The sequence below is a fragment of the Streptomyces adustus genome (assembly GCF_009377175.1).
GTDB lineage: Bacteria > Actinomycetota > Actinomycetes > Streptomycetales > Streptomycetaceae > Streptomyces > Streptomyces adustus.
Genome location: NZ_VJZD01000049.1, coordinates 1 through 46,426, shown reverse-complemented (window position 1 = coordinate 46,426; position 46,426 = coordinate 1). Strand labels below are relative to the sequence as shown.

General features: G+C 68.2%; 61 protein-coding genes. 16 read left to right on the top strand and 45 right to left on the bottom strand.

Features of this window, described 5'->3' with window-relative positions:
• Together FNH09_RS15120 and FNH09_RS15115 are read right to left on the bottom strand one after the other, a co-directional pair.
• Positions 1 to 818: NAD(P)H-hydrate epimerase (locus FNH09_RS15120; protein WP_152888052.1), on the bottom strand; the 818-nt coding region annotated here is incomplete at its 3' end.
• 74 nt (positions 819 to 892) lie between these two features.
• Positions 893 to 1,264 (bottom strand): holo-ACP synthase, encoded by a 372-nt coding sequence (locus FNH09_RS15115; protein ID WP_152888049.1) that lies wholly within the window; start codon positions 1,262 to 1,264, stop codon positions 893 to 895.
• A 243-nt stretch (positions 1,265 to 1,507) separates the two neighbouring features.
• Between FNH09_RS15115 and FNH09_RS15110 the strand changes: the two genes are divergently transcribed.
• The 4 genes from FNH09_RS15110 (at position 1,508) to FNH09_RS48505 (ending at position 5,512) form a co-directional block, all read left to right on the top strand.
• The gene (locus FNH09_RS15110; RefSeq protein WP_338017582.1) at positions 1,508 to 2,503 is read left to right on the top strand and encodes a hypothetical protein; all 996 of its coding nucleotides are present in this window, start codon (positions 1,508 to 1,510) and stop codon (positions 2,501 to 2,503) included.
• A gap of 14 nt (positions 2,504 to 2,517) precedes the next feature.
• Positions 2,518 to 4,290 carry a M16 family metallopeptidase gene (locus FNH09_RS15105; RefSeq protein WP_152888047.1) on the top strand — a complete coding sequence of 591 codons (1,773 nt, stop codon included), beginning with the start codon at positions 2,518 to 2,520 and terminating at the stop codon, positions 4,288 to 4,290.
• Between the two features lie 239 nt (positions 4,291 to 4,529).
• Positions 4,530 to 4,688: a hypothetical protein gene (locus FNH09_RS46700; RefSeq protein WP_156110819.1), complete on the top strand. Its 159-nt coding sequence runs from the start codon at positions 4,530 to 4,532 to the stop codon at positions 4,686 to 4,688.
• Complete coding sequence (locus tag FNH09_RS48505; RefSeq protein ID WP_162468606.1) at positions 4,685 to 5,512, top strand: DUF2637 domain-containing protein; 828 nt, start codon at positions 4,685 to 4,687, stop codon at positions 5,510 to 5,512. Before FNH09_RS46700 ends, FNH09_RS48505 begins: the two co-directional genes overlap by 4 nt.
• A gap of 71 nt (positions 5,513 to 5,583) precedes the next feature.
• On the opposite strand, the gene FNH09_RS15095 is transcribed toward FNH09_RS48505, so the two are convergent.
• Both FNH09_RS15095 and glmS read right to left on the bottom strand, forming a co-directional pair.
• Positions 5,584 to 6,744, bottom strand: a complete 1,161-nt coding sequence (locus tag FNH09_RS15095) for a hypothetical protein (protein WP_152888043.1) — start codon at positions 6,742 to 6,744, stop codon at positions 5,584 to 5,586.
• Positions 6,745 to 6,947: 203 nt separating this feature from the next.
• Positions 6,948 to 8,795, bottom strand: coding sequence for a glutamine--fructose-6-phosphate transaminase (isomerizing) (gene glmS, locus FNH09_RS15090; RefSeq protein ID WP_152888041.1), 1,848 nt, complete (start codon positions 8,793 to 8,795; stop codon positions 6,948 to 6,950).
• Positions 8,796 to 8,839: 44 nt separating this feature from the next.
• Here glmS and FNH09_RS15085 point away from each other — a divergent pair, with 44 nt between their 5' ends.
• The 6 genes from FNH09_RS15085 (at position 8,840) to FNH09_RS15060 (ending at position 13,429) form a co-directional block, all read left to right on the top strand.
• The gene (locus FNH09_RS15085; RefSeq protein WP_152888039.1) at positions 8,840 to 9,124 is read left to right on the top strand and encodes a hypothetical protein; all 285 of its coding nucleotides are present in this window, start codon (positions 8,840 to 8,842) and stop codon (positions 9,122 to 9,124) included.
• Between the two features lie 14 nt (positions 9,125 to 9,138).
• Positions 9,139 to 9,561, top strand: a complete 423-nt coding sequence (locus tag FNH09_RS15080; RefSeq protein WP_152888037.1) for a hypothetical protein — start codon at positions 9,139 to 9,141, stop codon at positions 9,559 to 9,561.
• Between the two features lie 423 nt (positions 9,562 to 9,984).
• On the top strand, positions 9,985 to 10,407 hold the full coding sequence (locus tag FNH09_RS15075) for a hypothetical protein (RefSeq protein ID WP_152888034.1): 423 nt from the start codon (positions 9,985 to 9,987) through the stop codon (positions 10,405 to 10,407).
• Positions 10,408 to 10,537: 130 nt separating this feature from the next.
• On the top strand, positions 10,538 to 11,272 hold the full coding sequence (locus FNH09_RS15070) for a hypothetical protein (protein WP_152888032.1): 735 nt from the start codon (positions 10,538 to 10,540) through the stop codon (positions 11,270 to 11,272).
• A 226-nt stretch (positions 11,273 to 11,498) separates the two neighbouring features.
• Positions 11,499 to 12,467 carry a type I pantothenate kinase gene (gene coaA, locus FNH09_RS15065; RefSeq protein ID WP_152888062.1) on the top strand — a complete coding sequence of 323 codons (969 nt, stop codon included), beginning with the start codon at positions 11,499 to 11,501 and terminating at the stop codon, positions 12,465 to 12,467.
• 17 nt (positions 12,468 to 12,484) lie between these two features.
• Positions 12,485 to 13,429, top strand: a complete 945-nt coding sequence (locus tag FNH09_RS15060; RefSeq protein ID WP_152888030.1) for a DUF389 domain-containing protein — start codon at positions 12,485 to 12,487, stop codon at positions 13,427 to 13,429.
• Between the two features lie 13 nt (positions 13,430 to 13,442).
• Here the strand turns inward: FNH09_RS15060 and glmM are convergent, their stop codons facing one another.
• From glmM to rplM, 3 genes are all read right to left on the bottom strand, one after another.
• On the bottom strand, positions 13,443 to 14,801 hold the full coding sequence (gene glmM / locus FNH09_RS15055; RefSeq protein WP_162468605.1) for a phosphoglucosamine mutase: 1,359 nt from the start codon (positions 14,799 to 14,801) through the stop codon (positions 13,443 to 13,445).
• 220 nt (positions 14,802 to 15,021) lie between these two features.
• The gene (rpsI, locus tag FNH09_RS15050; RefSeq protein ID WP_162468604.1) at positions 15,022 to 15,543 is read right to left on the bottom strand and encodes a 30S ribosomal protein S9; all 522 of its coding nucleotides are present in this window, start codon (positions 15,541 to 15,543) and stop codon (positions 15,022 to 15,024) included.
• Positions 15,544 to 15,585: 42 nt separating this feature from the next.
• On the bottom strand, positions 15,586 to 16,029 hold the full coding sequence (gene rplM, locus FNH09_RS15045) for a 50S ribosomal protein L13 (RefSeq protein WP_162468603.1): 444 nt from the start codon (positions 16,027 to 16,029) through the stop codon (positions 15,586 to 15,588).
• 468 nt (positions 16,030 to 16,497) lie between these two features.
• Here rplM and FNH09_RS15040 point away from each other — a divergent pair, with 468 nt between their 5' ends.
• A complete protein-coding gene (locus FNH09_RS15040) occupies positions 16,498 to 17,379 on the top strand; it encodes a hypothetical protein (protein ID WP_152888022.1) in 882 nt (293 codons plus the stop codon).
• 105 nt (positions 17,380 to 17,484) lie between these two features.
• Here the strand turns inward: FNH09_RS15040 and truA are convergent, their stop codons facing one another.
• From truA to FNH09_RS14870, 33 genes are all read right to left on the bottom strand, one after another.
• Positions 17,485 to 18,342: a tRNA pseudouridine(38-40) synthase TruA gene (gene truA / locus FNH09_RS15035; RefSeq protein WP_162468602.1), complete on the bottom strand. Its 858-nt coding sequence runs from the start codon at positions 18,340 to 18,342 to the stop codon at positions 17,485 to 17,487.
• Positions 18,343 to 18,429: 87 nt separating this feature from the next.
• Entirely contained in the window at positions 18,430 to 18,930 is a 501-nt protein-coding gene (rplQ, locus tag FNH09_RS15030; protein ID WP_152888019.1) for a 50S ribosomal protein L17, read from the bottom strand.
• Positions 18,931 to 19,105: 175 nt separating this feature from the next.
• Positions 19,106 to 20,128, bottom strand: a complete 1,023-nt coding sequence (locus FNH09_RS15025; RefSeq protein WP_003966937.1) for a DNA-directed RNA polymerase subunit alpha — start codon at positions 20,126 to 20,128, stop codon at positions 19,106 to 19,108.
• Between the two features lie 198 nt (positions 20,129 to 20,326).
• Positions 20,327 to 20,731 carry a 30S ribosomal protein S11 gene (gene rpsK, locus FNH09_RS15020; RefSeq protein WP_003956432.1) on the bottom strand — a complete coding sequence of 135 codons (405 nt, stop codon included), beginning with the start codon at positions 20,729 to 20,731 and terminating at the stop codon, positions 20,327 to 20,329.
• Positions 20,732 to 20,800: 69 nt separating this feature from the next.
• On the bottom strand, positions 20,801 to 21,181 hold the full coding sequence (gene rpsM / locus FNH09_RS15015; RefSeq protein ID WP_030811707.1) for a 30S ribosomal protein S13: 381 nt from the start codon (positions 21,179 to 21,181) through the stop codon (positions 20,801 to 20,803).
• A 193-nt stretch (positions 21,182 to 21,374) separates the two neighbouring features.
• Positions 21,375 to 21,488, bottom strand: a complete 114-nt coding sequence (rpmJ, locus tag FNH09_RS15010; RefSeq protein ID WP_003998809.1) for a 50S ribosomal protein L36 — start codon at positions 21,486 to 21,488, stop codon at positions 21,375 to 21,377.
• Between the two features lie 60 nt (positions 21,489 to 21,548).
• The gene (infA, locus tag FNH09_RS15005; RefSeq protein ID WP_003948620.1) at positions 21,549 to 21,770 is read right to left on the bottom strand and encodes a translation initiation factor IF-1; all 222 of its coding nucleotides are present in this window, start codon (positions 21,768 to 21,770) and stop codon (positions 21,549 to 21,551) included.
• A gap of 141 nt (positions 21,771 to 21,911) precedes the next feature.
• A complete protein-coding gene (gene map / locus FNH09_RS15000) occupies positions 21,912 to 22,748 on the bottom strand; it encodes a type I methionyl aminopeptidase (protein WP_152888015.1) in 837 nt (278 codons plus the stop codon).
• A 219-nt stretch (positions 22,749 to 22,967) separates the two neighbouring features.
• Positions 22,968 to 23,630, bottom strand: coding sequence for an adenylate kinase (locus FNH09_RS14995; protein ID WP_152888013.1), 663 nt, complete (start codon positions 23,628 to 23,630; stop codon positions 22,968 to 22,970).
• Positions 23,630 to 24,943 carry a preprotein translocase subunit SecY gene (secY, locus tag FNH09_RS14990; protein ID WP_162468601.1) on the bottom strand — a complete coding sequence of 438 codons (1,314 nt, stop codon included), beginning with the start codon at positions 24,941 to 24,943 and terminating at the stop codon, positions 23,630 to 23,632. Before secY ends, FNH09_RS14995 begins: the two co-directional genes overlap by 1 nt.
• 242 nt (positions 24,944 to 25,185) lie before the next feature.
• Positions 25,186 to 25,641, bottom strand: a complete 456-nt coding sequence (gene rplO, locus FNH09_RS14985) for a 50S ribosomal protein L15 (RefSeq protein ID WP_043381011.1) — start codon at positions 25,639 to 25,641, stop codon at positions 25,186 to 25,188.
• Positions 25,642 to 25,643: 2 nt separating this feature from the next.
• Entirely contained in the window at positions 25,644 to 25,826 is a 183-nt protein-coding gene (gene rpmD, locus FNH09_RS14980; protein WP_003974250.1) for a 50S ribosomal protein L30, read from the bottom strand.
• Positions 25,826 to 26,431, bottom strand: coding sequence for a 30S ribosomal protein S5 (gene rpsE, locus FNH09_RS14975; protein ID WP_094054455.1), 606 nt, complete (start codon positions 26,429 to 26,431; stop codon positions 25,826 to 25,828). Before rpsE ends, rpmD begins: the two co-directional genes overlap by 1 nt.
• A 41-nt stretch (positions 26,432 to 26,472) precedes the next feature.
• Complete coding sequence (rplR, locus tag FNH09_RS14970; protein WP_152888011.1) at positions 26,473 to 26,856, bottom strand: 50S ribosomal protein L18; 384 nt, start codon at positions 26,854 to 26,856, stop codon at positions 26,473 to 26,475.
• A 3-nt stretch (positions 26,857 to 26,859) separates the two neighbouring features.
• Positions 26,860 to 27,399 carry a 50S ribosomal protein L6 gene (gene rplF / locus FNH09_RS14965; RefSeq protein WP_152888009.1) on the bottom strand — a complete coding sequence of 180 codons (540 nt, stop codon included), beginning with the start codon at positions 27,397 to 27,399 and terminating at the stop codon, positions 26,860 to 26,862.
• A 24-nt stretch (positions 27,400 to 27,423) separates the two neighbouring features.
• Positions 27,424 to 27,822: a 30S ribosomal protein S8 gene (gene rpsH / locus FNH09_RS14960; protein ID WP_007384075.1), complete on the bottom strand. Its 399-nt coding sequence runs from the start codon at positions 27,820 to 27,822 to the stop codon at positions 27,424 to 27,426.
• A 215-nt stretch (positions 27,823 to 28,037) separates the two neighbouring features.
• Entirely contained in the window at positions 28,038 to 28,223 is a 186-nt protein-coding gene (locus FNH09_RS14950; protein WP_003948630.1) for a type Z 30S ribosomal protein S14, read from the bottom strand.
• A gap of 5 nt (positions 28,224 to 28,228) precedes the next feature.
• On the bottom strand, positions 28,229 to 28,786 hold the full coding sequence (gene rplE / locus FNH09_RS14945; protein ID WP_152888007.1) for a 50S ribosomal protein L5: 558 nt from the start codon (positions 28,784 to 28,786) through the stop codon (positions 28,229 to 28,231).
• The gene (gene rplX, locus FNH09_RS14940; protein WP_003992365.1) at positions 28,786 to 29,109 is read right to left on the bottom strand and encodes a 50S ribosomal protein L24; all 324 of its coding nucleotides are present in this window, start codon (positions 29,107 to 29,109) and stop codon (positions 28,786 to 28,788) included. The genes rplE and rplX overlap by 1 nt, the downstream gene beginning before the upstream one ends.
• A gap of 2 nt (positions 29,110 to 29,111) precedes the next feature.
• Positions 29,112 to 29,480, bottom strand: a complete 369-nt coding sequence (gene rplN / locus FNH09_RS14935) for a 50S ribosomal protein L14 (RefSeq protein ID WP_003998823.1) — start codon at positions 29,478 to 29,480, stop codon at positions 29,112 to 29,114.
• 101 nt (positions 29,481 to 29,581) lie between these two features.
• Positions 29,582 to 29,866: a 30S ribosomal protein S17 gene (gene rpsQ / locus FNH09_RS14930; RefSeq protein ID WP_152888004.1), complete on the bottom strand. Its 285-nt coding sequence runs from the start codon at positions 29,864 to 29,866 to the stop codon at positions 29,582 to 29,584.
• Complete coding sequence (gene rpmC, locus FNH09_RS14925; protein WP_007494763.1) at positions 29,866 to 30,090, bottom strand: 50S ribosomal protein L29; 225 nt, start codon at positions 30,088 to 30,090, stop codon at positions 29,866 to 29,868. Before rpmC ends, rpsQ begins: the two co-directional genes overlap by 1 nt.
• Complete coding sequence (gene rplP / locus FNH09_RS14920) at positions 30,090 to 30,509, bottom strand: 50S ribosomal protein L16 (protein WP_004927269.1); 420 nt, start codon at positions 30,507 to 30,509, stop codon at positions 30,090 to 30,092. The genes rpmC and rplP overlap by 1 nt, the downstream gene beginning before the upstream one ends.
• A 5-nt stretch (positions 30,510 to 30,514) precedes the next feature.
• Entirely contained in the window at positions 30,515 to 31,345 is an 831-nt protein-coding gene (rpsC, locus tag FNH09_RS14915; protein ID WP_152888002.1) for a 30S ribosomal protein S3, read from the bottom strand.
• Positions 31,345 to 31,692, bottom strand: coding sequence for a 50S ribosomal protein L22 (gene rplV, locus FNH09_RS14910; RefSeq protein WP_019329637.1), 348 nt, complete (start codon positions 31,690 to 31,692; stop codon positions 31,345 to 31,347). Before rplV ends, rpsC begins: the two co-directional genes overlap by 1 nt.
• A 42-nt stretch (positions 31,693 to 31,734) precedes the next feature.
• Positions 31,735 to 32,016: a 30S ribosomal protein S19 gene (gene rpsS / locus FNH09_RS14905; protein ID WP_005481224.1), complete on the bottom strand. Its 282-nt coding sequence runs from the start codon at positions 32,014 to 32,016 to the stop codon at positions 31,735 to 31,737.
• A 12-nt stretch (positions 32,017 to 32,028) separates the two neighbouring features.
• Positions 32,029 to 32,865: a 50S ribosomal protein L2 gene (gene rplB, locus FNH09_RS14900; RefSeq protein WP_020132633.1), complete on the bottom strand. Its 837-nt coding sequence runs from the start codon at positions 32,863 to 32,865 to the stop codon at positions 32,029 to 32,031.
• Positions 32,866 to 32,903: 38 nt separating this feature from the next.
• Complete coding sequence (gene rplW, locus FNH09_RS14895) at positions 32,904 to 33,323, bottom strand: 50S ribosomal protein L23 (RefSeq protein WP_152888000.1); 420 nt, start codon at positions 33,321 to 33,323, stop codon at positions 32,904 to 32,906.
• Positions 33,323 to 33,979, bottom strand: a complete 657-nt coding sequence (rplD, locus tag FNH09_RS14890) for a 50S ribosomal protein L4 (protein WP_152887998.1) — start codon at positions 33,977 to 33,979, stop codon at positions 33,323 to 33,325. Before rplD ends, rplW begins: the two co-directional genes overlap by 1 nt.
• A gap of 7 nt (positions 33,980 to 33,986) precedes the next feature.
• Positions 33,987 to 34,631, bottom strand: a complete 645-nt coding sequence (gene rplC, locus FNH09_RS14885) for a 50S ribosomal protein L3 (protein ID WP_020135811.1) — start codon at positions 34,629 to 34,631, stop codon at positions 33,987 to 33,989.
• 17 nt (positions 34,632 to 34,648) lie between these two features.
• Positions 34,649 to 34,957 (bottom strand): 30S ribosomal protein S10, encoded by a 309-nt coding sequence (rpsJ, locus tag FNH09_RS14880; protein WP_003948644.1) that lies wholly within the window; start codon positions 34,955 to 34,957, stop codon positions 34,649 to 34,651.
• 504 nt (positions 34,958 to 35,461) lie between these two features.
• On the bottom strand, positions 35,462 to 35,671 hold the full coding sequence (locus FNH09_RS14875; protein ID WP_152887996.1) for a DUF397 domain-containing protein: 210 nt from the start codon (positions 35,669 to 35,671) through the stop codon (positions 35,462 to 35,464).
• Positions 35,668 to 36,516 carry a helix-turn-helix domain-containing protein gene (locus tag FNH09_RS14870; RefSeq protein ID WP_152887994.1) on the bottom strand — a complete coding sequence of 283 codons (849 nt, stop codon included), beginning with the start codon at positions 36,514 to 36,516 and terminating at the stop codon, positions 35,668 to 35,670. The genes FNH09_RS14875 and FNH09_RS14870 overlap by 4 nt, the downstream gene beginning before the upstream one ends.
• A 139-nt stretch (positions 36,517 to 36,655) precedes the next feature.
• Here FNH09_RS14870 and FNH09_RS14865 point away from each other — a divergent pair, with 139 nt between their 5' ends.
• The 3 genes from FNH09_RS14865 to FNH09_RS14855 are packed head-to-tail and all read left to right on the top strand — an operon-like array spanning position 36,656 to position 37,870.
• Positions 36,656 to 37,147 (top strand): ATP-binding protein, encoded by a 492-nt coding sequence (locus FNH09_RS14865; RefSeq protein WP_162468600.1) that lies wholly within the window; start codon positions 36,656 to 36,658, stop codon positions 37,145 to 37,147.
• Positions 37,148 to 37,202: 55 nt separating this feature from the next.
• Positions 37,203 to 37,451: a type II toxin-antitoxin system VapB family antitoxin gene (locus FNH09_RS14860; RefSeq protein WP_152887989.1), complete on the top strand. Its 249-nt coding sequence runs from the start codon at positions 37,203 to 37,205 to the stop codon at positions 37,449 to 37,451.
• A 2-nt stretch (positions 37,452 to 37,453) separates the two neighbouring features.
• Positions 37,454 to 37,870, top strand: coding sequence for a PIN domain-containing protein (locus tag FNH09_RS14855; protein ID WP_162468599.1), 417 nt, complete (start codon positions 37,454 to 37,456; stop codon positions 37,868 to 37,870).
• Positions 37,871 to 37,978: 108 nt separating this feature from the next.
• Here the strand turns inward: FNH09_RS14855 and gdhA are convergent, their stop codons facing one another.
• The 5 genes from gdhA to rpsL all read right to left on the bottom strand — a co-directional run bounded on the left by gdhA (position 37,979) and on the right by rpsL (position 44,283).
• Complete coding sequence (gene gdhA, locus FNH09_RS14850; protein ID WP_162468598.1) at positions 37,979 to 39,334, bottom strand: NADP-specific glutamate dehydrogenase; 1,356 nt, start codon at positions 39,332 to 39,334, stop codon at positions 37,979 to 37,981.
• 590 nt (positions 39,335 to 39,924) lie between these two features.
• Positions 39,925 to 41,118: an elongation factor Tu gene (gene tuf / locus FNH09_RS14845; protein WP_162468597.1), complete on the bottom strand. Its 1,194-nt coding sequence runs from the start codon at positions 41,116 to 41,118 to the stop codon at positions 39,925 to 39,927.
• Positions 41,119 to 41,272: 154 nt separating this feature from the next.
• Positions 41,273 to 43,399 carry an elongation factor G gene (fusA, locus tag FNH09_RS14840; RefSeq protein ID WP_152887985.1) on the bottom strand — a complete coding sequence of 709 codons (2,127 nt, stop codon included), beginning with the start codon at positions 43,397 to 43,399 and terminating at the stop codon, positions 41,273 to 41,275.
• 39 nt (positions 43,400 to 43,438) lie between these two features.
• A complete protein-coding gene (gene rpsG / locus FNH09_RS14835; RefSeq protein WP_003992340.1) occupies positions 43,439 to 43,909 on the bottom strand; it encodes a 30S ribosomal protein S7 in 471 nt (156 codons plus the stop codon).
• A gap of 2 nt (positions 43,910 to 43,911) precedes the next feature.
• Positions 43,912 to 44,283: a 30S ribosomal protein S12 gene (rpsL, locus tag FNH09_RS14830; protein ID WP_003948652.1), complete on the bottom strand. Its 372-nt coding sequence runs from the start codon at positions 44,281 to 44,283 to the stop codon at positions 43,912 to 43,914.
• 507 nt (positions 44,284 to 44,790) lie between these two features.
• Between rpsL and FNH09_RS14825 the strand changes: the two genes are divergently transcribed.
• Entirely contained in the window at positions 44,791 to 45,540 is a 750-nt protein-coding gene (locus FNH09_RS14825) for a Crp/Fnr family transcriptional regulator (RefSeq protein ID WP_152888054.1), read from the top strand.
• 203 nt (positions 45,541 to 45,743) lie between these two features.
• The coding region (locus tag FNH09_RS14820) for a hypothetical protein (protein ID WP_238426682.1) at positions 45,744 to 46,426 on the top strand (683 nt) is incomplete at its 3' end.

Below are 46,426 nucleotides of genomic sequence, written 5' to 3'. Positions count from 1 at the left end.
CCCTCGTACCACCAGGCCCCGGCCCCGCCCCGCAGCGCCCCGGCGACGGCCAGCACGGCGGCCCCCGGGTAGCGCGCGGACCCGGCGGCGATGCCGACGACCCCGCGCCGGTACTTGTCGCTCTCCGCGCCGGGCAGCGGCAGCAGCGCGGCCACGTCCGCGTGCTGCAACGCCTCCAGCTCCGGCTCCACGGGCAGTTCGGGCCCGAGCCCGATGTCCACGAACCGCACGGACCCGGCGTACTCGCGCGCCGGGTCGATCAGCAGCCCCGGCTTGTGCGTCCCGAAGGTCACGGTCAGGTCGGCGCGCACGGCGGCGCCCCGCACCTCTCCGGTGTCCGCCTCCACCCCGCTGGGCAGATCGACGGCCACGACGGCCGCCCGGGACTCCTCGACGAGCGCGGCCAGCGCCGCCGCCTCCGGACGCAGACCGCCCGCGCCGCCGATGCCCACGATGCCGTCGACGACGAGTCCGGCCCGGCGGATCGGTCCCTCGGCCGCGGCCGGGGCGACCGTCGTCCCGCCCGCCCGCCGCAGGGCGGCGAGACCGCCGGCATGGGTGCGCTCCGGCGCCAGCAGCACCGCCGTGACGCCCGCGCCCCGCCGGGCCAGCCGGGCCCCGGCGTACAGGGCGTCGCCACCGTTGTCGCCGCTGCCGACCAGCAGCACGACCCGGGTGCCGTAGACCCGCCCGACCAGGTCCGCGCAGGCGGCGGCCAGTCCGGCGGCGGCCCGCTGCATCAGCGCGCCCTCCGGCAGCCGCGCCATCAGCTCCCGTTCGGCAGCCCTCACCGTCTCCACGCTGTACGCAGTACGCATGGGTCCGAGTCTTCCCTACCGCACCCGCACCCCGCAGGTTCTGACCCTCCCTCAGGCTCCCGGCGCGAACGGGGTCACCCCTCCGCCACCACCACCGCCGAGGCCACCCCGGCGTCGTGGCTGAGGGACACGTGCCAGGAGCGCACCCCGAGCTCCGCCGCACGGGCCGCGACCGTGCCCGTCACCCGCAGCCGCGGCTGTCCGCTGTCCTCGACGAACACCTCGGCGTCCGTCCAGAGCAGCCCGGCGGGCGCGCCCAGCGCCTTGGCCAGCGCCTCCTTCGCCGCGAACCGCGCCGCGAGCGAGGCGATGCCCCTGCGCGCCCCGCTGGGCAGCAGCAGCTCCCGTTCCAGGAAGAGCCGTTGCGCCAGTCCGGGCGTGCGCTCCAGCGACGCCGCGAACCGGTCGATCTCGGCCACGTCGATACCGACCCCGATGATGCTCATGCCGAGCACCCTACGACCGGTGTTCGTCCGTCGGCGCGACTGTCACAGTGGACTGCTAGCCTGCGGCAACTTGATCACTTCAGCCACACAGGTCACATGCGTCACGCGTCGCGTGTCACGCACAGGTGGCGCAGTGACACAGGTGGCACAGGTGGCATCACCCACATCACTCACACCGTGCACAGCAGCGCGCCCTGGGGGCCAGTCGGCGCGCCGCGGCCGGCGACGCCAGGGGGCGGAGGAATGAGCAGTTCCAGCAACGGCAGGGGCCGGGCATCCACAGGTGCGTACGACGGTACGTACGGGGGCGCTTCGGCCCTGATGTCCGACCCCTTCGACTACCTGCCCGATCTCGCCCCGCTGCGCCCCGCCGCGCAGGCCGGCGACTGGCCCGCCGTACGGGCCTTCTTCATGGGCCTCGACTCCGCCGAGAAGGTCTCCTACGCCTCGGGGCTGCTCTCCGACATCGCCGGCGTCGAGGGCTTCCTGGAGCGCGCGGTCGCCGAGCTGCCCGGCGACCCGCTGCCGCGCACCCTGCTGGCCAGGCGGTACATCAGCATCGGCTGGGACATCCGCAGCGGCGCCCGCGCGAAGCACGTCTCACGCGACCAGTTCGACCGGTTCCACGCCTGGCTGCGCAAGGCCGAGCAGTTGCTGATCGAGGTCTGCGCCGAGCAGCCCGCGTACGCCCCCGCCTGGACGGCCCGGCTGATCACCGCGCGCGGCCTGGAGCTGGGGCAGGCCGAGGCCCGCCGCCGTTACGACCGGTTGTCCGCCCACCACCCCCACCACCACCGGGCGCAGATCCAGCTGCTCCAGCAGGTGTGCCCCAAGTGGAGCGGCTCCTGGGAGGACGCGCACGGCTTCGCCCGGGAGTGCGCGAGCGCCGCGCCCGACGGCTCGGTGGCGGGCGCCCTGGTCGCGGAGGCCCACATCGAGCACTGGCTCGACCTCGACAGCGGCGCGGACGCGGCGTACATGCGGGGCCTGCCGGTCCGCGACGACCTGCGGTTCGCCGCCCAGGTGTCGGTGCTGCACCGCGACCACGTGCCCGGCTGGGACACCGTGGGCGCGCACAGCACGTTCGCGATGGCCTTCTCGATCGGCGGTCACTTCGCGGACGCCGCCCCGCACTTCGCCGCGCTGGGCAACCGGGTCAACGAGTCCCCGTGGTGCTATCTGCCGGACTGGCGCGGCCAGTTCACCAAGTTCCGCAAGAACGCGCTGGCGACGCTCTGAGGGGGAGACCGCACATGACCACGCAACCGCACACCGACGGCGGCCCGAGCGCCGCCCACACCGTCACCGACACCGATCTCGCCGCCCTCGACGGCCTGATCTCCCACACCACCACCCAGGGCGTCCCCACCCTCTACGCCCCACGCCCCGGCGAGATCACCGCCGGTCTCTTCTTCCGGGTGGGCCGCGCCGACGAGACCCTGGCCACCGCCGGGATCACCCATCTCGTCGAGCACCTCGCCCTGCACCGCCTGGGCCTGTCCGACCTGCACTACAACGGCGCGACGGCGAACACGTACACCCTCTTCCACGTCACCGGCAGCGAGGACGAGGTGGTCTCGTACCTCAACAGCGTGTGCGCCGCCCTGCGCGACCTGCCGCTCGCCCGGCTGGAGACGGAGAAGGAGATCCTGCGCACCGAGGCGGCGGGCCGCAGCGGCGGCCCCGGCTCCCAGCTGCCGCTGTGGCGCTACGGCGCCCAGAGCTACGGCCTGACCAGCTACAGCGAGCTGGGCACCTGGGGGCTGACGGCCGACCAGGTCCGGCACTGGGCCCAGACCCGCTTCACCCGCGACAACGCGGTGCTGTGGCTGACCAGCGACAGCGTGCCGGCCGGACTGGACCTCACGCTGCCCGCAGGCACCCGCCGGCCGGCCCCGGCGGCGACCAGCGCGCTGCCGGTGACCCCCGCGTACATCCACGGCGACGACGGCCATGTGGTCTTCACGTCCGTCCTGCGCCGCTCCACCGCGGCCTCCGTCTTCGCGGACGTGCTGGGCCGGGCCCTCTTCCAGGACCTGCGCCAGGAGGGTGGCTACTCGTACTCGGCGGAGGCCGACTACACCCCGCGCGACGCCGAGCACGCGACCCTCACCGCGTACGCCGACGCGCTGCCGAAGAAGCAGGACGCGGTGGTGGGCGGCTTCGTCGACACCCTGGCGCGGCTGCGCGCGGGCCGTATCGAGCAGTCCGAACTGGACTCGGCGCGGGGCAAGATCCTCAAGCGGTACGACTCCCCCGACCTGGGCGCCTCTTCCCTCCCGTCGTACGCGCTCAACCTCCTGCTCGGCCACCGCCTCCTCTCCCCCGAGCAGCACCGGGCCGAGCTGAACGCCGTCACGCTCGCCGATCTGCGCGAGGTGGCGCGGGAGGCCTGGTCGACCGGGCTGCTCCAGGTACCCGGCCGGGGCGCCGACTGGGCGGGCTTCGAGCCGGCCCCGCAGTACTCGCAGGCGGCCGTCGTCGGCACCCGTCACCAGTCCCTGGAGGACGACCGGATCACCCTGGTCATCGGCGACGAGGGCGTCAGCCTCGTCACGCCCCGCGGCCCGGTCACCGTCCGCCACGACGCCTGCGCGGTCATGACCACCCGCCCCGACGGCGCCCGCAGCCTCACCGGCACGGACGGCTTCTGCGTGTCCGTGGAGCCGACCCTGTACCGGGGCGTGACGCCGGAGCGGATCGCGGCGGTCGACGCGTCCGTCCCCGCGGCCGCGGTGGTCCCGCTGCCGGCCCGCGACCCGCAGCAGATACCCCGGCCCCGCGAACGGACGTCCGCCCCGCAGTCCTCGGGCGGCGGCCGCTCCACCTGGGCCTGGACCCTCGGCCTCTGGCTGGTCGGCTCGATCGCCGCGATCTGGAGTCTGCTGTCCGCCGCGGTCACCGCCGACGAGCTGGGCGCCGCGGACCCCGAGTGGGACGCGGTGGTCGGCGTATGGGTGCTGGCCCTGCCGCTGCTGCTGGTGACCTGGCAGCTCCACCGGTCACGGCAGCGCAGACGCCGCTGACCCGCCCGCCCCTCTCATGCAGAGCGCTCCCGCAAACCATTCGTCGATCAACTCACTCCATTGCCGCACATCCGGCAGAGCGGAGGGCGCGTTAGTGGAATGTGACGAAAGCAAGGTTTTTTGATCTGCCCCGCTCCTGGGAGCCGGCCGGCACACGGCCGGCTCCCCGCGCGGTGGCAGTGGGGCGGTTCACCTTCACGCCTGCCGAGGCGTACTCATCGCCCGAGGCCAGCGGCACCTTGCACAGAGACGGCGTACGGGTCGAACTGCGGCTCACCGAGCCGCTGCTCAGCGAGCTCCTGACGTCGCTCGACACGGCTCAGGAGGAACTCGCCCGGCGCTGGAGCAGCCGGGGACGTTCCGGTCACCCCGCAACCCGCATGGTGGAGCTGCCGTGACCGACGACTACCCGGATCTCTCCTTCGCCCGACAGCAGTGGTACCCCGACGCCTACCCGGCCGGGCCGGCCGACGGCTGGCACGGGAGCGCCGCCGACGCTCTCCACCCGGCTTTCCCCGAGGAGGGCTGGGACCCGGTCGAGGAACTCACCTACCTCCTCCAGGACGCCGTGGCCGCGGACCAGACGGCCGGCGTGCCGCATCCGCGCAGCGAGCACGCGCCCGACCTCGGCTACACCGGCGACTCGATGGAGAACCTGGCCAGAATCACGGCCGAGCTGCCGCCCATCCGGCACACCTCCGGCGGACACCGCAAAGTACGGGCCCGCAATTCCCGCTTCACGTGGTTCCAGACCGTCAGTTTCTCGATCGCCGCGTTCGCCGCCGTCATCGTGTCGATGGTGAGCGTGTTCGGCGGCATGGTGGCGTACGCGCCCCTGCGCCACATCGCCGCGGCGACCGGCGGCGGCGCCCTGACCTGGTGGCCCCTGCTGATCTACGGCCCCTGGATGGTGGCCTCGCTCTCCATCCTGCGGACCGCCCTGCACCGGCGCCGCGCCATGCACTCGTGGTTCGTCGTCCTGCTGTTCTCCTGCCTCGCGATGATGCTCTGTGTGGCCGAGGCCGACCGGACCTTCATCGGCGTCTCCGCGGCCGCCCTGCCGGCCGTCGCGTCCCTCGCCTGCTTCCAGCAGCTGGTCCGTCAGGTCACGCTGACCCGGCCGCCGCGCCAGCCCGCCTCCCGCCACCGGCAGCGCCCCGCCCCCGAACCGACCGGCAGAACCGGCAACGGCCCGGCCGCGTCGAGATCGCCGCGCCGCTGACCGCGGGCGGGACGGCGCGACGGCGGTCGACGACCGGCCGGCCCCGACGCCCCGTCAGGTGCGGGACGGCGTCAGGTTCGGGACACCGTCCCGCAGCCCTCGGTGCGGTCCTCGTCGAGACCCCGGCTGCGGTCGTACGGATCGGTCGCCGGCCCGGTCGGGGTCGCGCCCACCGGGGCGTCGTCCGTCCGGAATGTGGGGTGGAAGTAGCCGTCGTAGACGTCGCAGGCCGAGTTGCCCGCCACCTCGTCATAGCTCTTGACGCTGATCTTCCCGGCGGTGGTCCGGTAGCGGGCCGGGTCGAGGAGTTCGAAGTCGAGCACGCGCCGCACGATGGTCCGGGCCACCTCGGTCTTGCTCTTGTCGACGTGCGCGAGCGGGTAGACGAAGCTGTAGTCGGCGTGCACGACGACGGAACCCCGGGCGCCCGCCTTGAACGTCATCCGCCCGCGGGTCTTGACCACCTGGCCGACCACCCGCACCTCGTCGGGGTCGAACCGGCTGAACATCAGCAGCGGGTCGTGCTTCTTGTCCGGCTTGAGCAGCGAGGCGTTCAGCAGGCCGAGCAGTTCCGGCTGTTGGGGGTCGAGCACGCCGAGCGCTGCGGCGGGGCGGTGGCCGCGCAGGGTGGCCGGGGAGAGGCTCCCGTCGACCAGGAAGGTCTTGGTCTGCCCGAGCGCCTGCGCCACCTGCGCCTTGGACCAGGACCCGACCGGCTTCGCCTCCGGCACGACGATGCCGGCCTCGCCGTCGGCCCAGGCGAGCGCCGGCGACCCCGCGAACGGCCGGTCCACCGTGGGCAGGTCGGGAGCCACCGACTCCGGGGCCGCGGTCGGCGCCGCGGTCTCCGGCGGCAGCTGCGTGGGAGCGGCGGCCGCCCGGTTCGAGGCGTGGAACGGATCGCCGGGAATCAACGAGGGCCGCACCGCCACCACCGCCACGGCGATGGCTACCGGCACGCCCAGGAAGCCCCACAGCCGCCGTCGCCGGATCGCCCGTCCGTTCCTCTCCTGCCAGGCCGGCCCGGTCCGCCAGCCCTCGGGCAGCTCGCCCCGCGCCTCCTGCTGCCGGATCCGTTCGGTGACCATGCGTGCCCGGGCCGATGGCTCCTTGGGCGCCGAGGCGGGTATCCCGCGTTCGCTTTCCGCTACGAACTTCGCCCACTCTTCGTCGGATATGGAACTCGACCCGGAATCGTCGGCGCGGGGCTCCTCGGACGGTCTCTCGGCCATGGCAAGCAGCGCTCTCTCTCGTGTAGTTGTGCGGTGCAGGCAGAGCGTACGACAGCAACTTCGCTCGTCTGTGCGGTTTTCGGCCCGCATCGCACGAACTTCCCCGCCGCTTCACCGGACACGGCGCGAGGGCTCCGGACGGACGGCTCCCACCGTCCGTCCGGAGCCCTCGCAACCCGCTCGAAGCGCTCGCTAGAGCCTGCTCACTCGACGGTCACCGACTTCGCCAGATTGCGCGGCTGATCCACCTCGTTGCCGCGGGCGGTGGCCAGTTCGCAGGCGAAGACCTGGAGCGGGACCGTGGCCACGAGGGGCTGGAGCAGGGTCGGCGTGGCGGGGATGCGGATCAGGTGGTCGGCGTACGGCACCACCGCCTCGTCACCCTCCTCCGCGATGACGATCGTGCGCGCGCCCCGGGCGCGGATCTCCTGGATGTTGGACACGATCTTGTCGTGGAGGACGGAGCGGCCGCGCGGCGACGGTACGACGACCACGACCGGCAGGTCCTCGTCGATCAGGGCGATCGGCCCGTGCTTCAGCTCGCCCGCGGCGAAGCCCTCGGCGTGCATGTAGGCGAGTTCCTTGAGCTTCAGGGCCCCCTCCAGCGCCACCGGATACCCCACGTGCCGCCCGAGGAACAGCACCGTCTTCTTGTCCGCGAGGGTGCGGGCCAGTTCCCGTACCGGCTCCATCGTCTCCAGGACGCGCTCGACGTCACCGGAGATCTTCGCCAGTTCGCGTACGACGGTCCGGATCTCGTCGGCCCACTTGGTGCCGCGTACCTGGCCCAGGTAGAGGGCGACGAGGTAGCAGGCGACGAGCTGGGTCAGGAAGGCCTTCGTGGAGGCGACGGCCACCTCGGGCCCGGCGTGGGTGTACAGCACCGCGTCGGACTCGCGCGGGATCGTGGAGCCGTTGGTGTTGCAGATGGCCAGCACCCTGGAGCCCTGCTCGCGGGCGTGCCGCAGGGCCATGAGGGTGTCCATGGTCTCGCCGGACTGGGAGATGGCGATGACCAGGGACCGGGAGTCCAGGATCGGGTCCCGGTAGCGGAACTCGCTGGCCAGCTCCACCTCGCAGGGGATGCGGGTCCAGTGCTCGATGGCGTACTTCGCGATCAGCCCGGCGTGGAAGGCCGTACCGCACGCCACGACGACGACCTTGTCGATCTCCCGCAGCACGCGCGGAGGGATCCGTACCTCGTCCAGGGTCAGCGAGCCGGACGCGTCGATGCGGCCCAGGAGCGTGTCGGCGACCGCCTTGGGCTGCTCGGCGATCTCCTTGAGCATGAAGTAGTCGTAGCCCCCCTTCTCCGCGGCCGACGCGTCCCAGTCCACGTGATACGAACGCACCTCCGCCGGACGGCCGTCGAACCCGGTCACCGTCACGCCTTCCCGGCGCAGCTCCACCACCTGGTCCTGGCCCAGCTCGATCGCCGACCGTGTATGGGCGATGAACGCGGCGACGTCCGAGGCGAGAAAGGCCTCGCCCTCTCCGACCCCCACCACGAGCGGCGAGTTGCGCCGCGCGCCCACGACCACGTCCGGTACGTCCGCGTGCACGGCGACCAGCGTGAACGCGCCCTCCAGCCGCCGGCACACCAGCCGCATCGCCTCCGCCAGATCGGCGCAGCCGGCGAACTCCTCGGCGAGCAGATGGGCGACGACCTCGGTGTCGGTCTCGGAGGCGAGGTCGTGCCCGCGCTCGGCCAACTCCGCGCGCAGCAGGGCGAAGTTCTCGATGATCCCGTTGTGCACGACGGCGACGCGCCCCGCGTTGTCGAGATGGGGGTGGGCGTTGGCGTCCGTCGGGCCGCCGTGTGTGGCCCAGCGGGTGTGCCCGATGCCCGTCACACCGCTCGGCAACGGCCGCTCGGCCAGCTCCTTCTCCAGATTGACCAGCTTCCCGGCCCGCTTGGCCGCGGCAAGACCGCCACCCGCGAGCACGGCGACCCCCGCCGAGTCGTACCCCCGGTACTCCAGCCGCTTCAGCCCGGCCATCACGACATCGAGCGCCGACTGAGACCCCACGTATCCCACGATTCCGCACATGCCCGGCAGCCTAAGCGCCACCACCCACCGAAAACCCTCGAAGCGTGCCCGAAATCGGAAATTCCTACGGTGGCACGAACGCCGTGATGGACCGGGGCGACCAGCCCCGCCTTCCCCAGCTCGGCGACGACGAGCGCCTCGACGGCCGGGACGGAGAACGCGGCGAGGGCGGCACAACGGACGGCGGTGGTCCGCGGAACGCCGGTTACATGGTCGGTCCTTACCATCCGTCCTTCGCGGAGGAGGCGATGGACCTGCTCGCGCGTTACGTCAGGCAGGCAGTCAGGAGGACACTCATTGCGCTTCGCGACGACCGATCAACAGGGTGAGGAACGAGAAGTCCATGACTGAACCCAAATTCGACATGCACCCGAAAGCGTCACCCGAGATCATCGAGGAGCGCCAAGCGCTGGCCGAGTATGTGTGTCGAGAGCTGCGACGTGCCGGTTTTCCGGTGTACCGGCGTGACCTCAGCGGCGATCCCCACCGACAGCCCGGCGTGGACGTGCACATGACGCCATTCGTCGACGGCGGCGTGTACGCGAACTGGAGCACGGAAGCCGAGCTGAGGGATGCCGCACTCGATCTCTTCGCGCAAGGGATCGATTACTCGAACCCGCCTCCGATCGTGCGCCATCACAACACTGTCGTGCATCTCATGCAGGCCGCGCTTCTAGGGATTCTCACCTCGGCAGGATTTGAGGTCGAAGAACCAGACAGTCACGGACACGGGACCATGGTCCGCGTGACGGGGCGACGGACCTGAACCTCTCGCCTACCGGGTCCCGTCGAAGTCGAGCTGCTAGCGGCCTCGGCGGGGCCAGCACACTCCTGTCATAGTCAGGTGCCGCAGTGGATGCCCGTCCGGGAAAAGCTCGTGATGCTTCGGGAAGCACAAGCACTCACCGCCCAGTAGGAAGCCGAGCAGGAAGGTGGCTGTGACGACAGGACAGGGCGAAGGGGCCGACAGCAGCGGGGGACGGCGAGTTCGTCCTGGGCATCGGGCTCAGTTGGCTCACATCGAAGTCGGGCTACCCGTTGTGGCTGTCCGAAGCGGATCATGCCGGATTCGTGGCCCCGAATCCCGTGGATGCCCAACTGGGGCTGGTCCGGGAGGCCGTCCACAGAAGGCTCCCACCTTGACGGCGGGAAACCTCCAGGCTCATGCCCCAGGACAGAGAGACCTTCTATGAGCTACAGCCCGTCCATCTACCGGTTTGCCGAAGGAAGCGGCGCGCCCGTTCCCCTGGACATGGATGTCGTTCGGGCGGTTCTCGACCCTTACGACGTCGGCGACCGATCGCTCACGGCGATGGAGGACGGACGTCTTCAGTGCTGGGTCAGGGCCGCGGACGGGAGTGAGGCCGAGATCTTCGTCGACGAAGCCGGCATCCAGGTGGAGCGTCCGCATTCCGGTTCCGGTGTATTCGCCATTGTGGCCGAGCTGGCCTCACGGCTGGATGCGGTGATCTTCGAGCCGCGCGAGGACGTATTTCTTTGCGGCACCGAAGCGCATGCACATCTTCCCGCGGACATGCGGGAGGAAGTCGTACTGATCGAGATGACAGGTGAGGCCGTGGAGGCCGCCTTGATCGGACCACGGCCTCTCTGACATGTGCGAGGCCTCCGCACAGCAAGCAACCGAACCCCAGCGCGTGCCCGTCATCCACCTCGGGTGGACCCGTCCCGGCAAGGGACGGGTCCACCCGACGACTTCCTCCCGAGGCGGGACGACCATCATCGTGAGACAGCGTGAGCAGTACGGCAGGTTCTACGAGGACGACTTCGTCGAGGCCGAATTCGTCGAAGACATCTACACGACGGACATGGGGCTGACCTGGCTGGCCTCACAGTGGGAGGTGCTGGAAGAGTTCTACCGGGAGCACTTCCCGGCCCTTGCGGACGACCCCGGCCCCGTCACGGTGTGGCTCATGCTGGCGGAATCGTCGGTCGACCAGTTCGACCGTTCCAAGGCCGCCCAGCTGAGCCAGGACGTGCAGCGACTGCTGCGCTCACCCCTGCCGGACGAGACCGTCCGGACGGTCTGGCGCGCCGCCACCCACGGGGTCTTCGACCCGCGCGAGCACGGCATGAGCGCCGGCTCCTGGCTGCGGCGGACGGAAGAGGCATGGCTGGCGCGAGTGCGCCAGGACGATCCGGCGTTCGTCCCCCCACCGCCACAGCCCGTGGTGGACGAGGAACTGCGGCGGGCCGTCCTGCGGGTGATCCACCCGGTCTCGGAGCGCCTGAGTCTCGCTGCCGAGAACCCTCCGTTCGGTCTTGCCGTGACCGGCGTCGTCCCCGCTCTGAAGCAGGTGGTCACCGAATCGTGCGCGGACCTCGGCTACCGGCTGTTCCTGCGTGCGATGAAGGCGTACCACGTACCGGCCGACAAGCCGAGCCTCGTCGCCCTCGGCGAACGATTCGGCTACCCGTGCTGGGTGGTGCCCGAAGGTCTCAACGACCGGACCGACTGACGCCTGAGCGGGGCCGGGCGGACAGGCAGAGTCCGCCCGGCCCCGTGACCGACCGATTCCCGCCCGCACACTCAGTACGCGGTCATGGTCGTCCAGGCCGTCGTATCGCAGGCCGAGACGCCGGGCGACGCGGATCGGGGGGCGCAACAGCGGAGCGTGACGTACCCCACCCCCCGTCCCGTTCAAACTCCGTTAACAATGGACTGTGATCTCTCCGGTCTCCTCGATGCCCAGGAGCGCCCACCGGCACAGGCCGGAGGCGACTCCCTACGTCGATCTCACCCGTGCCGAGTGGAGCGCGCTGCGTGAGAAGACGCCGCTGCCCCTCACCGCCGAGGAGGTCGAGAAGCTGCGCGGTCTGGGCGATGTCATCGACCTCGACGAGGTGCGCGACATCTACCTCCCGCTGTCGCGGCTGCTCAACCTGTACATCGGCGCCACCGACGGGCTCCGAGGGGCGCTGAACACCTTCCTCGGCGAGCAGGGGTCGCAGTCCGGCACCCCGTTCGTCATAGGCGTCGCGGGGTCGGTCGCGGTCGGCAAGTCGACCGTCGCGCGACTGCTCCAGGCGCTGCTCTCCCGATGGCCCGAACATCCTCGCGTCGAACTCGTGACCACGGACGGTTTCCTGCTGCCCACCAAGGAGCTCCAGGCCCGCGGGCTGATGTCCCGCAAGGGGTTCCCGGAGTCGTACGACCGGCGCGCGCTGACCCGGTTCGTCGCCGACATCAAGGCCGGCAAGGACGAGGTGACGGCCCCCGTCTACTCGCACCTCATCTACGACATCGTCCCCGACAAGCGGCTGACCGTGCGCCGCCCGGACATCCTGATCGTCGAGGGCCTGAACGTCCTTCAGCCCGCCCTGCCCGGCAAGGACGGCCGCACCCGGGTGGGCCTCGCCGACTACTTCGACTTCAGCGTGTACGTCGACGCCCGCACCGAGGACATCGAGCGCTGGTACCTCGACCGGTTCACCAAGCTGCGCGCGACCGCCTTCCAGAACCCGTCCTCGTACTTCCGCAAGTACACCCAGGTGTCCGAGGAGGAGGCCCTCGACTACGCGCGCACCACCTGGCGCACCATCAACAAGCCCAACCTCGTGGAGAACGTGGCCCCCACCCGGGGCCGGGCGACCCTGATCGTGCGCAAGGGCGCGGACCACAAGGTGCAGCGGCTGAGCCTGCGCAAACTCTGACGGCTACCCTGCCCTGCATGCTGCACCTGCGACTGATCACACCGTCCGACCGGACCGACGACGTGGTCCGGCTGATCGAGAAGACGGTCGGCACCACCCATCTCGTGGTGCTGCCGGGCACCGCCCGCAACCCGGCGGGGGACGTGGTCATGTGCGACGTCGCCCGCGAGGCGGGGGACGAACTGCTCAGCGGGCTCCAGGAACTGGGCCTGGACAGGACCGGCTCCATCGCCGTCGAGAACATCGATCTGTCGCTGTCGAAACGCGCCGAGAAGGCCGAGGACGAGGCACCCGGCGAGGGCGCGGACGCGGTGCTGTGGGAGCACCTGGCCGAGGAGACGCACGAGGAGTCGACCCTGTCGGTCACCTACCTCGCGTTCATCACGATCGCCACCATGATCGCGGCCTGCGGTGTGGTGCTCGACAACGCGATCCTGATCGTGGGCGCCATGGCGGTGGGCCCGGAGTTCGGGCCGCTGGCGGGGGTGTGCACCTCGATCGTGCAGCGCGCCCCGCGGCTGGCGCTGCGCTCGCTGATCGCCCTGGTGGTGGGCTTCGCGGTGGCGATGGCACTGACGGTGGGCTTCAGCCTCTTCATGGATGCCGTCGGCCTTTTCACCAAGGAGCAGTTGGAGGGGGACCGGCCGCAGACCAGCTTCGTCTACGCCCCCGACTGGTTCTCCTTCGTCGTGGCGGTGCTCGCGGGAGCCGCCGGGACACTCTCCCTGACGTCCGCCAAGTCCGGCGCCCTGGTCGGCGTCGCGATCTCGGTGACGACGGTGCCCGCGGCCGCCAACGCGGCGCTGGCCCTGAGCTTCGGCGACACCCGGCAGACGATCGGCTCCTCCGAGCAGTTGGCGCTGAACCTGCTCGGCATCATCCTCGCGGGCACCCTGACGCTGCTGGCCCAGAAGTGGTTCTGGGCCAGACAGCGCAAGGAGTTCATCCGGGAACCGGCTTAGCGTCCCGGGCCGCTCAGCCCAGCGCGGACTTCACCACGTCGGCCAGTCGGCCGGCCACCGACCGCGCCTGGTCGATGTCCGCCGCCTCGACCATCACACGCACCAACGGCTCGGTGCCGGACGGGCGCAGCAGCACCCGGCCCGTGGTGCCGAGTTCGAGCTCCGCCTCGGCCACCGCGGCGGCCAGTTCCTCGGACGTCGCGACCCGACTGCGGTCCACGTCGGGGACGTTGACGAGCACCTGCGGCAGCCGCTCCATCACACCCGCGAGGTCGCGCAGCGACCGTCCGGTCTGCGCGACCCGGGCGGCCAGCATCAGGCCGGTCAGCGTGCCGTCGCCGGTCGTCGCGTGGTCGAGGATGATGACGTGCCCGGACTGCTCGCCGCCGAGGGCGTAGCCGTGCTCCTTCATCTCCTCCAGGACGTAGCGGTCGCCGACGCCCGTCTGGATGAGCTTCAGCCCTTCCCGCTCCAGCGCCAGCTTGAAGCCCAGGTTGGACATCACGGTCGCGACGACGGTGTCGGAGCGCAGCGCGGAGCGCTCCCGCATCGCCAGCGCGAGCACCGCGAGGATCTGGTCGCCGTCGATCTCCTCGCCGGTGTGGTCCACCGCGAGGCAGCGGTCGGCGTCGCCGTCGTGGGCGATGCCGAAGTCCGCGCCGTGGGTACGGACGGCCTCCTTCAGCGGGCCGAGGTGGGTCGAGCCGCAGCCGTCGTTGATGTTGAGGCCGTCCGGCTCGGCACCGATGGTGATGACCTCGGCGCCGGCGCGGGCGAACGCCTCGGGCGAGACCCGGGCGGCGGCACCGTGCGCCTCGTCGAGGACGATCTTCAGCCCGTCCAGCCGGTTCGGCAGGACGGCGATGAGGTGGGCGACGTAACGGTCGAACCCTTCGTCGTACGTCCGGACCCGGCCGACGCCCGCTCCGGTCGGCCGCTCCCAGGGGGCGCCGGTGCGGTGCTCGTCGTAGACGGTCTCGATCCGGTCCTCCAGCTCGTCGGCGAGCTTGTGACCGCCGCGGGCGAAGAACTTGACACCGTTGTCCGGCATGGCGTTGTGGCTGGCGGACAGCATCACGCCGAGGTCGGCGCCGAGCACGCCGGTGAGGTACGCGACCGCCGGCGTCGGCAGCACGCCGACCCGCAGCACGTCGACGCCCGCGCTCGCGAGGCCCGCGACCACGGCGGCCTCCAGGAACTCCCCGGACGCGCGCGGATCCCGTCCGACCACCGCCGTCGGCCGGTGGCCCGCGAACGTACCCGCCTCGGCCAGCACGTGTGCCGCCGCGACAGACAGACCGAGTGCCATCTCGGCCGTCAGATCAGCGTTGGCGACACCGCGCACACCGTCCGTGCCGAAGAGTCGTCCCACGTGTCCTCCTGAAGGAATCGTCAAGGGTGGAAGCCGAGCACTCGTGCGGCTCACGCGCGGCGGTTCCACGTCACAGACATACGATGCCTGAACATCCGATAGCACTAGCCGTTGAACGTCTTGTGCCGTTATACGCCCGAAGGCTGTGATACACGAACGCCCCGGCGGCACTGTGGCGTGCCGCCGGGGCGTTCGGAGTACGTGCAGAGGCAGCTGAAGATTAGCGCTTGCTGTACTGCGGGGCCTTGCGGGCCTTCTTCAGACCGGCCTTCTTGCGCTCGACCGCACGGTCGTCGCGCTTGAGGAAGCCGGCCTTCTTCAGCGGGCCGCGGTTGTTGTCCACGTCCGCCTCGTTCAGGGCGCGGGCCACGCCGAGGCGCAGGGCACCGGCCTGACCGGAGACACCGCCACCCGCGATGCGGGCGATGACGTCGTAACGGCCTTCGAGCTCGAGCACCTTGAAGGGCTCGTTGACTTCCTGCTGGTGCACCTTGTTGGGGAAGTAGTCCTCAAGGGTGCGACCGTTGATCTTCCACTTGCCGGTGCCCGGGACGATCCGGACGCGGGCGATGGCGTTCTTGCGACGGCCCAGGCCGGCGGCCGGCTGGGGGTCGCCGAAGCGGGAAGCCATCGACTCCGAGGTGTACTCGCCCTCCAGGGGGACCTCGGACTCGGTGGTGTAGCTGTCGATGTCGACGAGCTCAGTCTCTTCGACCGGCTGCTCAACAGTGGTCTCGGCCACGATTCTCCTCAGATTTCTTTTCGTCTTAGGGGGTGGCCGGAACTACTGCGCGACCTGGGTGATCTCGAACGGCACCGGCTGCTGGGCAGCGTGGGGGTGCTGGTCGCCCGAGTAGACCTTCAGCTTCGAGAGCATCTGACGGCCCAGGGTGTTCTTGGGGAGCATGCCCTTAACGGCCTTCTCGACGGCCTTCTCGGGGTTCTTGGCGAGCAGCTCGTCGTAGCGGACCGAGCGCAGACCGCCCGGGTAGCCCGAGTGGCGGTACGCCATCTTCTGGGTCCGCTTGTTGCCGGAGAGGTGCACCTTGTCGGCGTTGATGATGACGACGAAGTCACCGGTGTCGACGTGCGGGGCGTAGATCGGCTTGTGCTTGCCGCGGAGAAGGGACGCGGCGGTGGTGGCGAGACGGCCCAGGACGATGTCCTGAGCGTCAATGACGTGCCACTGGCGAGTCACATCGCCGGGCTTGGGGCTGTACGTACGCACTTCGCAGCCTTCTTCTTCAGTGGATGGGTGCTGACACATGGCATCACTGAAGCGATCGTGCAGCTGGGGACGACAATGCCGGGGACGCTGCCCGTATGCCGCCCACTGGTAACTGCTCCAGGGAACCTAGGTAGAGGCCACTCCCGTGAGAATGAGCGAGCCAATACACAACGAAGAATCAGAGTACCGGGCTCCCATGAGTCGGTCAAAACGAGCAGGCCCGAGTCCTCGCGCGCGCCGCCCGAAGAGTCCCCGACATCGATGTCGGGGCACCATCACGGGCAAGCCGGAACACATACCGCATGACCGTGCGCGGCGACGGTCATCGCCACGCCGGTCCGGCCCCCCAATTTTGAGTGGATCACTCGGACATGTCGCCTATAGGACCTCTTACGACCCCAACATCGTTGACCACAGGGCCTGTTGAGGCGGAACGGGATACCCCGGGTCCCGTCTAAGATGCGCCCCATGAACTATGGGCAGGGGGGACCCCGGTCCCAGTGGGATCCGTGGAAACCGAACTCCGAGCAGCCGTGGTCCGGCGCCTCCGACGGCCGGTCCCCCGACTGGGCTGCGCTCGCCGAGGCCTCCGAGACGCGCCACCGGCGGCGCCGGGTCCTCTTCATCGTCGGCGGCGCGCTGGCCACCGTCGGTATCGGCACCGCCGTCGCCATGGGCGTGATGTCGGCGAACGACAACTCGGGGGCGAACAACACCGCCTCCCAGCTGCCCTCGAACGCGGACATACCCAACGGCGGCAGCACGTCTGCGCCGTCCTTCGACCCGACGACCGCCCCGCCTCCGCTGGACCCGAAGGAATTCGTCGCCAGCGCCAAGAAGGACACGGCGCCGCTCGGCCCGGACATCCTCTTCCCGGGCACGCAGCTGACCGTCGGCACGACCGTGTACAAGAAGGCGGCCACGGACGACACGAAGAGCTGCGCCACGGCCGCCCAGGGCACGCTCCCGAAGGTGCTCACCGGCAATGGCTGCACCCGGCTGATGCGCGTCACCTACACCAAGGACGACATCGCGGTGACGGTCGGCGTGGCCGTCTTCACCACCGAGGCGCAGGCCACCAAGGCCAAGGGCGAGGCGGACAGCAAGAGCATCGTCAAGGCGCTGCCCGGCAAGGGCGTGAAGGCCTTCTGCAACGGTGCCGTCTGCCGCTCCACCACGAACGCCTTCGGCCGCTACGCCTACTTCACGATCACCGGCTTCAGCGCCGGCAAGGACGTCACCACGAAGGACACCACGGTCTTCCGTGCGGGCGACGACCTCGCCGAGTTCGCGTTCAAGCAGATCCACCGGCGCGGCGAGGCCCAGGCGTCGGCCGCCTCCGCGGGCTGACCCCCGGCACCACAGCCGTCCCGAGCGGACTGGCCTCCGACCGGCGACCGGACGAACCCCCCTCCGTCCGGTCCCGCGGGGGCCGGCCGCCGACGGCGGCCGGGCTCAGCAGCAGCCCACTCCGGGCAGCGAGCGCTTGTTCCGCGCCTCCTTGTTACGGGCCGCCAGCAGCTCGTCGGCGGGATAGCCGACCTCCTCCAGCGTCAGCCCGTGCGGCCGTACGACATGCACGGCCGAGTCCCGTACGCCCGCGGCCAGCACCTTGCCCGGCCAGTCCGGGGTGCGGTGCCCGTCCCCCACGAACAGCAGCGCCCCGATCAGCGAGCGCACCATGTTGTGGCAGAAGGCGTCGGCGCGGACGGTGGCGGTGATGATCCCCTCCGTGTCCCGCACCAGGCTCAGCTCCTGGAGCGTGCGGATGGTGGTGGCCCCCTCCCGCTTCTTGCAGTAGGCGGCGAAGTCGTGCTCCCCCACCAGCGCCCGGGCGGCCTCGTTCATGGCGTCGACGTCGAGCGGCCAGTCGTGCCACAGGACATGTCCGCGCAGCAGCGGGTCCACCCCGCCCGGGTTGTCGGTGACGCGATAGGCGTACCGGCGCCAGACCGCCGAGAAACGGGCGTTGAAGCCGGCCGGCGCCTCGGTCAGGGTCCACACCCGTACGTCCTTGGACAGCCGCCCGGCCAGCCGCTTGAGCAGCTTCTCGCGGTGCTCTGCCCACAGCTCCTCGGGCAGGTCCACATGGGCCACCTGCCCGCGCGCGTGCACGCCCGCGTCGGTCCGCCCGGCCACCGTCAGCTCGTACGTCGTGTCCTTCGACCGGGTCACGGTCCGCAGCGCGTCCTCGATCTCGCCCTGCACGGTCCGCTTCCCGCCGGCCTGCTTGGCCCAGCCGTGGAAGGCGCTGCCGTCGTAGGACAGGTCCAGGCGGATACGGACGTGTCCGGGCTGTGCTTCGTCACTCACCACTAGATCCTCTCAGGGCCGGTGCCCGGGAAAAAACGCGAGAGCGGGCCCGCCCCGAAGGGCGGACCCGCTCACAAGGCAAGAGCCTCAGGCGTCCTTGGACTCCTCGGCCGCAGCCGCGTCCTCGACGACCTCGTCGGCCTTGGTCTCCTCGACCTTGGCAGCCTCGGTCTCCTTGACGGCACGCTTGGTGGCCGCCTCGGCCTCACCGGTGGCCTGCTGGGCCACGGTCAGGGCCTCCACCAGCTCGATGACAGCCATGGGCGCGTTGTCGCCACGACGGTTACCGATCTTGGTGATACGGGTGTAGCCACCCGGGCGGTTCTCGTAGCGCGGGCCGATCTCGGTGAAGAGCGTGTGGACGACGCTCTTGTCCGTGATCACCTGGAGCACCTGACGGCGGTTGTGAAGGTCGCCCTTCTTCGCCTTGGTGACCAGACGCTCGGCGTACGGCCGCAGACGGCGGGCCTTCGCCTCGGTGGTCGTGATGCGGCCGTGCTCGAACAGCGACTTCGCGAGGTTCGCGAGGAGCAGCTTCTCGTGCGCGGCGCTGCCGCCCAGACGGGCACCCTTGGTGGGCTTCGGCATGGTTCTTCTCCTGTGAGTCTGCCCCGGCCGTATCAGGTACCGAGGTCAGTATCCGAGCAGACGGTTGTCTGTCGGAGATCCAGGCTTCCCGAAGGGAGCCTGGAAGGGGCGCGGGGAACTGCGCGATCAAGCACAGCGCACCCGCGCCCGAGTAGGGACCGTTGAGCCCGAGCTCTTAGTACTGCTCGGTCTCCACGAAGCCCGCGTCCGCGTCGTCGTCGGCACCAAAGGCGTCGGCGGCAGCGGTGGGGTCGAATCCGGGCGGGCTGTCCTTGAGGGCCAGGCCCATGCCGGCCAGCTTCGCCTTGACCTCGTCGATGGACTTCGCACCGAAGTTGCGGATGTCCAGGAGGTCGGCCTCGGAGCGGGCGACGAGCTCACCCACGGAGTGGATGCCCTCACGCTTGAGGCAGTTGTACGAGCGGACCGTGAGCTCCAGCTCCTCGATCGGCAGCGCGAGATCGGCGGCCAGGGCGGCGTCCGTGGGGGACGGGCCCATGTCGATGCCCTCGGCGTCGATGTTCAGCTCGCGGGCGAGACCGAACAGCTCGACCAGGGTCTTACCGGCCGACGCCATGGCGTCGCGGGGACGCATGGCCTGCTTGGTCTCGACGTCGACGATCAGCTTGTCGAAGTCGGTGCGCTGCTCGACACGGGTCGCCTCGACCTTGTACGTGACCTTCAGCACCGGCGAGTAGATCGAGTCGACCGGGATGCGCCCGATCTCCTGACCGACCTGCTTGTTCTGAACGGCGGAGACGTAGCCGCGACCGCGCTCGACGGTCAGCTCCATCTCCAGCTTGCCCTTGCCGTTGAGCGTGGCGAGGACGAGGTCGGGGTTGTGCACCTCGACACCGGCCGGGGGCGCGATGTCGGCGGCGGTGACCAGACCCGGACCCTGCTTGCGCAGGTACATCACGACCGGCTCGTCGTGCTCCGAGGAGACGACCAGCTGCTTGATGTTGAGGATCAGGTCGGTGACGTCCTCCTTGACGCCCGGCACGGTGGTGAACTCGTGCAGGACACCGTCGATGCGGATGCTGGTGACAGCAGCGCCGGGGATCGACGACAGGAGGGTGCGGCGCAGGGAGTTGCCGAGGGTGTAGCCGAAGCCCGGCTCCAGCGGCTCGATCACGAACCGGGAGCGGAACTCGTCGACGACCTCTTCGGTCAACGAGGGACGCTGAGCGATCAGCATGTTGCGTTCCTTCAGTCAGGGGCACCCACTATTTGATGCCCTGAGTCACCGGGCGGTGGCCCGATGGTGGTATGTGCAAGGGTACGGGCGATACAGCCCCGAAGAGCCGTACCGCCCGAAATCCTCAACCCGAACCGGCCGTGTGCCGGAAGCGGCGGTGATCAGCCCCGCTGCTGCGGAGCGGGCCGCCGCACCCGATCAAACGCGGCGGCGCTTCGGCGGACGGCAGCCGTTGTGCGGGGTGGGGGTGACGTCCTGGATCGAGCCGACCTCGAGGCCGGTGGCCTGGAGGGAGCGGATCGCGGTCTCACGGCCGGAGCCGGGACCCTTGACGAAGACGTCGACCTTGCGCATGCCGTGCTCCTGCGCGCGACGCGCGGCCGACTCGGCGGCCATCTGCGCGGCGAACGGGGTCGACTTGCGCGAGCCCTTGAAGCCGACGTGGCCGGCGGAGGCCCAGGAGATCACGTTGCCGGACGGGTCCGTGATCGAGACGATCGTGTTGTTGAACGTGCTCTTGATGTGAGCGTGCCCGTGAGCGACGTTCTTCTTTTCCTTGCGGCGCACCTTCTTGGCAGCGCCCTGACGACCCTTGGGGGGCATCTGTAACTCCTACGGGGAGGTGGTCGGTCCTACAGCGAAGACCGCTGATGAAGCGTTGTCCGCTGTGGACTACTTCTTGCCCGGCTTCTTCTTGCCGGCGATGGCGCGACGCGGGCCCTTGCGGGTGCGGGCGTTGGTGCTGGTGCGCTGACCGCGGACGGGCAGACCGCGGCGGTGCCGCAGACCCTGGTAGCAGCCGATCTCGACCTTGCGGCGGATGTCGGCCTGGATCTCGCGACGGAGGTCACCCTCGGTCTTGATGTTGTTGTCGACGTACTCGCGGATCGCGACGAGCTGCTCCTCGGAGAGGTCGCGAACGCGGGTGTTCGGGTCGACGCCGGTCGCAGCCAGCGTCTCCTGCGAGAGGGTCCGGCCGATGCCGAACACGTAGGTGAGGGCGACCTCCACACGCTTTTCGCGCGGGATGTCGACACCGGAAACGCGTGCCATTCAATGGCTCCAGTTGAATCTTCGGAGGTCTTCCGCAGAACCGGGCCCCAGCCGCCGTACGAGGTACGAACTGGGTCCCCGGCCTCCGAGCCGGGGGTGTCAGACCTGGGAGGCCCAGGACTGGGTGCTGCGTATGAACATGTTCAGCTTGCGTCGCGCGAATCTCTGCGGGTGCAGAGGGTGCGGTCCTGCGTCAGCCCTGGCGCTGCTTGTGGCGCGGGTTCTCGCAGATGACCATGACCCGACCGTGACGGCGGATCACCCTGCACTTGTCGCAGATCTTCTTGACGCTCGGCTTGACCTTCATGGGGTGAGGTTCTCCGGGTCAGTTGCCGACAGCCCCGCGCAAACGGGGTGTAGGCAAGATCTACTTGTAGCGGTAGACGATCCGGCCACGCGTGAGGTCGTACGGAGACAACTCCACCACGACCCGGTCGTCAGGGAGGATGCGGATGTAGTGCATACGCATCTTGCCGCTGATGTGTGCCAGGACCTGGTGGCCGTTCTGGAGCTCGACCTTGAACATGGCGTTCGGAAGAGACTCGACGACAGTGCCCTCGATCTCGATGGCACCTTGCTTCTTGGCCACGCTTCGCCCTTCGAATCGACTACCTTGATCGACTCTGTACGAGCGCATGCAGGCATGCGGGTGCACGAGAGCCGACGAGTCAGTCTACGTCAGCGCACCCGGAAACACGAATCGAGGAAGTCTGCCCCATACGGGTGATCGTCATGCAAGGGGGTCCGGAGCAGCCGTGACCCCGTGCTCCGCGAGCTTGGCCCGGCCGCCGTCCACAGCCGTCAGGACCAGCGGGCCCTCCTCCGTCAGCGCGACGGAGTGCTCCCAGTGAGAGGACCAGGTGCCGTCCGTGGTGATGACGGTCCAGTCGTCCTCCAGGACCTCCGTCTTCGGGGTGCCCAGGGAGACCATCGGCTCGATGGCCAGGCAGAAACCGGGCACCAGCTTGGAGCCCTTGCCGCGACGGCGGTCGACGTAGTTCAGCAGGTGCGGGTCCATGTGCATCTCGGTGCCGATGCCGTGGCCGCCGTAGTCCTCGATGATCCCGTACCGGCCGCCGCCGGGCTTCGGCTGGCGACGGATGTAGGTCTCGATGGCACGGGAGATGTCGACGAGCCGGTTGCCGAGCTTCATGGCGGCGATGCCCGCCCACATCGACTCCTCGGTCACCCGGGAGAGCTCGATCAGTTCCGGGGCGTGACCGGAGCCCACGAAGGCGGTGAAGGCGGCGTCGCCGTGCCAGCCGTCGACGACCGCGCCGCAGTCGATCGAGATGATGTCGCCGTCCTTGAGGACGACGTCCTCGGACGGGATGCCGTGGACGACGACGTCGTTCACGGAGGTGCAGATGGTCGCGGGGAACCCGCCGTAGCCGAGGAAGTTCGACTTGGCGCCGTGCTCCGCGAGCACCTTGCGCGCGACCTCGTCCAGGTCCTTCGTCGTCGCCCCCGGCACGGCCGCCTCCCGCGTGGCCGCGTGGATGGCGGCGACGACCAGCCCTGCCGCTCGCATCCTGGCGATCTGCTCGGGCGTCTTGATCTGCACCATGGGGGCTACGGCCTTTCTGGACTTCCGGACCCGGGGGACCGCGGATAGCCGCTCAGGGCTGCGGACCTCGGACTGCGGCTGGGGACTGCGGGCGGCGGGGAGGGGCTGCGGACCGTCGGCCGCGCTGGATTCCACGATACGTGGGGGCGGTCACACCCCCCACACAGCAGCCGCGGTCCCCTTCCTCAGGGAACCGCGGCTGCGGCGACGTACACACGACTACTTGTCGTCGTCCTCGCGCTTGAGCGCTTCGAGCGCCCGCTTGGTGATCTCTTCGACCGGGCCCAGCGACGAGATCGTGACGACCAGTCCCTGCGCCTTGTAGTAGTCGATGATCGGCTCGGTCTGCGTGTGGTAGACCTCGAGCCGCTTGCGGACGGTGTCCTCGGAGTCGTCGTCACGCTGGTACAGCTCGCCACCGCAGACGTCGCAGACGCCTTCCTTGGCGGCGGGCTTGTACTCCACGTGGAAGACGTGCGCGGAGTCGTTGCGGCAGATGCGCCGGCCGGCGATCCGCTTGACGACCTCGGCCTCGGGGACTTCGAGGTCGAGTACCGCGTCCAGCTTGATGCTCTCGGTGTTGAGAACCTCGTCCAGCGCCTCGGCCTGCGAGACGTTGCGCGGGAAACCGTCCAGCAGGAAGCCGTTCTCGGCGTCGGGCTGCTCCATGCGGTCCTTGGCCATGGCGATGGTCACCTCGTCGGGGACGAGGTTGCCGGCGTCCATGTAGGACTTCGCGAGTTTCCCGAGCTCCGTCTGCTGGCTGATGTTGGCGCGGAACAGGTCGCCCGTGGAGATGTGGGGCACGCCCAGTTTCGCGGCGAGCAGCGTTGCCTGCGTTCCCTTACCGGCGCCCGGCGGCCCGACGAGGACGATTCGCATCAGCGGAGGAACCCTTCGTAATTGCGCTGCTGGAGCTGGCTCTCGATCTGCTTCACCGTCTCCAGACCGACACCCACGATGATGAGGATGCTGGTACCGCCGAACGGGAAGTTCTGGCTTGCCCCGAAGCCAACCAACGCCATCGTCGGGACGAGAGCAATCAGGCCCAAGTACAGCGAACCCGGCCAGGTGATCCGGTTGAGTACGTAGCTCAGGTACTCAGCGGTCGGTCGGCCAGCCCGGATGCCCGGGATGAAGCCACCATACTTCTTCATGTTGTCGGCGACTTCCTCGGGGTTGAAGGAGATCGCCACATAGAAGAACGCGAAGAAAACGATCAGCAAGAAGTACATGCTGATGTAAATCGGGTGGTCACCCTTGGTGAGGTTCTGCTCGATCCAGGTCTTCCAGCTGGAATTGCCCCCGGCGAACTGCGCCACGAGTGCCGGAATGTAGAGCAGCGAGGAGGCGAAGATGACCGGGATCACACCCGCCTGGTTGACCTTCAGCGGGATGTAGGTCGACGTACCGCCGTAGGAACGGCGGCCGATCATGCGCTTCGCGTACTGGACGGGAATACGGCGCTGAGCCTGCTCGACGAAGACCACCAGCCCGACCATGACCAGGCCGACGAGGATGACGGTGCCGAACTCGATCCAGCCGCCGGCCAGGGTGCCCTGCTTCTTGATGGCCCACAGCGCGGACGGGAAGGTCGCGGCGATCGAGATGAACATCAGGATCGACATGCCGTTGCCGATACCGCGGTCGGTGATCAGCTCGCCCAGCCACATGACGACGGCCGTACCGGCGGTCATGCAGATGACCATCGTGACGGTGGTGAAGATCGCACGGTCCGGGACGATGCTCGACGCGACCGTGCAGCCGGAGAACAGGGCGCCGCTGCGCGCGGTGGCCACCAGGCCGGTGCCCTGAAGAATCGCGAGTGCCACGGTCAGGTAGCGGGTGTACTGCGTGATCTTCGCCGTGCCGGACTGGCCCTCCTTCTTGAGGGCCTCCAGACGCGGGATCACCACGGTCAGCAGCTGGAGAATGATGCTCGCCGTGATGTACGGCATGATGCCGAGGGCGAAGATCGTGATCTGGAGCAGCGCGCCGCCGCTGAACATATTGACCAGACCGAAGAGGCCCTGGTTGCCGGATGCCTCGTCCACGCACTGCTGAACGGACTTGTAGTCGACGCCCGGGATCGGGATGTGGGTACCGACCCGGTAGACCACGATGATCGCGAGCGTGAAGAGCAGCTTCTTGCGCAGGTCGGGCGTCCTGAACGCCCGGGCGAACGCGGTGAGCACGGTGCCTCCTGCGACCCCCGCGCAACTGCGTCAAGGGTGACGGTCTTGAGATTCCGATGGAATGACGACTAGTGAACGGTCATCTGCCGCTCAGAGTGCCCCATGTGGAGCACCCAGGAAAGTGGGCAGTGCAGGCCACCTTACCGGCGACACTACTCCCCTTGGAACGACCAACCGGGGATACCCCATTTGTGGGGTATCCCCGGTCGGGATCGTTCAAGTCATCGAGACGCCTGAGTGGCTCAGACGAGCTCGGTGACGGTGCCGCCGGCAGCGGTGATCTTCTCCTTGGCGGAGCCGGAGACGGCGTCGACCGTCACCTGGAGCGCCACGGAGATCTCGCCCTGGCCGAGGACCTTGACGAGGCTGTTCTTGCGAACGGCACCCTTGGCCACCAGACCCTCGACGGTGACCTCGCCACCCTCGGGGTAGAGCGCGGCCAGCTTGTCGAGGTTCACGACCTGGAACTCGGTCTTGAACGGGTTCTTGAAGCCCTTCAGCTTCGGAAGACGCATGTGGAGGGGCATCTGGCCACCCTCGAAGCGCTCCGGAACCTGGTAACGGGCCTTCGTACCCTTGGTACCACGACCGGCCGTCTTACCCTTCGACGCCTCACCACGACCGACACGGGTCTTGGCGGTCTTGGCGCCCGGGGCGGGACGAAGGTTGTGGATCTTGAGCGGGTTCTGCTCACCCATGATCAGTCGACCTCCTCGACCGTCACGAGGTGGCGGACGGTGTGCACCATGCCGCGGAACTCGGGGCGGTCCTCCTTGACGACCTGCGTGTTGATGCCCTTGAGACCAAGGGAACGCAGGGTGTCACGGTGGTTCTGCTTGCTGCCGATGTACGACTTCACCTGCGTGATCTTGAGCTGCGCCATCAGACACCAGCCCCGGCACGCGCACGGAGAAGAGCCGCGGGAGCGACGTCCTCGAGGGGCAGACCACGGCGGGCCGCGATCTCCTCGGGACGCTGCAGGCCCTTCAGGGCCGCCACGGTCGCGTGCACGATGTTGATCGCGTTGTCGGAGCCGAGCGACTTCGACAGCACGTCGTGGATACCGGCGCACTCGAGCACGGCACGCACCGGGCCACCGGCGATAACACCGGTACCGGGGGACGCGGGCTTGAGCAGCACGACGCCGGCAGCCTTCTCACCCTGGATCGGGTGCGGGATGGTGCCCTGGATACGGGGGACCTTGAAGAAGTGCTTCTTGGCCTCCTCAACACCCTTGGCGATGGCGGCCGGCACCTCCTTGGCCTTGCCGTAACCGACACCCACGGTGCCGTCACCGTCGCCCACCACGACCAGCGCGGTGAAGCTGAAGCGACGACCACCCTTCACAACCTTGGCGACGCGGTTGATCGCGACGACACGCTCGACGTAAGCGGTCTTCTCGGCGGCAGCTGCGCCGCCGTCACGGCCCTTCCGGTCCCGCCGCTCGCCGCCACCGGCACCGCTTCCACGGCGCTGGGGTCCAGCCATTGGAATTACCTCTCTCTGTTTCCGCTAGCTACGGAACCGGCTCAGAACTTCAGACCGGCTTCGCGGGCGGCGTCCGCCAGGGCGGCGATGCGCCCGGCGTACTGGTTGCCACCACGGTCGAATACGACAGCCTCGACGCCCGCGGCCTTGGCACGCTCGGCGACAAGCGCGCCGACCTGCTTGGCCTGGGCCGACTTGTCACCCTCGCCACCGCGGATCGAGGTGTCCAGGGTGGACGCCGACGCAAGGGTGTGACCCTTGAGGTCGTCGATCACCTGGGCCACGATGTGGCGGTTGGAACGGGTAACGACCAGGCGGGGACGCTCGGCCGTGCCACCGATCCGCTTGCGGATACGGATGTGACGGCGCTTGATCGCGGCGCGCTTGTAGGCGTCGCCCTTCAGGATCTTCTGTCCGTATGCCATGGCTTACTTACCCGCCTTTCCGACCTTGCGGCGGATGACTTCGCCCTCGTACTTGACGCCCTTGGCCTTGTACGGGTCGGGCTTGCGCAGCTTGCGGATGTTGGCCGCAACCTCGCCGACCTTCTGCTTGTCGATGCCCTCGACCTGGAAGCGGGTCGGGGTCTCCACCTTGAAGGTGATTCCCTCGGGCGCCTCGACCGTGATCGGGTGGCTGTAGCCGAGCGCGAACTCGAGGTTCGAACCCTTGGCCGTAACGCGGTAACCGACACCGCTGATCTCGAGCTTCTTCACGTAACCCTGGGTCACGCCGGTGATCATGTTCGCCACCAGCGTGCGGGACAGGCCGTGCAGGGCCTTGCTCTGACGCTCGTCGTTGGGGCGGGTGACGTTCAGAACGCCGTCCTCACCCTTGGCGATCTCGATCGGCGCCACGACGGTGTGGGTCAGCGTGCCCTTGGGGCCCTTGACCGCAACCGTCTGGCCGTCGATGGTGACGTCCACGCCGGCGGGAACCGTGATGGGGAGCTTGCCAATACGCGACATAGCTGTTTCCTCCGTTCCCTTCCGCTACCAGACGTAGGCGAGGACTTCTCCGCCTACGCCCTTCTTGCCGGCCTGCTTGTCGGTGAGGAGCCCGTGGGACGTGGAGATGATCGCCACGCCGAGCCCGCCGAGCACCTTCGGCAGGTTGGTGGACTTCGCGTAAACCCGGAGACCGGGCTTGGAAATCCGCTTGATGCCCGCGATGGAGCGCTCACGGTTGGGGCCGAACTTCAGCTCCAGGACGAGGTTCTTGCCGACCTCGGCGTCCTCGACCTTCCAGCCCGTGATGAAGCCCTCCTGCTGGAGGATCTCCGCGATGTGAGACTTGATCTTCGATGCCGGCATCGTCACGGAGTCGTGGTATGCCGAGTTCGCGTTCCGCAGACGCGTAAGCATGTCTGCGATCGGATCAGTCATGGTCATGAATTGGCCTTCGGCCTCTCTCGCCGGGGTTTCCTGGTGCGCCATCCCTCTCCCCGATCCGGGACGGGACGGGTGCGGCGCGGTGGACCTACGGCGTAGTAAGTCGTACGGGCGACAATCAGGCGCCCAACCCTCCAAGCCTAAGCCATGGAGAGGTGGGCACCTGACACGCCCAGTGCTTACCGAGAGCCCTTGGAATCCCTAGATTTAGGGGATTACCAGGAGCTCTTGGTCACGCCCGGCAGCTCGCCACGGTGAGCCATCTCACGAAGGCACACGCGGCACAGGCCGAACTTGCGGTACACGGAGTGGGGACGGCCGCAGCGCTGGCAGCGCGTGTAGCCACGCACGCCGAACTTGGGCTTGCGAGCAGCCTTCGCGATGAGAGCCTTCTTCGCCATCTCGCTCACGCCTCCTTGAAGGGGAAGCCGAGGTGACGAAGGAGCGCACGGCCCTCAGCGTCGTTGGTCGCCGTGGTCACCACGGTGATGTCCATACCCCGGGTGCGGTCGATCTTGTCCTGGTCGATCTCGTGGAACATGACCTGCTCCGTGAGACCGAAGGTGTAGTTGCCACGGCCGTCGAACTGCTTGGGGGACAGGCCGCGGAAGTCGCGGATGCGCGGCAGCGCGAGCGACAGGGTGCGGTCCAGGAACTCCCACATGCGGTCGCCACGGAGCGTGACGTGGGCACCGATCGGCTGGCCCTCACGCAGCTTGAACTGCGCGATGGACTTGCGGGCCTTGGTGACCTGCGGCTTCTGGCCGGTGATCGTGGTGAGGTCGCGGATCGCGCCATCGATCAGCTTGGAGTCGCGGGCGGCGTCGCCCACACCCATGTTGACCACGATCTTCACGAGGCCGGGGATCTGCATGACGTTCTCGTACTTGAACTCGTCACGCAGCTTGCCCGCGATCTCCTCGCGGTACTTCGTCTTGAGACGCGGGGTGGTGGTGGTAGCCATCAGATGTCCTCACCCGTCCGCTTGGCAACGCGGATCTTGTTGCCCTCGTCGTCGAAGCGGTAACCGACACGCGTGACGACCTTGTTGCCGTCCTTCTCCACGACCAGCTGAACGTTGGAAACGTGGATCGGGGCCTCGGTGGTCACGATGCCGCCGGCCTGGGAACCGCGAGCGGTCGGGCCGGCCTTCGTGTGCTTCTTGACCCGGTTGACACCCTCGACCAGGACACGGTCCTCGCGGGGGAAGGCCGCGATGACCTTGCCCTGCTTGCCCTTGTCCTTACCGGTGATGACCTGGACCAGGTCGCCCTTCTTGATCTTCATGCTTACAGCACCTCCGGCGCGAGCGAGATGATCTTCATGAACTTCTTCTCGCGCAGCTCACGGCCGACAGGGCCGAAGATACGGGTGCCACGAGGGTCGCCGTCGTTCTTCAGAATGACGGCGGCGTTCTCGTCGAAGCGGATGTACGAGCCGTCCGGACGGCGGCGCTCCTTGACGGTGCGAACGATGACGGCCTTGACGACGTCACCCTTCTTCACGTTGCCGCCGGGGATCGCGTCCTTGACGGTGGCGACGATGACGTCACCGATGCCCGCGTAGCGGCGACCGGAGCCACCGAGCACACGGATGCAAAGGATCTCCTTCGCACCAGTGTTGTCGGCGACACGCAGTCGCGACTCCTGCTGGATCACGTCTATCTCCTGGTTGTCTGCCGGTTCCCGGGGCGGTTCGCACGACGGCGAACCGCCCCGAGCCTGGCGGAACTATTCCTAGGGGGTCCCCCTAGGAGGGATTACTTGGCCTTCTCGAGGATCTCGACGACGCGCCAGCGCTTCGTCGCAGACAGCGGCCGGGTCTCCGCGAGGAGGACACGGTCGCCGACGCCGGCGGCGTTCTGCTCGTCGTGGGCCTTGAGCTTGTTCGTACGGCGGATGACCTTGCCGTACAGCGCGTGCTTGACACGGTCCTCGACGGCGACGACGACGGTCTTGTCCATCTTGTCGCTGACGACGAGACCCTCACGGGTCTTGCGGAAACCGCGCGCCTCGGTGTTCTCAGTCACGTTGCTCTCGCTCATCAGGCGTTCTCCACCGTCTCGATGCCCAGCTCGCGCTCACGCATGAGGGTGTAGATCCGCGCGATGTCCTTACGGACGGCCTTGAGCCGACCGTGGTTCTCGAGCTGACCCGTCGCCGCCTGGAAGCGGAGGTTGAACAGCTCTTCCTTGGCCTCGCGGAGCTTCGCAAGAAGCTCCTCGTTGCCCAGCTCGCGCAGCTCGGACGCCTTGGTACCGGCCGACATCACGCTTCACCTGCCTCGCGCTTGACGATCCGGCACTTCATCGGCAGCTTGTGGGCTGCGCGAGTGAGGGCCTCACGGGCGATCTTCTCGTTGGGGTAGGACAGCTCGAACATGACCCGACCCGGGTGCACGTTCGCGATCCACCACTCCGGAGAACCCTTACCGGAACCCATGCGGGTCTCGGCAGGCTTCTTCGTCAGGGGACGGTCCGGGTAAATGTTGATCCAGACCTTGCCGCCACGCTTGATGTGGCGGGTCATGGCGATACGGGCCGCCTCGATCTGGCGGTTGGTCACGTACGCCGGCGTGAGGGCCTGGATGCCGTACTCGCCGAACGCGACCGTCGTGCCGCCCTTGGCCTGACCACGGCGCTTCGGGTGGTGCTGCTTGCGGTGCTTGACCCTACGGGGGATCAGCATGTCGGTCAGGCCTCCGTTCCGGTGCTCTCAGCCGGAGCGGCGGCGGGAGCGTCGGCCTTGGGGGCCTCGGCAGCCGGAGCCGTCTGCGGCTTACGACCGCGACCGCCACGCTCGCCACCGCGGCCACCACGGCCGGCCGGGCGGTCAGCGCCGCCACGGGCCGGGCGGTTGCCCGCGCGGGCAGCAGCGTTCTCGGCGCGGACCTCGGCGATGTTCTTGACGTCGCCCTTGTAGATCCAGACCTTCACGCCGATGCGGCCGAAGGTCGTCTTGGCCTCGAAGAAGCCGTAGTCCACGTTCGCGCGGAGCGTGTGCAGGGGCACACGGCCCTCGCGGTAGAACTCCGAGCGGGACATCTCGGCGCCACCGAGGCGGCCACCGCACTGGATCTTGATGCCCTTGGCGCCGGCCTTCATGGCGGACTGCATGCTCTTGCGCATGGCCCGACGGAAGGAGACGCGGGAGGAGAGCTGCTCGGCGACGGCCTGGGCAACCAGCTGAGCGTCGGTCTCGGGGTTCTTGACCTCGAGGATGTTCAGCTGGACCTGCTTGCCCGTGAGCTTCTCGAGGTCGCCGCGGATGCGGTCGGCCTCGGCGCCACGGCGGCCGATGACGATGCCCGGACGAGCGGTGTGGATGTCCACACGCACGCGGTCACGGGTGCGCTCGATCTCAACCTTCGAGATGCCGGCGCGCTCCATGCCGGACGTCATCATCCGACGGATGGCGACGTCTTCCTTGACGTAGTCCTTGTACAGCTTGTCGGCGTACCAACGCGACTTGAAGTCGGTCGTGACACCGAGCCGGAACCCGTGCGGGTTTACCTTCTGGCCCATTACCGGGTTCCTTCCTTGCTGCTGACGACCACGGTGATGTGGCTGGTCCGCTTGCGGATCCGGTAGGCGCGGCCCTGGGCACGCGGACGGAACCGCTTCAGGGTCGGGCCCTCGTCGACGTACGCCTCGGAGATGTAGAGGCTGTCGGCGTCAGTGTGGTCGTAGTTGTGCGCGGCGTTGGCAATGGCGCTGTCCAGCACCTTGCCGACCGGCACGCTCGCGGCCTGCGGGGCGAAACGCAGGACCGCCTGAGCCTCCGTGGCATCCATGCCACGGATAAGGTCCACCACGCGGCGGGCCTTCATGGGCGTGACGCGGATGTACCGCGCCTGGGCCCTGGCTTCCATGGTTGTCCTTCCAGTGTCTGTCATGGTCAATCCACCCCGCTACTAGCGGCGCTTCGACTTCCGGTCGTCCTTGACGTGACCCCGGAAGGTGCGCGTCGGCGAGAACTCGCCGAGCTTGTGGCCGACCATCGACTCGGTGACAAACACCGGGATGTGGGTCTTGCCGTTGTGCACCGCGATCGTGTGGCCGAGCATGGCCGGGATGATCATCGAGCGACGGGACCAGGTCTTGATGACGTTCTTGGTGCCGGCTTCGTTCTGTACGTCCACCTTCTTGATCAGGTGGTCGTCGACGAAGGGCCCCTTCTTGAGACTGCGCGGCATCTAAACCCGCTCCTAGCGCTTCTTGTTCGTCTTGCGGCGGCGGACGATGTACTTGTTCGAAGCCTTCTTCGGCGAACGAGTACGACCCTCCTTCTGACCCCACGGCGAGACCGGGTGACGACCACCGGAGGTCTTGCCTTCACCACCACCGTGCGGGTGGTCAACCGGGTTCATCGCCACACCGCGAACGGTCGGGCGGACGCCCAGCCAGCGCTTGCGGCCGGCCTTGCCCCAGTTGATGTTGCTCTGCTCGGCGTTGCCGACCTCGCCGACCGTGGCGCGGCAGCGCTGGTCGACCAGGCGGATCTCACCGGAGGGCATGCGGAGGTGGGCCATGGTGCCCTCCTTCGCGAGCAGCTGCACCGAGGCACCGGCGGAGCGGGCGAACTTGGCGCCGCCACCGGGACGGATCTCGATCGCGTGGATCGTGGTACCGACCGGGATGTTGCGGAGCGCCAGGTTGTTGCCCGGCTTGATGTCGGCCCCAGGACCGTTCTCGACGCGGTCACCCTGCGACAGGTTGCGCGGGGCGAGGATGTAGCGCTTCTCGCCGTCCGCGTAGTGCAGCAGCGCGATGCGCGCGGTGCGGTTGGGGTCGTACTCGATGTGCGCGACCTTCGCCGGCACGCCGTCCTTGTCGTGACGACGGAAGTCGATCACACGGTAGGCGCGCTTGTGTCCGCCACCCTGGTGGCGAACGGTCACACGACCGGCGTTGTTACGGCCGCCCTTGCTGTGCAGCGGGCGGACCAGCGACTTCTCCGGCGTGGACCGCGTGACCTCGACGAAGTCGGCGACGCTGGAGCCACGACGGCCCGGCGTAGTCGGCTTGTACTTGCGGATTCCCATTTCTCAGTCCTCGTCCGATATCGGACGATCCGACCCGCTTACGCGGTCGGACCGCCGAAGATGTCGATACGGTCGCCCTCGGCGAGGGTCACGATCGCGCGCTTGGTGTCAGCACGCTTACCGAAACCGCTCTTGGTGCGCTTGCGCTTGCCCTGGCGGTTGATCGTGTTGACCCCGGTGACCTTGACCGAGAAGACCGCCTGGACGGCCTCCTTGATCTGGGTCTTGTTGGAGCCCGGCGCCACGACGAAGGTGTACTTGCCCTCGTCGAGCAGCGCGTAGCTCTTCTCCGAGACGACCGGCTTGAGGAGCACGTCACGGGGGTCCGTGAAGGACTTGCTCAGCGGCGTCTCGACGGTGTTCTTGCCCTCGGTGGCGTGGCGCTTCGCCTTGGCGACGCGCGCGGCCTTGGCGGCCTTGGCGGCCTTCGAGGCGATGCTCGGGTGACGCGTAGCCATCAGGCCTCGCTCCCTTCGGTGTCGTTGGCCTTCGGGCCGGCGACGAAGGACTCGAGAGCGGCCTGGGTGAAGACCACGTCGTCCGAGACGATCACGTCGTACGTGTTCAGCTGGCCCGGCTCCAGGATGTGGACCTGGGGCAGGTTGCGGGCGGACAGCCACGCGGCCTCGTCGGCGCGGTCGACGACCAGGAGCAGGTTCTTGCGCTCCGAGATCTTGCCGAACAGCGTGCGAGCGGCCTTCGTGGAGGGGGTCTCGCCCTCGATCACGCCGGTGACGACGTGAATGCGGTTGTGGCGGGCCCGGTCGGTGAGGGCGTGACGCAGAGCGGCAGCCTTCATCTTCTTCGGGGTCCGCTGCGAGTAGTCACGCGGCTGCGGGCCGTGGACGACGCCACCGCCGGCGAACTGCGGCGCACGGGTCGAGCCCTGGCGCGCGCGGCCGGTGCCCTTCTGACGGTAAGGCTTCTTACCGCCACCGCGAACCTCGCCGCGGGTCTTGGTCTTGTGCGTGCCCTGACGGGCGGCAGCGTTCTGCGCGACGACGACCTGGTGGATCAGCGGGATGCTGATCTTCTCCACGCCGAAGATCTCCGCGGGGAGCTCGACGCTACCGGTCTTCTCGCCCGCAGGCGAAAGGATGTCAACAGTGCTCATCGGTACCTCAGGCCCCCTTGGCCGCGGTGCGGACCAGGACGAGGCCGCCGTTCGGACCGGGAACCGCGCCCTTGATGAGCAGCAGACCCTTCTCCGCGTCAACGGCGTGGACGGTCAGGTTCTGGGTGGTGACCCGCTCGTTGCCCATGCGGCCCGCCATGCGGAGGCCCTTGAACACGCGGCCCGGGGTGGCGCAGCCACCGATGGAACCGGGGGAGCGGTGCTTGCGCTGGGTGCCGTGACCGGCGCCGAGGCCCTTGAAGTTGTGACGCTTCATGACACCGGCGAAGCCCTTGCCCTTGCTCTTGCCGGTCACGTCCACCTTGATGCCGGCCTCGAACACCTCAGCGGTGATCTCCTGGCCGAGGGTGTACTCGCTGGCGTCAGCGGTACGGATCTCGACGAGGTGGCGACGGGGGGTGACGTCGGCCTTCGCGAAGTGGCCCTTGAGGGGCTTGTTCACCTTGCGCGGGTCGATCTCGCCGAACGCGATCTGGACGGACTCGTAGCCGTCGACGTCGTTCGTGCGGACCTGGGTGACGACGTTGGGGCCGGCCTTGACGACGGTGACCGGAACAACACGGTTGTTCTCGTCCCACACCTGCGTCATGCCGAGCTTCTCGCCCAGGATGCCCTTGATCTGCTTAGCCATTCTCAGATCACCGATCCCTAGAGCTTGATCTCGATGTCGACACCGGCCGGGAGGTCGAGTCGCATCAGAGAGTCAACGGTCTTGGGCGTGGGGTCGAGGATGTCGATGAGGCGCTTGTGCGTGCGCATCTCGAAGTGCTCGCGAGAGTCCTTGTACTTGTGCGGCGACTTGATGACGCAGTACACGTTCTTCTCAGTGGGCAGCGGCACCGGGCCCGCGACCGACGCACCAGTGCGGGTCACCGTCTCGACGATCTTCTTCGCCGAGGAGTCGATGACCTCGTGGTCGTAGGCCTTGAGCCGGATGCGGATCTTCTGTCCCGCCATGGCTACTCAGTAGTCCTTTGTCTCGATATAACGCTCTGGCACCCGAGGGTTCGCGTCCCGACCTCCGACCCACGCGGTCGGGTGTGTCGCGCTCCTGGCGACAGGGATGTCCATATATGGATTCCCCACCAGGGACGCGGCTCTGCCCGAAAGCAACCGCAGGACCGGGGGTGAGAACACCCACCGGGCGCCTGGTCCGCACCCCGCTGACACTTCCCGGAAGATTCCCGTACGTCCGCCCCAGCGCTGCCTCACGACAGATTGGGCGACGAGTACTGTGGGACTCGCTTCCGGTCCTCCCGACGGGAGGCGCGCAGCATCGGCACTCGACCGAGCAACTCCGACAGTCTGCCATAAGGGACGGGGCCCTGGCCAATCGAGCCGGAGAGAATACCCCCGAAGTGACGCAGGTCAAACACGGGCGGTCCACGGTGCGTGATGAGCCCCGCTCGCCCGCCGCAGAGCGGGTCCCGAACCCCGCCCTCCTCGGCCAGGAAGCCCTGGTCAGCCCTGAGCCGCGAAGCGGACGAACGCCGCCCAGGCGGCGGGGGCCGTCGCCAGACGATCGCCGCCCGGGTTCTTGGAGTCGCGGATGTGGATCGTGGTGGGGGTGGGGGCTATTTCGACGCAGTCACTGGGGTTACTGCTGTCGCTGTAGCTGCTTTTCAACCACTTCAGCTCGGAGGCTTCGTCGACCGAGGTCTCGTGCGTCATGTCTCTCCCAGCACTTGCTCGATGAAGGCCAGCGACTCCCCCGGCGAGAGAGCTTGAGCCCTGATGATGCCGTACCTCAGTTCGAGAATCCGGATGTGCCTCGGGTCTGAGACCGGGCGCCCGTTGAACTCGCCGTCGGTACGTCCCGCTGCCGTGCCATCCCCGAACTTCAGCACCTGGATCCGCCCAGCCGCACCAGGATGATCGGCTCGCGCGGTGGGCATCACCTGGAACTCGACCTGCGCCAACTGTGCCATCTCCAGCAGGTGTTCGAGCTGACGGCGGTGCACCATTGCGCCTCCGACGGGCCGCCGCAGAGTCACCTCCTCCTGCACAAAACTGAGCTCCGGAACGGGTGACCGGTTGAAAATTGACCGCCTTGCCATCCGCGCGGCCACTGCTCGCTCCAACTCGTCCTGCGACAGTGTGGGCCGCCACGTAGCGAAGAGCGCCCGCGCGTACGCCTCCGTCTGCAACAACCCATGGATGTTGTGGTTGCTGTAAAGCAGCAGCTCGACCGCCCGCTCCTCCAGCATCTTCAGTTCGCGCACCTTCTTCGGGTACCGGGCCTTCTCCATGTCCTCCTTGAAGGCCCTGAGGCGACCGCCGGCGTTCAGGGCGTCGTCCGCGCGGTCCAGGAAGTCCGCCCGGGGGATGCGCGCCCCGCGCTCCACCTTGCGGACCAGGTCCTCCCCGTAGCCGATCGCCCGCCCGAACTCGACCACCCGCATCCCGGCCGCCTCCCGCCAGAGCCTGATCTGGCGGCCGGTCGCCTCGACCACCGGGGCGATCTCGTCCTCCGGGCTGACGTCCCACCCCGGCTCGTCCGCGCTCTCGCTGCTCATACCCACCCACCTCCAACGCCCACGGTTCCGGTACGACACCCGGGACAGCCGGGACAGATCAGGACAGCGACCGGACAGTCCCGGTACGCACAGGCGTCATCGCAGCTCACAGTAGGCAAGGTCGGACACGCTGAGTGACGTGAATCAGGAAACCGCCGGGCCGGAGGCCCAACGCGTCGAGCCCGTCCGCAACTTCAGCGTGCTGCTGTCCCCCACGCCACGCGGTGCCCGTCTGGCCAGGCTGCTGGCCACCGAGCAACTACGCTCCTGGGAGCTGGCGTTGAGCCCGGCCGACCAGATCGTCGCGGAGCTGGCGAGCAACGCGGCGACACACGGCCGCGTACCGGGACGCAACTTCCGTCTCACGCTGTACGTCGTCGGCGACACCCTGCGCATCGAGGTCACCGACACCCGCGACGACCGCCGGCCGCGGCTGCAACACCCCGCGGAGGAAGCCGAGTCGGGCCGGGGACTGCTCCTGGTCGACGCCCTGGCCGACCGCTGGGGCAGCACCGCCGGACCACTCCCTCGCAAGATCGTCTGGGCCGAGCTGAGGCTCCCGGAACGGTGGTCGGCGACCACCTCCCCCTGCACCCGGAGCTGTCCTGGCTCGCTTCGGTATTCGAGGTAGCGATGTATGGAGCATTGGGTACCTTTGTATGAAGCACATCTGCCGGAGGTGTCCCATGTCCGCGACCCAGATCGACATCGACGACGACGCCCTCGCCGAGGCGATGAGGCTGTCCAACGCCAAGACCAAGAAGGAGATGGTCAACCTGGCACTGCGGGAGTACGCCGAGCGTCGGCGGCGCACCGAGGCCCGGCTGCGCCACCTGGACAGGGCCCAGCAGTGGGACGAGGACGGGTTCTGGGCACGGCACTCGGCGGAGAAGGGCCACGTGAGTGACGACCGCACGGACAAGGACATCGCCTGACCGTGATCCGCTACCTCGCCGACTCCACCGCCGTGTGGCGGCTTCAGCGCGACCGGAAACTCAACGATCTCTGGGCACACGAAATCGATGAAGGAGCCATCGGGTCGTGTGCCGCTCAGCGGACGGAGTTCCTGCAGTCGGCCAGAAACCTCGACGAGTTCGACCACATGACCGAGATGTTCGCCGACCTGTACCTCGACGTCGTGATCCCGAAGAATGCCTGGCGTTGGATCGAGGCGGCCCAGTACCGGCTCGCCCAGCGTGGACAGCACCAGAGCCTGTCCACGGTCGACTGGCTGGTCTGCGCCACGGCCGCCCACCACGGCCTCGTCGTACTGCACGACGACCACGATTTCCGGGCCGCCGCCCGCGTCCTCCCGGACCTGGTGGAACGAAGCGTGTTCGCACCGGCGAGATGACCGCCGGCCCCCCCCTTCCGAACCCCGATACGACGAGGGACCCGTACGACCGAAGTCGTACGAGCCCCTCGGCCGGCGCCGACCGCACGCGCGGACGGCGGACCTTCGTCAGATCACACCCTGCTCCAGCATCGCGTCCGCCACGCGCTCGAAGCCGGCGATGTTGGCGCCGCTGACGTAGTCGCCGGGGACGCCGTAGCGTTCGGCGGTCTCGTGGCAGACGTCGTGGATGTTGTTCATGATGCCGGTCAGCTCGTCCTCGACCCGCTCACGCGACCACGAGGTGCGGGCGTGGTTCTGGCTCATCTCCAGCGCGCTGACCGCGACACCGCCCGCGTTGGCCGCCTTGCCGGGGCCGAAGGCGACGCCCGCCTGCTGGAAGAGGTGGACGGCCTCGGGGGTGGTGGGCATGTTGGCGCCCTCGGAGACCGCCTTGACGCCGTTGCCGATCAGCGTGGCCGCCGCGGTCGCGTCCAGTTCGTTCTGGGTGGCCGAGGGCAGCGCCACATCGCCGGGCACGTCCCAGACGCTGCCGTTCGCGACGAACCGCGCCGACGCGCCGCGCCGTGCCACGTAGTCGGAGACCCGGCCGCGCTCGACCTCCTTGACCTGCTTGAGCAGTTCGACGTCGATGCCCTTGTCGTCGACGACGTAGCCGGTCGAGTCGGAGCAGGTCACGGGGTTGGCGCCGAGAGCGGTGAGCTTCTCGATGGTGTAGATCGCGACGTTGCCGGAGCCGGAGACGACCGCGGTGCGGCCCTCCAGGTCCTCGCCGCGCTCGCGCAGCATGGCGGCGGCGAACAGCACGCTGCCGTAACCGGTGGCCTCGGGCCGGATCAGCGAACCGCCCCAGTGCGTGCCCTTGCCGGTGAGGACACCGGCCTCCCAGCGGTTGGTGATGCGCCGGTACTGGCCGAACATGTAGCCGATCTCGCGGCCGCCCACGCCGATGTCGCCCGCCGGCACGTCCGTGTGCTCACCGATGTGCCGGTACAGCTCCGTCATGAACGACTGGCAGAACCGCATGACCTCGGCGTCCGACTTCCCGTGCGGGTCGAAGTCGCTGCCGCCCTTGCCGCCGCCGATACCCAGACCGGTCAGCGCGTTCTTGAAGATCTGCTCGAAGCCGAGGAACTTCACGATGCCCAGGTTCACCGACGGGTGGAAGCGCAGACCGCCCTTGTACGGGCCGAGCGCGCTGTTGAACTCCACCCGGTAGCCGCGGTTGACGTGGACCTTGCCGTGGTCGTCCGTCCACGGGACACGGAAGATGATCTGCCGCTCGGGCTCCACCAGGCGTTCGACGAGGGCCGCGTCCGCGTACTCCGGGCGCTGCGAGAGAACCGGGGCCAGGGTTTCAAGCACCTCGTGCGCGGCCTGGTGGAACTCGGGCTGCGCCGGATTGCGCCGCTCGATGTCGGCGAGCAGGGACGCGATACGGCTCTTCGGGTCAGGACGGGTCACCTGGGGATCCCTTCTGAGGGAGTGGCCGGAACGGCGGACCTGGGTGGTCCGACCGGGTGGTTTCCGGCGGCATCGGCATAGGGGCCAGGGCGCACCCGGGCAGGGGTGGACGCCTGGCAACCCGGCATTCCGGTACGACCGGCGGGGTGCGTGCGCTCGGCGCCGTTGCCGGTGCGCAGACCTATGGATCCCCCGCCCGAAGGCGGAAGAACGCCCCCACAGTGTTACTCCTGAATTTCGCTCGCGTTACGCGATTCCGTATACGCGGCGGTAGAAGGGCACTTCACCTGCGGGGATCGTCCGTACACGGTAACTCCGACCATTCTCTGTATACGGACTTGTCCGCCCGCCGAGACAACGGGCACCACAGGGTGGGCTGATCCGTGCCAATCCGCCCCAATCCTAGCCAATCCAGGGCGATTCAGGACCGAGGCGCGTTTCCCTGGCGGGCCGTCCCCCGGCCGTCCCCGGACCGTCCCCGGACCGTCCCCGGACCGTCCCCGGGCATGCGAAGGGGCCCGTACGACCGAAGTCGTACGGGCCCCTTCTGGAGCTCAGCTCAGGCTGTAGCTACCGGGTCGGGCACAAGATCACTTCGTGATCTTGATGACCTGGCCGGCGCCGACCGTCCGGCCACCCTCACGGATGGCGAACTTCAGGCCCTCTTCCATGGCGATGGGCTGGATGAGCTGCACCGACATCTCGGTGTTGTCACCCGGCATGACCATCTCGGTGCCCTCGGGGAGGGTCACAACGCCCGTCACGTCCGTCGTACGGAAGTAGAACTGCGGACGGTAGTTGTTGAAGAACGGCGTGTGGCGGCCACCCTCGTCCTTGGACAGGATGTAGGCCTGCGCCTCGAACTCGGTGTGCGGGGTGACCGAGCCCGGCTTGATGATGACCTGGCCGCGCTCGACGTCCTCGCGCTTGATGCCACGGAGGAGCAGACCGACGTTCTCACCGGCCTGGCCCTCGTCGAGCAGCTTGCGGAACATCTCGATACCGGTGACCGTGGTGGTGGTCTTCTCGGTCTTGATGCCGATGATGTCGACGGTCTCGTTGACCTTCAGGACACCACGCTCGATACGGCCGGTGACGACCGTACCGCGACCGGTGATCGTGAAGACGTCCTCGATGGGCATGAGGAACGGCTTGTCGACGTCACGCTCGGGCTCCGGGATGGAGGCGTCGACGGCGTCCATGAGGTCCAGAACGGTCTGGCCCCACTCCGCGTCGCCCTCGAGGGCCTTGAGCGCCGAGACCTTGACGACAGGAAGCTCGTCGCCCGGGAACTCGTACTCGGAGAGGAGCTCACGGACCTCGAGCTCGACGAGCTCCAGGATCTCCTCGTCGTCCACCATGTCGGCCTTGTTCAGGGCGACAACGATGTACGGAACGCCGACCTGGCGGGCCAGGAGCACGTGCTCCTTGGTCTGCGGCATCGGGCCGTCGGTGGCGGCGACCACGAGGATCGCGCCGTCCATCTGCGCGGCACCGGTGATCATGTTCTTGATGTAGTCCGCGTGACCCGGGCAGTCGACGTGGGCGTAGTGACGCGCCTCAGTCTGGTACTCGACGTGCGCGATGGAGATGGTGATACCGCGCTGGCGCTCTTCGGGAGCCTTGTCGATCTGGTCGAAGGCCGAGGCCTCGTTCAGGTCCGGGTACTTGTCGTGCAGCACCTTGGTAATGGCGGCCGTGAGGGTCGTCTTACCGTGGTCGATGTGACCGATGGTGCCGATGTTGACGTGCGGCTTAGTCCGCTCGAACTTCGCCTTCGCCACTGGGATCCTCCTACGGAGTGGTTCTGTACGCCTTACTCATCGGCGCCAGGTGATCTTTGCTGGTAAGCCCGGGCCCCGGGTCATCCCCCCGCGAATGCGGAGGAATGACCCGTGAGGCTCAGGAGTCAAGCCTAAAGCGTGAGAACGGAGTGCGTTACTCGCCCTTGGCCTTCGCGATGATCTCCTCGGCGACGTTCCGCGGAACCTCGGCGTAGGAGTCGAACTGCATCGAGTAGCTTGCGCGACCCGAGGTCTTGCTGCGGAGGTCGCCGACGTAGCCGAACATCTCCGAGAGCGGCACCAGACCCTTGACGATCCGGGCGCCCATGCGCTCCTCCATGGCCTGGATCTGACCACGGCGGGAGTTGATGTCGCCGATGACCTCACCCATGTAGTCCTCGGGCGTGGTGACCTCGACGGCCATCATCGGCTCAAGGAGCACGGGGGACGCCTTGCGCGCGGCCTCCTTGAAGGCCTGCGAACCGGCGATCTTGAACGCGAGCTCGGAGGAGTCGACCTCGTGGTAGCCACCGTCGATGAGGATGACGCGGACGCCAGTCATCTCGTAGCCGGCCAGGATGCCGAACTGCATGGCCTCCTGCGCACCGGCGTCGACCGAAGGGATGTACTCCTTCGGGATGCGGCCACCGGTGACCTTGTTCACGAACTCGTACGAGGCGTCGCCGCCCTCGATGGGCTCGATCGCGATCTGCACCTTGGCGAACTGACCGGTACCACCGGTCTGCTTCTTGTGGGTGTAGTCCAGTCGCTCGACGGCCTTGCGGATCGTCTCGCGGTACGCGACCTGCGGCTTGCCGACGTTGGCCTCGACCTTGAACTCACGGCGCATACGGTCGACCAGCACCTCGAGGTGCAGCTCGCCCATACCACCGATGATGGTCTGGCCGGTCTCCTCGTCCGAGTGAACCTGGAAGGAGGGGTCCTCCTCCGCGAGACGCTGGATGGCAACACCCAGCTTCTCCTGGTCACCCTTGGACTTGGGCTCGATGGCGACCTGAATGACCGGCGCCGGGAAGTCCATGGACTCCAGGATGACCGGGTTCTTGTCGTCGGACAGCGTCTCACCGGTGGTGGTCTGCTTCAGGCCCATGACGGCGACGATGTCACCGGCGCCCACCGACTCGATCTCCTCACGCTTGTTCGCGTGCATGCGGTAGATCTTGCCGATGCGCTCCTTCTTGCCCTTGACCGAGTTCAGCACCGCGGTGCCGGACTCCAGACGACCGGAGTAGATCCGGACGAAGGTGAGCTTGCCCAGGTGCGGGTCGCTCATGATCTTGAAGGCGAGCGCGGACAGCGGCTCGTCGTCCGACGGCTTGCGCTTGACGACGACGTCGGCGTCCTTGACGTCGTGACCCTCGATGGCCTCGACGTCGAGCGGGGTCGGCAGGTAGCGGACGACCGCGTCGAGCAGGGGCTGAACGCCCTTGTTCTTGAACGCGGTGCCACAGAACACCGGGGTGACCGTGACGTCCTTGGACTTGCCGGACGCGATGGTGACGCGACGGATCGCGGCGTACAGCTGCTCCTCGGTGGGCTCCTGGCCCTCCAGGAACAGCTCCATGATCTCGTCGTCGTGCTCCGCGACGGTCTCGACCAGCTTGCCGCGGTACTCCTCGGCAGCCTCGGCGTGCGTGGCCGGGATGTCGACGACGTCGTACATCTCGCCCTTCGCCGCCTCGGCGGACCACACGAGCGCCTTCATGCGGACCAGGTCCACAACGCCCTTGAAGTCCATCTCGGCACCGATCGGCAGCTGCATGATGATCGGGACAGCGCCGAGGCGGTCCTTGATCATGTCCACGCAGCGGTGGAACTCGGCGCCGGTGCGGTCCAGCTTGTTCACGAAGCAGATGCGCGGCACGCCGTAACGGTCGGCCTGACGCCACACCGTCTCGGACTGCGGCTCGACACCGGCGACACCGTCGAACACCGTGACGGCACCGTCGAGGACGCGGAGCGAACGCTCCACCTCGACCGTGAAGTCGACGTGCCCGGGGGTGTCGATGATGTTGATCGTGTAGTCGTTGTCCTCGAGCGGCCAGTGACAGGTGGTGGCAGCAGAGGTGATCGTGATGCCACGCTCCTGCTCCTGCTCCATCCAGTCCATGGTGGCAGCGCCGTCGTGGACCTCACCGATCTTGTAGCTGACGCCGGTGTAGAAGAGGATCCGCTCAGTGGTGGTCGTCTTGCCCGCGTCGATGTGGGCCATGATCCCGATGTTGCGGACCTTGGCCAGGTCAAGTGAAGTGGTAGCCATAAGGCTTCAGTCTTCTCTCGGTCTCGATGGGGTCTGCGACTACCAGCGGTAGTGCGCGAAGGCCTTGTTGGACTCGGCCATCTTGTGGGTGTCCTCGCGCTTCTTCACGGCCGCACCGAGGCCGTTCGAGGCGTCGAGAAGCTCGTTGAGGAGGCGCTCGGTCATGGTCTTCTCGCGACGGGCGCGGGAGTAACCGACGAGCCAGCGCAGCGCGAGGGTGTTGGCGCGACCGGGCTTGACCTCGATCGGGACCTGGTAGGTCGCACCACCGACACGGCGGGACTTGACCTCAAGGGTCGGCTTGATGTTCTCAAGCGCGCGCTTCAGCGTGATGATCGGGTCGTTGCCCGTCTTCTCACGCAGACCCTCCATGGCGCCGTAGACGATGCGCTCGGCGGTGGAGCGCTTGCCGTTCAGCAGCACCTTGTTGATCAGCGACGTGACAAGAGGAGAACCGTAGACCGGGTCGATGATGACCGGGCGCTTCGGGGCGGGGCCCTTACGAGGCATTCTTACTTCTCCTTCTTGGCGCCGTAGCGGCTGCGGGCCTGCTTGCGGTTCTTGACACCCTGGGTGTCAAGCGAACCGCGGATGATCTTGTAGCGAACACCAGGCAGGTCCTTCACACGGCCGCCGCGCACGAGCACGATGGAGTGCTCCTGCAGGTTGTGTCCCTCACCCGGAATGTAAGCGGTGACCTCGATGCCGCTGGTCAGACGCACACGCGCGACCTTACGCAGGGCCGAGTTCGGCTTCTTCGGGGTGGTCGTGAACACACGCGTGCAGACGCCACGACGCTGGGGCGAACCCTCGAGTGCGGGCGTCTTGTTCTTCTCGACCTTGTCCTGCCGGCCCTTCCGGACCAGCTGCTGGATCGTAGGCACTACTTCTCCGGTTTCTGTGTGCCGAATGGTGAAGCTAACCTGGAACATTCGCCGACCCACGCGGTCGGGTGTGTCGAATCCGGCAGACCTTCGCCGCAAGGCGAAAAGGGCACAGATCGCGGTGGCCGTTGACAGGCCCCGCGTACGGTTTCAAGGCACGCACGAGGGCCAGGGCACACCCCAGGCACAAGGTCTGAGCGTACCTACCTCATTCGCTGCGGTCAAAACAAATGGGCAGGACCGGTAGGCCCACACGATTCAAGCCGAAGCCGGAACCCCGTCCACGATCTTCGAATCAGCGGTTCCCGGCCCGAACCCGTCCGCGCGCGACAGACCTACACCGATCACCGCACCGATCAACGATACGGACCGACGCGGGTCACCGCGACCGGAGCGGCCTGAAGCCCTCACCCACAAATGGCCGATTCGCGCCCTTTCACGCTCCACGATCTTGCGCTTTCAGTACGTTGATCCGTCGTTGCGGGGAATCGGGGGCTGAGCATGACAATGTGGACACCTGCGTACTCGCCGGACGACGGCGGGCTGGACGACCGGGTGCCGTTCCTGGCCCGGCTGGAGAGCGAGGACCGCTCCGCGCTGCTGGCCCTGGGCCGCTCGCTGGACTTCACACCCCGCATGGTCCTGGTCCGCCAGCACGAGCCCTCCTCGCACGTCCTCTTCCTCGTCCACGGCTGGACCAAGGTCACCGCCTCGGCCGCCAACGGCTACGAGGCCCTGCTGGCGCTGCGCGGCCCCGGCGACATCGTCGGCGAGTCGGCCGCGCTGACCGGGCGCTCGCGGTCGGCGACGGTGACCGCGCTGGAGCCGGTGAGGGCGGTGGCGGTCGAACGCGACCGCTTCAAGGACTTCCTCGGCCGCTCCCCCGCCGTCTCCTTCGCCCTCCTCGGGCTCACCGCGGACCGCACCCGCGCGGCGGACCGGCGCCGGCTGGAGTTCGCCTCGATGAGCGTGCGGGAGCGTTTCGCCGTCCTGCTGCTGGATCTGGCCCGCACCCACGGCCGTCGCACCCCGGACGGCGTCGAGCTGGCGGTGCCGCTCAGCAAGCAGGAGCTGGCCGGCTCGGTGGGGGCGTCCCGGGAGATGGTGCAGCGCCTGCTGCGCGAACTGCGGGACAAGGGGGCCGTGGCCACGGGCCGCCGCACCATGCTGATCATGCGGCCGGACATCCTGCGCCGCATCGCGGCGACGGGTCCTGCGGCGGGGATTCCGACGCCACCGGGGCCGTCGGAGGACTGAGGGGAGCCCGCCGCGCGTCGGCACCCGGGGAAGCCGATGCGGGCGAGCGTGCAGACGGACGCGCTCGGGCCATGGTGTCTCACCTGCCTCGGACGCCCTTCTGTGCACACGGTCACACTCCGAATGGGTCATCCGCCCTCACCGCCCGAGCCCCGTCGCCACCACGCTGCTGCTCTGCACGGCACACCCCCCGAGAGGCGACCATGACCGACCCTGTGAACCGCACGATCCTGCTGCTGGACATCGAGAGGTTCAGCCATCGGGACGATGTGGAGCAGGCCTATCTGCGGCGCATGCTCTACGACATCGCCGACCGCACGCTGGAGAGCGCGGGCATCGACGAGACCCGGCGGCTGCGGGCCGACCGCGGGGACTCGGTGATGGAGCTGATCGACGCGGGCGCCCCGGTCACGGCACTGCTGCGGGCCCTGCTCACGGAGGTCCCGGCCCAGCTGCGGACGGTCAACCGCATGGCGTCCAGCTCCGCGCAGATCCGGCTGCGCGGTGTCCTCGCCACCGGTTACGTGGCCGTGGACCGGCACGACGGCTGGGTCGGCAGCGACCTCAACCACGCCTGCCGGCTGCTGGACGCGGACGTGCTGCGGGCCGCGCTGCGCGAGCGCACCGGCGACTTCGCCCTGTGCGTCTCGGACGCCCTGCACTCCGGTGTCGTACGCCATGACCACCCCGGCATCCCGGCCGCCGACTTCCATGAGATGACGGTGGCCAGCAAGAACGGCCCGCTGAAGGCGTGGCTGCACGGACCGGTGCCCGCGGGGGCGACCGGCCAGGACCACGGTGGTACGGGGGCTGGCCAGGACCACGGTGGTACGGGGGCCGGCCAGGACCACGGTGGTACGGGGGCCGGCCAGGACCACGGTGGTAC

Excerpts from the sequence above, each read along its gene's own strand:
- FNH09_RS15115 (WP_152888049.1), bottom strand. The coding sequence starts at position 1,264 with ATGAGCATCATCGGGGTCGGTATCGACGTGGCCGAGATCGACCGGTTC.
- FNH09_RS15110 (WP_338017582.1), top strand. The coding sequence starts at position 1,508 with ATGAGCAGTTCCAGCAACGGCAGGGGCCGGGCATCCACAGGTGCGTAC.
- FNH09_RS15105 (WP_152888047.1), top strand. The coding sequence starts at position 2,518 with ATGACCACGCAACCGCACACCGACGGCGGCCCGAGCGCCGCCCACACC.
- FNH09_RS15095 (WP_152888043.1), bottom strand. The coding sequence starts at position 6,744 with ATGGCCGAGAGACCGTCCGAGGAGCCCCGCGCCGACGATTCCGGGTCG.
- glmS (WP_152888041.1), bottom strand. The coding sequence starts at position 8,795 with ATGTGCGGAATCGTGGGATACGTGGGGTCTCAGTCGGCGCTCGATGTC.
- FNH09_RS15080 (WP_152888037.1), top strand. The coding sequence starts at position 9,139 with ATGACTGAACCCAAATTCGACATGCACCCGAAAGCGTCACCCGAGATC.
- FNH09_RS15075 (WP_152888034.1), top strand. The coding sequence starts at position 9,985 with ATGAGCTACAGCCCGTCCATCTACCGGTTTGCCGAAGGAAGCGGCGCG.
- coaA (WP_152888062.1), top strand. The coding sequence starts at position 11,499 with ATGCCCAGGAGCGCCCACCGGCACAGGCCGGAGGCGACTCCCTACGTC.
- FNH09_RS15060 (WP_152888030.1), top strand. The coding sequence starts at position 12,485 with ATGCTGCACCTGCGACTGATCACACCGTCCGACCGGACCGACGACGTG.
- FNH09_RS15040 (WP_152888022.1), top strand. The coding sequence starts at position 16,498 with ATGAACTATGGGCAGGGGGGACCCCGGTCCCAGTGGGATCCGTGGAAA.
- rplQ (WP_152888019.1), bottom strand. The coding sequence starts at position 18,930 with ATGCCGAAGCCCACCAAGGGTGCCCGTCTGGGCGGCAGCGCCGCGCAC.
- FNH09_RS15025 (WP_003966937.1), bottom strand. The coding sequence starts at position 20,128 with ATGCTGATCGCTCAGCGTCCCTCGTTGACCGAAGAGGTCGTCGACGAG.
- rpsK (WP_003956432.1), bottom strand. The coding sequence starts at position 20,731 with ATGCCCCCCAAGGGTCGTCAGGGCGCTGCCAAGAAGGTGCGCCGCAAG.
- rpsM (WP_030811707.1), bottom strand. The coding sequence starts at position 21,181 with ATGGCACGCGTTTCCGGTGTCGACATCCCGCGCGAAAAGCGTGTGGAG.
- rpmJ (WP_003998809.1), bottom strand. The coding sequence starts at position 21,488 with ATGAAGGTCAAGCCGAGCGTCAAGAAGATCTGCGACAAGTGCAGGGTG.
- map (WP_152888015.1), bottom strand. The coding sequence starts at position 22,748 with ATGGTGCAGATCAAGACGCCCGAGCAGATCGCCAGGATGCGAGCGGCA.
- FNH09_RS14995 (WP_152888013.1), bottom strand. The coding sequence starts at position 23,630 with ATGCGAATCGTCCTCGTCGGGCCGCCGGGCGCCGGTAAGGGAACGCAG.
- rplO (WP_043381011.1), bottom strand. The coding sequence starts at position 25,641 with ATGGGTGAGCAGAACCCGCTCAAGATCCACAACCTTCGTCCCGCCCCG.
- rpmD (WP_003974250.1), bottom strand. The coding sequence starts at position 25,826 with ATGGCGCAGCTCAAGATCACGCAGGTGAAGTCGTACATCGGCAGCAAG.
- rpsE (WP_094054455.1), bottom strand. The coding sequence starts at position 26,431 with ATGGCTGGACCCCAGCGCCGTGGAAGCGGTGCCGGTGGCGGCGAGCGG.
- rplR (WP_152888011.1), bottom strand. The coding sequence starts at position 26,856 with ATGGCATACGGACAGAAGATCCTGAAGGGCGACGCCTACAAGCGCGCC.
- rplF (WP_152888009.1), bottom strand. The coding sequence starts at position 27,399 with ATGTCGCGTATTGGCAAGCTCCCCATCACGGTTCCCGCCGGCGTGGAC.
- rpsH (WP_007384075.1), bottom strand. The coding sequence starts at position 27,822 with ATGACCATGACTGATCCGATCGCAGACATGCTTACGCGTCTGCGGAAC.
- FNH09_RS14950 (WP_003948630.1), bottom strand. The coding sequence starts at position 28,223 with ATGGCGAAGAAGGCTCTCATCGCGAAGGCTGCTCGCAAGCCCAAGTTC.
- rplE (WP_152888007.1), bottom strand. The coding sequence starts at position 28,786 with ATGGCTACCACCACCACCCCGCGTCTCAAGACGAAGTACCGCGAGGAG.
- rplX (WP_003992365.1), bottom strand. The coding sequence starts at position 29,109 with ATGAAGATCAAGAAGGGCGACCTGGTCCAGGTCATCACCGGTAAGGAC.
- rpsQ (WP_152888004.1), bottom strand. The coding sequence starts at position 29,866 with ATGAGCGAGAGCAACGTGACTGAGAACACCGAGGCGCGCGGTTTCCGC.
- rpmC (WP_007494763.1), bottom strand. The coding sequence starts at position 30,090 with ATGTCGGCCGGTACCAAGGCGTCCGAGCTGCGCGAGCTGGGCAACGAG.
- rplP (WP_004927269.1), bottom strand. The coding sequence starts at position 30,509 with ATGCTGATCCCCCGTAGGGTCAAGCACCGCAAGCAGCACCACCCGAAG.
- rpsC (WP_152888002.1), bottom strand. The coding sequence starts at position 31,345 with ATGGGCCAGAAGGTAAACCCGCACGGGTTCCGGCTCGGTGTCACGACC.
- rplV (WP_019329637.1), bottom strand. The coding sequence starts at position 31,692 with ATGGAAGCCAGGGCCCAGGCGCGGTACATCCGCGTCACGCCCATGAAG.
- rpsS (WP_005481224.1), bottom strand. The coding sequence starts at position 32,016 with ATGCCGCGCAGTCTCAAGAAGGGGCCCTTCGTCGACGACCACCTGATC.
- rplB (WP_020132633.1), bottom strand. The coding sequence starts at position 32,865 with ATGGGAATCCGCAAGTACAAGCCGACTACGCCGGGCCGTCGTGGCTCC.
- rplW (WP_152888000.1), bottom strand. The coding sequence starts at position 33,323 with ATGGCTACGCGTCACCCGAGCATCGCCTCGAAGGCCGCCAAGGCCGCC.
- rplD (WP_152887998.1), bottom strand. The coding sequence starts at position 33,979 with ATGAGCACTGTTGACATCCTTTCGCCTGCGGGCGAGAAGACCGGTAGC.
- rplC (WP_020135811.1), bottom strand. The coding sequence starts at position 34,631 with ATGGCTAAGCAGATCAAGGGCATCCTGGGCGAGAAGCTCGGCATGACG.
- rpsJ (WP_003948644.1), bottom strand. The coding sequence starts at position 34,957 with ATGGCGGGACAGAAGATCCGCATCCGGCTCAAGGCCTACGACCACGAG.
- FNH09_RS14875 (WP_152887996.1), bottom strand. The coding sequence starts at position 35,671 with ATGACGCACGAGACCTCGGTCGACGAAGCCTCCGAGCTGAAGTGGTTG.
- FNH09_RS14870 (WP_152887994.1), bottom strand. The coding sequence starts at position 36,516 with ATGAGCAGCGAGAGCGCGGACGAGCCGGGGTGGGACGTCAGCCCGGAG.
- FNH09_RS14860 (WP_152887989.1), top strand. The coding sequence starts at position 37,203 with ATGTCCGCGACCCAGATCGACATCGACGACGACGCCCTCGCCGAGGCG.
- fusA (WP_152887985.1), bottom strand. The coding sequence starts at position 43,399 with ATGGCTACCACTTCACTTGACCTGGCCAAGGTCCGCAACATCGGGATC.
- rpsG (WP_003992340.1), bottom strand. The coding sequence starts at position 43,909 with ATGCCTCGTAAGGGCCCCGCCCCGAAGCGCCCGGTCATCATCGACCCG.
- FNH09_RS14825 (WP_152888054.1), top strand. The coding sequence starts at position 44,791 with ATGTGGACACCTGCGTACTCGCCGGACGACGGCGGGCTGGACGACCGG.